The 55,551-nt window shown below is 65.7% G+C and carries 58 protein-coding genes (1 of these 58 only partly in view); 34 read left to right on the top strand and 24 right to left on the bottom strand.

Going from position 1 to position 55,551, the window contains the following annotated elements; translation table 11 throughout:
• The 3 genes from L286_RS29875 to L286_RS48370 form a co-directional block, all read right to left on the bottom strand.
• Positions 1-1,366, bottom strand: partial view of a sensor histidine kinase gene (locus tag L286_RS29875; RefSeq protein ID WP_193746231.1) — the 5' portion only. It extends 212 nt beyond the left edge of the window; 1,366 of the gene's 1,578 nt are visible here — the first part of the coding sequence; its start codon is at positions 1,364-1,366; its stop codon lies off the left edge, out of view.
• 164 nt (positions 1,367-1,530) lie between these two features.
• Positions 1,531-1,785, bottom strand: coding sequence for a NepR family anti-sigma factor (locus L286_RS49210; RefSeq protein ID WP_125445834.1), 255 nt, complete (start codon positions 1,783-1,785; stop codon positions 1,531-1,533).
• A 36-nt stretch (positions 1,786-1,821) separates the two neighbouring features.
• A complete protein-coding gene (locus L286_RS48370) occupies positions 1,822-2,043 on the bottom strand; it encodes a hypothetical protein (protein WP_125445835.1) in 222 nt (73 codons plus the stop codon).
• A 93-nt stretch (positions 2,044-2,136) separates the two neighbouring features.
• Here L286_RS48370 and L286_RS29870 point away from each other — a divergent pair, with 93 nt between their 5' ends.
• The 7 genes from L286_RS29870 to prsR all read left to right on the top strand — a co-directional run bounded on the left by L286_RS29870 (position 2,137) and on the right by prsR (position 9,226).
• Positions 2,137-2,931 (top strand): response regulator, encoded by a 795-nt coding sequence (locus L286_RS29870; RefSeq protein WP_007688227.1) that lies wholly within the window; start codon positions 2,137-2,139, stop codon positions 2,929-2,931.
• 93 nt (positions 2,932-3,024) lie between these two features.
• On the top strand, positions 3,025-3,159 hold the full coding sequence (locus L286_RS49515; protein ID WP_007688224.1) for a hypothetical protein: 135 nt from the start codon (positions 3,025-3,027) through the stop codon (positions 3,157-3,159).
• A gap of 113 nt (positions 3,160-3,272) precedes the next feature.
• Positions 3,273-3,929, top strand: coding sequence for a sigma-70 family RNA polymerase sigma factor (locus L286_RS29860; RefSeq protein ID WP_007688223.1), 657 nt, complete (start codon positions 3,273-3,275; stop codon positions 3,927-3,929).
• A gap of 48 nt (positions 3,930-3,977) precedes the next feature.
• Positions 3,978-4,229, top strand: coding sequence for a hypothetical protein (locus L286_RS29855; protein WP_013040569.1), 252 nt, complete (start codon positions 3,978-3,980; stop codon positions 4,227-4,229).
• A gap of 178 nt (positions 4,230-4,407) precedes the next feature.
• Complete coding sequence (locus L286_RS29850) at positions 4,408-5,796, top strand: TIGR03013 family XrtA/PEP-CTERM system glycosyltransferase (protein ID WP_013040568.1); 1,389 nt, start codon at positions 4,408-4,410, stop codon at positions 5,794-5,796.
• On the top strand, positions 5,793-7,862 hold the full coding sequence (gene prsK / locus L286_RS29845) for an XrtA/PEP-CTERM system histidine kinase PrsK (protein WP_020821090.1): 2,070 nt from the start codon (positions 5,793-5,795) through the stop codon (positions 7,860-7,862). The genes L286_RS29850 and prsK overlap by 4 nt, the downstream gene beginning before the upstream one ends.
• Positions 7,862-9,226 carry a PEP-CTERM-box response regulator transcription factor gene (prsR, locus tag L286_RS29840; protein WP_020821091.1) on the top strand — a complete coding sequence of 455 codons (1,365 nt, stop codon included), beginning with the start codon at positions 7,862-7,864 and terminating at the stop codon, positions 9,224-9,226. Before prsK ends, prsR begins: the two co-directional genes overlap by 1 nt.
• A 173-nt stretch (positions 9,227-9,399) precedes the next feature.
• On the opposite strand, the gene L286_RS29835 is transcribed toward prsR, so the two are convergent.
• Together L286_RS29835 and L286_RS29830 are read right to left on the bottom strand one after the other, a co-directional pair.
• Positions 9,400-9,744 carry a GntR family transcriptional regulator gene (locus tag L286_RS29835; protein WP_007688218.1) on the bottom strand — a complete coding sequence of 115 codons (345 nt, stop codon included), beginning with the start codon at positions 9,742-9,744 and terminating at the stop codon, positions 9,400-9,402.
• 72 nt (positions 9,745-9,816) lie between these two features.
• Complete coding sequence (locus L286_RS29830) at positions 9,817-10,395, bottom strand: nitroreductase family protein (RefSeq protein WP_025160821.1); 579 nt, start codon at positions 10,393-10,395, stop codon at positions 9,817-9,819.
• 139 nt (positions 10,396-10,534) lie between these two features.
• On the opposite strand from L286_RS29830, the gene L286_RS29825 reads away from it, so the two are divergent.
• On the top strand, positions 10,535-12,055 hold the full coding sequence (locus L286_RS29825) for a peptide MFS transporter (protein WP_025160822.1): 1,521 nt from the start codon (positions 10,535-10,537) through the stop codon (positions 12,053-12,055).
• Between the two features lie 7 nt (positions 12,056-12,062).
• On the opposite strand, the gene L286_RS29820 is transcribed toward L286_RS29825, so the two are convergent.
• Positions 12,063-12,533, bottom strand: coding sequence for an SH3 domain-containing protein (locus tag L286_RS29820; protein WP_007688215.1), 471 nt, complete (start codon positions 12,531-12,533; stop codon positions 12,063-12,065).
• 118 nt (positions 12,534-12,651) lie between these two features.
• Between L286_RS29820 and L286_RS29815 the strand changes: the two genes are divergently transcribed.
• The 5 genes from L286_RS29815 to L286_RS29795 all read left to right on the top strand — a co-directional run bounded on the left by L286_RS29815 (position 12,652) and on the right by L286_RS29795 (position 16,838).
• On the top strand, positions 12,652-13,650 hold the full coding sequence (locus L286_RS29815) for a 2-hydroxyacid dehydrogenase (RefSeq protein ID WP_007688214.1): 999 nt from the start codon (positions 12,652-12,654) through the stop codon (positions 13,648-13,650).
• Positions 13,651-13,693: 43 nt separating this feature from the next.
• The gene (locus L286_RS29810; RefSeq protein ID WP_020821094.1) at positions 13,694-15,397 is read left to right on the top strand and encodes a copper resistance system multicopper oxidase; all 1,704 of its coding nucleotides are present in this window, start codon (positions 13,694-13,696) and stop codon (positions 15,395-15,397) included.
• Entirely contained in the window at positions 15,394-16,368 is a 975-nt protein-coding gene (locus L286_RS29805; protein ID WP_020821095.1) for a copper resistance protein B, read from the top strand. Before L286_RS29810 ends, L286_RS29805 begins: the two co-directional genes overlap by 4 nt.
• A gap of 77 nt (positions 16,369-16,445) precedes the next feature.
• Complete coding sequence (locus L286_RS29800) at positions 16,446-16,634, top strand: DUF1328 domain-containing protein (RefSeq protein ID WP_007688211.1); 189 nt, start codon at positions 16,446-16,448, stop codon at positions 16,632-16,634.
• A 3-nt stretch (positions 16,635-16,637) separates the two neighbouring features.
• Complete coding sequence (locus L286_RS29795) at positions 16,638-16,838, top strand: DUF5818 domain-containing protein (RefSeq protein WP_007688209.1); 201 nt, start codon at positions 16,638-16,640, stop codon at positions 16,836-16,838.
• A 19-nt stretch (positions 16,839-16,857) separates the two neighbouring features.
• Here L286_RS29795 and L286_RS29790 read toward each other — a convergent pair whose 3' ends face one another.
• On the bottom strand, positions 16,858-17,121 hold the full coding sequence (locus L286_RS29790; RefSeq protein WP_007688207.1) for a hypothetical protein: 264 nt from the start codon (positions 17,119-17,121) through the stop codon (positions 16,858-16,860).
• Positions 17,122-17,535: 414 nt separating this feature from the next.
• On the opposite strand from L286_RS29790, the gene acnA reads away from it, so the two are divergent.
• The 3 genes from acnA (at position 17,536) to L286_RS29775 (ending at position 21,519) form a co-directional block, all read left to right on the top strand.
• Positions 17,536-20,205, top strand: coding sequence for an aconitate hydratase AcnA (gene acnA / locus L286_RS29785; RefSeq protein ID WP_020821097.1), 2,670 nt, complete (start codon positions 17,536-17,538; stop codon positions 20,203-20,205).
• 301 nt (positions 20,206-20,506) lie between these two features.
• Positions 20,507-20,746, top strand: coding sequence for a CBU_0592 family membrane protein (locus L286_RS29780; protein WP_007688204.1), 240 nt, complete (start codon positions 20,507-20,509; stop codon positions 20,744-20,746).
• A gap of 71 nt (positions 20,747-20,817) precedes the next feature.
• Entirely contained in the window at positions 20,818-21,519 is a 702-nt protein-coding gene (locus L286_RS29775) for a glutamine amidotransferase (RefSeq protein ID WP_020821099.1), read from the top strand.
• An 85-nt stretch (positions 21,520-21,604) separates the two neighbouring features.
• Here the strand turns inward: L286_RS29775 and L286_RS29770 are convergent, their stop codons facing one another.
• Positions 21,605-22,261 carry a glutathione S-transferase gene (locus L286_RS29770; RefSeq protein ID WP_013040559.1) on the bottom strand — a complete coding sequence of 219 codons (657 nt, stop codon included), beginning with the start codon at positions 22,259-22,261 and terminating at the stop codon, positions 21,605-21,607.
• A gap of 125 nt (positions 22,262-22,386) precedes the next feature.
• Between L286_RS29770 and L286_RS29765 the strand changes: the two genes are divergently transcribed.
• A complete protein-coding gene (locus L286_RS29765) occupies positions 22,387-23,610 on the top strand; it encodes a polyhydroxyalkanoate depolymerase (RefSeq protein WP_025160823.1) in 1,224 nt (407 codons plus the stop codon).
• A 180-nt stretch (positions 23,611-23,790) separates the two neighbouring features.
• On the opposite strand, the gene L286_RS47830 is transcribed toward L286_RS29765, so the two are convergent.
• The 6 genes from L286_RS47830 to L286_RS29730 all read right to left on the bottom strand — a co-directional run bounded on the left by L286_RS47830 (position 23,791) and on the right by L286_RS29730 (position 28,510).
• Positions 23,791-24,548, bottom strand: a protein-coding gene (locus tag L286_RS47830) for an IS5 family transposase (protein WP_115288555.1) whose coding sequence is annotated in 2 segments (ribosomal slippage) — positions 23,791-24,212 and positions 24,212-24,548 — 759 coding nt in all. Because the reading frame shifts where the segments join, the coding sequence is not laid out codon by codon here.
• Between the two features lie 173 nt (positions 24,549-24,721).
• Positions 24,722-25,072 (bottom strand): YbaN family protein, encoded by a 351-nt coding sequence (locus L286_RS29750; protein ID WP_020821101.1) that lies wholly within the window; start codon positions 25,070-25,072, stop codon positions 24,722-24,724.
• Positions 25,072-26,376: a sensor histidine kinase gene (locus L286_RS29745; RefSeq protein WP_020821102.1), complete on the bottom strand. Its 1,305-nt coding sequence runs from the start codon at positions 26,374-26,376 to the stop codon at positions 25,072-25,074. The genes L286_RS29750 and L286_RS29745 overlap by 1 nt, the downstream gene beginning before the upstream one ends.
• Positions 26,377-26,539: 163 nt before the next feature.
• A complete protein-coding gene (locus tag L286_RS29740) occupies positions 26,540-27,205 on the bottom strand; it encodes a response regulator transcription factor (protein ID WP_007688191.1) in 666 nt (221 codons plus the stop codon).
• Between the two features lie 35 nt (positions 27,206-27,240).
• Positions 27,241-27,579 (bottom strand): hypothetical protein, encoded by a 339-nt coding sequence (locus tag L286_RS29735; protein WP_020821103.1) that lies wholly within the window; start codon positions 27,577-27,579, stop codon positions 27,241-27,243.
• Positions 27,580-27,781: 202 nt separating this feature from the next.
• On the bottom strand, positions 27,782-28,510 hold the full coding sequence (locus tag L286_RS29730) for an SIMPL domain-containing protein (protein WP_020821104.1): 729 nt from the start codon (positions 28,508-28,510) through the stop codon (positions 27,782-27,784).
• 138 nt (positions 28,511-28,648) lie between these two features.
• On the opposite strand from L286_RS29730, the gene L286_RS29725 reads away from it, so the two are divergent.
• From L286_RS29725 to L286_RS29710, 4 genes are read left to right on the top strand one after another with little or no spacing between them, the layout of a single operon-like run.
• On the top strand, positions 28,649-30,508 hold the full coding sequence (locus L286_RS29725) for an ABC-F family ATP-binding cassette domain-containing protein (RefSeq protein ID WP_020821106.1): 1,860 nt from the start codon (positions 28,649-28,651) through the stop codon (positions 30,506-30,508).
• Between the two features lie 59 nt (positions 30,509-30,567).
• Entirely contained in the window at positions 30,568-31,293 is a 726-nt protein-coding gene (locus L286_RS29720; RefSeq protein WP_013040552.1) for a VIT1/CCC1 transporter family protein, read from the top strand.
• A gap of 35 nt (positions 31,294-31,328) precedes the next feature.
• The gene (locus L286_RS29715) at positions 31,329-31,868 is read left to right on the top strand and encodes a glutathione peroxidase (protein ID WP_007685265.1); all 540 of its coding nucleotides are present in this window, start codon (positions 31,329-31,331) and stop codon (positions 31,866-31,868) included.
• Positions 31,869-31,884: 16 nt separating this feature from the next.
• Positions 31,885-32,517 carry a trimeric intracellular cation channel family protein gene (locus L286_RS29710; RefSeq protein ID WP_020821107.1) on the top strand — a complete coding sequence of 211 codons (633 nt, stop codon included), beginning with the start codon at positions 31,885-31,887 and terminating at the stop codon, positions 32,515-32,517.
• A 29-nt stretch (positions 32,518-32,546) separates the two neighbouring features.
• Here L286_RS29710 and L286_RS29705 read toward each other — a convergent pair whose 3' ends face one another.
• On the bottom strand, positions 32,547-32,852 hold the full coding sequence (locus L286_RS29705; protein WP_013040550.1) for a hypothetical protein: 306 nt from the start codon (positions 32,850-32,852) through the stop codon (positions 32,547-32,549).
• Between the two features lie 203 nt (positions 32,853-33,055).
• Between L286_RS29705 and L286_RS29700 the strand changes: the two genes are divergently transcribed.
• From L286_RS29700 to L286_RS29680, 5 genes are all read left to right on the top strand, one after another.
• Complete coding sequence (locus L286_RS29700; protein ID WP_020821108.1) at positions 33,056-33,397, top strand: hypothetical protein; 342 nt, start codon at positions 33,056-33,058, stop codon at positions 33,395-33,397.
• The gene (locus L286_RS29695) at positions 33,394-33,642 is read left to right on the top strand and encodes a hypothetical protein (RefSeq protein ID WP_020821109.1); all 249 of its coding nucleotides are present in this window, start codon (positions 33,394-33,396) and stop codon (positions 33,640-33,642) included. Before L286_RS29700 ends, L286_RS29695 begins: the two co-directional genes overlap by 4 nt.
• Positions 33,643-33,756: 114 nt before the next feature.
• The gene (locus L286_RS29690; protein WP_020821110.1) at positions 33,757-34,686 is read left to right on the top strand and encodes a DUF808 domain-containing protein; all 930 of its coding nucleotides are present in this window, start codon (positions 33,757-33,759) and stop codon (positions 34,684-34,686) included.
• Complete coding sequence (locus L286_RS29685) at positions 34,686-36,062, top strand: MATE family efflux transporter (protein ID WP_020821111.1); 1,377 nt, start codon at positions 34,686-34,688, stop codon at positions 36,060-36,062. The genes L286_RS29690 and L286_RS29685 overlap by 1 nt, the downstream gene beginning before the upstream one ends.
• A gap of 100 nt (positions 36,063-36,162) precedes the next feature.
• Positions 36,163-36,483, top strand: coding sequence for a hypothetical protein (locus L286_RS29680; RefSeq protein ID WP_007685251.1), 321 nt, complete (start codon positions 36,163-36,165; stop codon positions 36,481-36,483).
• Positions 36,484-36,624: 141 nt separating this feature from the next.
• Here L286_RS29680 and rnr read toward each other — a convergent pair whose 3' ends face one another.
• Positions 36,625-38,988, bottom strand: a complete 2,364-nt coding sequence (gene rnr / locus L286_RS29675) for a ribonuclease R (RefSeq protein ID WP_020821113.1) — start codon at positions 38,986-38,988, stop codon at positions 36,625-36,627.
• Between the two features lie 275 nt (positions 38,989-39,263).
• Positions 39,264-41,162 carry a signal peptide peptidase SppA gene (gene sppA / locus L286_RS29670; RefSeq protein WP_025161021.1) on the bottom strand — a complete coding sequence of 633 codons (1,899 nt, stop codon included), beginning with the start codon at positions 41,160-41,162 and terminating at the stop codon, positions 39,264-39,266.
• Between the two features lie 155 nt (positions 41,163-41,317).
• On the opposite strand from sppA, the gene gpmA reads away from it, so the two are divergent.
• The 8 genes from gpmA to L286_RS29630 all read left to right on the top strand — a co-directional run bounded on the left by gpmA (position 41,318) and on the right by L286_RS29630 (position 49,424).
• Positions 41,318-42,004, top strand: a complete 687-nt coding sequence (gene gpmA / locus L286_RS29665; protein WP_020821115.1) for a 2,3-diphosphoglycerate-dependent phosphoglycerate mutase — start codon at positions 41,318-41,320, stop codon at positions 42,002-42,004.
• A 173-nt stretch (positions 42,005-42,177) separates the two neighbouring features.
• Positions 42,178-42,672 (top strand): 5-(carboxyamino)imidazole ribonucleotide mutase, encoded by a 495-nt coding sequence (gene purE, locus L286_RS29660; RefSeq protein WP_021223153.1) that lies wholly within the window; start codon positions 42,178-42,180, stop codon positions 42,670-42,672.
• Between the two features lies 1 nt (position 42,673).
• Entirely contained in the window at positions 42,674-43,744 is a 1,071-nt protein-coding gene (locus tag L286_RS29655; protein WP_020821117.1) for a 5-(carboxyamino)imidazole ribonucleotide synthase, read from the top strand.
• Positions 43,745-43,876: 132 nt separating this feature from the next.
• The gene (locus L286_RS29650; RefSeq protein WP_020821118.1) at positions 43,877-44,401 is read left to right on the top strand and encodes a dihydrofolate reductase; all 525 of its coding nucleotides are present in this window, start codon (positions 43,877-43,879) and stop codon (positions 44,399-44,401) included.
• A gap of 8 nt (positions 44,402-44,409) precedes the next feature.
• On the top strand, positions 44,410-45,348 hold the full coding sequence (locus tag L286_RS29645) for a bifunctional riboflavin kinase/FAD synthetase (RefSeq protein ID WP_020821119.1): 939 nt from the start codon (positions 44,410-44,412) through the stop codon (positions 45,346-45,348).
• Positions 45,349-45,473: 125 nt separating this feature from the next.
• Entirely contained in the window at positions 45,474-48,380 is a 2,907-nt protein-coding gene (gene ileS / locus L286_RS29640) for an isoleucine--tRNA ligase (protein ID WP_020821120.1), read from the top strand.
• A gap of 118 nt (positions 48,381-48,498) precedes the next feature.
• Positions 48,499-49,014, top strand: coding sequence for a signal peptidase II (gene lspA, locus L286_RS29635; RefSeq protein WP_021223151.1), 516 nt, complete (start codon positions 48,499-48,501; stop codon positions 49,012-49,014).
• Complete coding sequence (locus tag L286_RS29630; protein ID WP_013040537.1) at positions 49,014-49,424, top strand: DUF3035 domain-containing protein; 411 nt, start codon at positions 49,014-49,016, stop codon at positions 49,422-49,424. The genes lspA and L286_RS29630 overlap by 1 nt, the downstream gene beginning before the upstream one ends.
• 16 nt (positions 49,425-49,440) lie before the next feature.
• On the opposite strand, the gene L286_RS29625 is transcribed toward L286_RS29630, so the two are convergent.
• From L286_RS29625 to L286_RS29595, 7 genes are all read right to left on the bottom strand, one after another.
• Positions 49,441-49,770, bottom strand: a complete 330-nt coding sequence (locus L286_RS29625; protein ID WP_007685302.1) for an ArsR/SmtB family transcription factor — start codon at positions 49,768-49,770, stop codon at positions 49,441-49,443.
• On the bottom strand, positions 49,757-50,212 hold the full coding sequence (locus tag L286_RS29620; protein WP_025160960.1) for an SRPBCC family protein: 456 nt from the start codon (positions 50,210-50,212) through the stop codon (positions 49,757-49,759). Before L286_RS29620 ends, L286_RS29625 begins: the two co-directional genes overlap by 14 nt.
• Positions 50,213-50,277: 65 nt before the next feature.
• The gene (dxs, locus tag L286_RS29615) at positions 50,278-52,203 is read right to left on the bottom strand and encodes a 1-deoxy-D-xylulose-5-phosphate synthase (RefSeq protein WP_025160961.1); all 1,926 of its coding nucleotides are present in this window, start codon (positions 52,201-52,203) and stop codon (positions 50,278-50,280) included.
• 55 nt (positions 52,204-52,258) lie between these two features.
• A complete protein-coding gene (locus tag L286_RS29610) occupies positions 52,259-52,729 on the bottom strand; it encodes a Fur family transcriptional regulator (protein WP_007685305.1) in 471 nt (156 codons plus the stop codon).
• Between the two features lie 52 nt (positions 52,730-52,781).
• Complete coding sequence (locus L286_RS29605; protein WP_020821124.1) at positions 52,782-53,108, bottom strand: DUF423 domain-containing protein; 327 nt, start codon at positions 53,106-53,108, stop codon at positions 52,782-52,784.
• Positions 53,105-54,925 (bottom strand): monovalent cation:proton antiporter-2 (CPA2) family protein, encoded by a 1,821-nt coding sequence (locus L286_RS29600; RefSeq protein WP_020821125.1) that lies wholly within the window; start codon positions 54,923-54,925, stop codon positions 53,105-53,107. The genes L286_RS29605 and L286_RS29600 overlap by 4 nt, the downstream gene beginning before the upstream one ends.
• A 14-nt stretch (positions 54,926-54,939) precedes the next feature.
• Positions 54,940-55,362: an iron-sulfur cluster assembly scaffold protein gene (locus tag L286_RS29595; protein WP_021223149.1), complete on the bottom strand. Its 423-nt coding sequence runs from the start codon at positions 55,360-55,362 to the stop codon at positions 54,940-54,942.
• Positions 55,363-55,551 lie beyond the last annotated feature (189 nt).

Here is a 55,551-nt window from a genome sequence, read left to right as displayed (position 1 = left end):
TCGCCGTGCGGGGATTGGACAGCATGGCGAGTTCCACCAGCTCGGTCAGCAGGAAGGCGACCGGCACCGCGACATCCTGGCTGATGTGCAGGTTGTCGCTGTCGATCTGGATGCCGAAGCGTCGCGCTTCGGCCGGGGCGGTGCCACGCAGGCTGGCCGACAATTCGCTGATCAGCGACCGCACCCCGGCGCCGCGATGCTCCTCCAGCTCGGCATAATGGTTGCGATGGACGACCGACAGCGCGTCGACCCGCCGCTGGATCGTCGCATAGGCCTCGACCGCTTCGGCGTCATGGGCCGATCGCGCATGCAGGTTGATCAGGCTGGCGATGATCTGGAGGTTGTTCTTGACCCGGTGATGCACCTCCCGCGTCAGCTTGCGCTGGGTTTCCAGGCTCTCCGCCATCTCCGCCTCATGGGTGGCGACATCCTCGCTGATTTCGCGGAAGGTGTTGCCCAGCGCCACGATCTCCTGCGCCGGTGTGCGGATGCGCCGCATCGGTTCCAGCACCTCGCCGGGCTGATAGGCCGCCACCGTGCGGCGCAGCAGCACCAGAGGCCGTATCAGCAGGCGGTTGACGACGAACCAGCCGATGGCCGCCGCAGCGAACCACATCACCAGCGGCAGGAACAGCGACAACATGCGCGCGATGGTGACCGGCGGATCGCGCACCGTCATGGTAAGGACGATGTCGGGCGGGTCGAGCCGCGCGGAAAGCGTCGTGCTGTGCCCTCCCGCAAAGCTGGCCGGGCGGGTGATGAGCAGGCTGCGCCGCCCCTGGTGCAGGCTGATCTGCCGGTTCTGCGAGCTGCCCGCCGGGTTGGTCATCGCCTCCAGATAGCCGCGGGAATAATAAGCGATGGCGACCACCGCGCCATTGGCGCTCCTTGCCCGGCTGACGAGATAGGGCGAGTCCGGCAGCAGTTGCGCGGCGGCATCGTCGAAACGGTCCGACAGGGAAAGGCCCGCCGGCTCCGGCAGGGGTGATCCGCACAGCCGCCGGCCCGATCGGTCGTGGATATAATAACGGCCCCCGCCGCGATCATGAGAGGCCAGGAATACCGAAAGGCGCGCGCACATTGCCGGATCGGCGCCCGACGTCGCAAAGGCATTGGCCGTCAGCAGCAACGCCGTTCGGTCGGACGCGAGATCGGCGGACAATTTCCGCGCGCTTTGCGTCACCGCGACGCGCAGCAGCGCTTCCTTTTCCAGATCGGTGGTGCGGATCGCCTGGAGCGAGGCGGCCAGGGCGATCAGGCCGAGCGGCAGCAGCGCCAGCGTCAGGATGAGGAACATCTTGACGCCGGTGGAATGCGAAACCGCGTTCAATTTCCGAAGCAGGGAAGCGGTCACCGAGGGAGGCATGTCCGCGGCGGGCGGCGGTGGAGAACTTGTGTCCATCTAGCTGACGCTGAACATCGAACGCCGATCTGTGGGGGAGGGCGTCGCTCGCCGGCCGGAATTTACCAGATGCGCCATGTCCCCTCCGCTTGTTTCCGGCTCCCCCCGGTCCGGCCGATCAGGGAGAGTCAGTCGAGCTTGCTGAGAAGGTCGAGCATTTCCGCGGGAATATCCTCATCGACCGCGCGCTGGTAGACGGATCGCAACGCATTGGCGACCTGCCCGTCATCTTTCGCGGCCGCCGCGCGTTTCTTGCGGGCGGCGCCGCCCTTCACGCCAGAATCCGGAGTGCTGGTGCCGACATCTTTCCTGTGCCCTCCCGTCACGTCCCGTTCCGTCGTTGAAGCAACCAAAACACGTCCCTCTGCAGCCATCAATGTCATGCCAGCCTGCTCTTTTGCGGCTTTCCCCTGGTGACGTCAATTCAGCGTCTGGGAAATCAAAACACAAAATTCCAAAGATTCTCGAAAAAACCGAACGGCAGTGAAACAAATCGTTGGGTTGTTGGTTCCCATGCCGAAGCATTTTTTGCCCGCCGCGCAAGTTCGGTGGTTAGGATGGAGGCGATGCGGGCGCTGATGCCGGACGCATTTCCATTCCGACAGGGGGTTAAGGGGGCTTGCCACATCGGCATCGTCCATCCATCCTCCTGTCCGGCGAATGTTTCGAAATTTTGTTAAGGCGCCGCCTTAACTCAGGACAAGGCGCCCGATGGGCTGGGAGAAGTTTTACAGATGTCGCTTGGTCAGCAACTGCACCCCCACCTTCCTTTCTTGCGGCGTTATGCGCGCGCGTTGACGGGCAGCCAGGCGCATGGCGACGCTTATGTGCGCGCCACGCTGGAGGCGATCGTGGCGGCGCCCGACGAATTTCCCTCGGACGTCGATCCCCGCCTCGGCCTCTACAAGACCTTCCATGCCATCTGGTCCTCCTCCCACCTGGAGGACGTGCCGGTGCTGACCGGCGCCGACGGGCAGGAGGCGATCGCCCAGGCGCGACTCGCCCGCCTGACGCCGCTGCCGCGCCAGGCGCTGCTGCTGACCGCGCTGGAGGGATTCACGGTCGACGATGTCGGTTACCTGATCGGCCTGGACAGCGACGATGTCGAGGCGCTGGTCAAGGAAGCGCTGACCGAGATCGAGGCGCAGACCCGCGCCAAGGTGCTGATCATAGAGGATGAGCCGATCATCGCGATGGACATAGAGACCATTGTCCGCGACCTGGGCCATGAAGTGACCGCCATCGCCGTCACGCGGGAGGATGCGGTGCGCGAAGCCATGGCGGAACGGCCCGGCCTGGTGCTGGCCGACATCCAGCTTGCCGACGATTCCAGCGGCATCGACGCGGTGAAGGACATACTTGCCGAATTCTCCGTGCCGGTGATCTTCATCACCGCCTTCCCCGAACGCCTGCTGACGGGCGAGCGGCCGGAGCCGACCTTCCTCATCACCAAGCCCTTCCAGCGTTCGACCGTCAAGGCCGCGATCTCGCAGGCGCTGTTCTTCGACGAAGCGACCGCCCCGGCCTGACCGCCGATCCCGGTGTTCGAAAATTAGGCTGGAGAGGGGGGAACCCCGGTCCGCGACTCGCGTTATTGATGCGTAACGATCGGGAGAGACCCCATGGTCGAACGGGAACGGCATATTGCGACGGAAGAAGCCCGGGCAGGCTCCACCCCGCATGTCGTGCGTTACGTGCTCGGCGTTTCACTGACGCTCGCGATCATCGTGATGATTGTGATATTATGGGGCTATTGAATGCTGCGGCAATTGGTCCTTGAGAAGAAAAAGATTGGGATGCGGACGCACATATGGCTTTGACGACTTCCGTTCATGCAGCGAGGGCGACAGCCGGTGAAGGGGTTGTTACCATGAGCGACGGCGTGGGCCAGGATGTTGAACGCGAAACGCTGTCCGACGCGGATTTCAAGCGGGAACTGGCTGCGGTCATTCCCCATCTCCGCGCCTTCGGCCGGTCCCTGTCGGGCAATCGCGACGTCGCGGACGACCTGGTGCAGGAAACGCTGCTGAAGGCGTGGGCGGCGCGCAGCCGTTTCCAGGCGGGCACCAACATGCGCGCCTGGACCTTCATCATCCTGCGCAATCATTATCTCTCGCAGATGCGCCGATCCCGCTTTCGCGGCGATTGGGACGATCTGGCGGCCGATCGCCTGCTCGCGGCGCCCGCCGGGCAGGACAAGCATGTCGAGCTGTCGGACATGCAGCGCGCATTGCTGCAATTGCCCCAGCCCCAGCGGGAAGCGTTGATCCTGGTCGGCGCGGGCGGCTTCGCCTATGAGGAAGCGGCCGAAATCTGCGGCGTCGCCGTCGGCACCATCAAGAGCCGCGTCGCCAGGGGTCGCGCCGCGCTGGAGCAGATATTGGAAAATGGCGACCTGCCGTCCCGGCGCAGCCAGGAAAGCAGCGACGCGGCCGTGCTGGACGAGATCATGGACGATGTCGACCGGCTGAGCCGCGGCCGGGAGGCCAGGGAAGCAGGCGAAGATACCGACTCCGACCCGGACTGATCTGTGCTATGCTCTCCGCCTCGGGATACGAGGATCGGGAGAAGGAGAATGGACGAAGGTCGTAAGGACGAACCCTTCGAGCCGGCTCCCCTGCCGGGTCGGTCGCGGGGCAGCCTGATCATATTCCTGCTGGTGGCCATGGCGCTGCTGCTGGCGATCGGCTTTTTCTACATGACCAAGGATCGCGACGATCGCCGCGCCGACGCCCTGACGGAGGCGGCCGGTTCCCTCGACAGCGCCGCCCATATAGTGGGCAACGCCGCCAGGAGCGCGGCGGACACGCTTCGCAACCATGATTGACCGCCTTTGCCGGTCCGCTCCGCCCGCATGCCGGCGGAGCGTGGGCAGGCCGGCGATCCTGTTCAGAAAATCTTTGCGATTGTCGTGCAATCTGCCGCCAGTGTCGGATTTCCTTACAGCGCCTGTAAGCTGATCCGGCCATAACCTGCCCGCCGGGCGCAGCGGGAACGCGCGACAAATGATAAGATTGTTCAAACATTATGTGCCCTATGCGGTCCTGCTGCTCGGCCTGCTGGACTTCATGCTGCTGCTGGCGGCGGCGGAGGGCGGGTGGCTCCTGCGCGCCCGACAGATCGGCATGGAGGTCGACCATATCGCGACCCGCATCGCGCCGCTGCTCAGTTTCGGCATCGCGATCCAGACGGCCATGATCGCGGTCGGCGTCTACGGCCCGGAATCGCTGCAATCCATCCGCCATGCGCTGGCGCGGCTGCTGGTCGCCATCTCGCTGGGCGTGCTGTTCCTGTCGGTCATGCATTTCCTGCTGCCCGACATCACGCTCTGGCGGTCCAATTCGCTCTACGCCATGGGCTTGGCCATCGCCCTGCTGCTGGCGATCCGCCTCCTCCTGGGATCGATGCTGGGCGGCGAGGCGTTCAAGCGGCGGCTGGTCGTGCTGGGCGCGGGCAATCGCGCCGACCGCATTCGGGAGATCGAGCAGCGCAAGGGCTCCGGCTTCCTCGTCGTCGGCTATATCGCGATGAACGACGGCGCGCAGGTGATCCCGGAAGCGATCAACCGCAACGCCATCTACAACCTCGCCGATTTCGTGGTCCGCCTGGCCGCCAGCGAGGTGGTGCTGGCGCTGGAGGAGCGGCGCAACGCCCTGCCGCTGGGCGACCTGCTGCGCATCAAGACCACCGGCGTCCATGTGAACGAAATCTCCACCTTCCTGGAGCGCGAGACCGGCCGCGTCGACCTGGACAGCGTGAATCCGAGCTGGCTGATCTTCTCCGACGGCTTTTCGGCGGGCCGCCGCCTGTCCAGCATCGCCAAGCGGCTGTTCGACATCGTCGCCAGTTCGATCCTGCTGCTGCTGACCGGCCCCGTCATCCTGCTGGCGGCGATCCTGGTGAAGCTCGACAGCAAGGGCCCCGCCTTCTACCGCCAGCAGCGCGTCGGCCTTTACGGCGAGGAATTCTGGATCGTGAAGCTGCGCACCATGCGGCAGGACGCGGAACTGACCGGCCAGGCCGTCTGGGCGGAAAAGGACGATCCGCGCATCACCCGCCTGGGCTATTGGCTGCGCAAGCTGCGCATCGACGAACTGCCGCAGACCTGGACGGTGCTGAAGGGGGAGATGAGCTTCGTCGGCCCGCGCCCCGAACGCCGCCAGTTCGTCGAGGATCTGGAACAGCATCTGCGCTATTATGCGGAGCGCCACATGGTGAAGCCCGGCATCACCGGCTGGGCGCAGATCAACTATCCCTATGGCGCGTCGATAGAGGATGCCCGCAACAAGCTGGAATATGACCTTTATTACGCCAAGAACTACACGCCCTTCCTGGACCTGCTGATCCTGATCCAGACGCTGCGCGTCATCCTCTGGCCGGAGGGGGCGCGGTGAGCGGCCTGCTGCAATTCGTCGGCGACTGGGGCCATGCGCTGGCCGCCGTGCTGTTCGCGGCGCTCGGCATCTTCGCCCTGCGCCGCCGGGAGGAAGGCGCCGAACAGCGCCTGCTGGCCGTCGCGCTGCTGCTCACCTCCTGCTGGTCGCTCTACGTCTCCTTCGGCGGGGTCGACAAGCCGCTGACCGGCATCGGTGAGAATATCCGCAATGCCGCCTGGCTGCTGCTGCTGTTCGCGCTGCTGCGGCGGAACGGCGCTGCGCGAGGAGAATCGCTGCTGGCGATCGGATCTGTCTACGCCGCCGTGGCGGGGATCATCCTGCTCCAGACCTTCACGGACCTCATCTGGCGGCAATTGCCGACATCGAGCGACCTGCATCGCGCGCTTCTTCATGCCTCGCTGGTGCTGCACCTGATGACCGCCATCGGCAGCCTGATGCTGGTCCATCACCTCTACGTCAGTTGGCCGGTGCGCGAACGGCAGCGGGTGGCGCTGCTGCTGGGCGCGCTGGCGGCGATGTGGACATATGACCTCAATCTTTACGCCATCGCCGCCATCGCCGTCGACCGGGCGAGCGACCTCTACGCGCTGAGGGGGCCGATGATGGCGCTGCTGGCGCCGGTGATCGGGGCGGGCATGCGCGCCGACATGGCGGGACGGCTGCAATTGTCGCGCGCCCTGACCTTCCAGTCGCTTTCCCTTGCCGCCATCGCGCTCTACGTCGCGGTGCTGGCGGCGACGGCGGTGCTGGTGGAACTGGTCGCCGGTCCCTATGCCCGGCTGGTCGAGATCGGCTGCGTCTTCTTCCTGGCGGTGAGCGCGCTGGTGCTGCTGCCCTCCCGCCGGCTGCGCGCCCTCTGGAAGGTGCAGGTGGCCAAGCATTTTTTCCAGCACCGCTATGATTACCGCACCGAATGGATGCGATTCGGCGATACGATAGGCCGCCCCGGCGACAACGCCCTGCCGCTGGGAGAGCGCGTGGCGAAGGCGGTGGCCGACATCACCGATTCCCCCGCCGCCCTCCTGATGCTGCGGGCGGAGGATGGCGCGCTGGCGTTCGAGACGCATTGGAACTGGCAGGGCGACAGGCCCGACGGGGCGGTCGTTCCCGCGCCGCTGGCCGCGCTCATCGAACAGAGCGGCTGGATCATCGACATCGACCGGCCGCCCAACGGCGCGGGGGAAATCAGCGCCCCCGGCTGGATGAGCCTCGATCGCCGCGCCTGGGCGCTGGTGCCGCTGATCCATTTCGGCCGGCTGATCGGCGCGATCCTGCTGGCTCGCCCGCCCATCGACCGGCGGCTGGACTGGGAGGATTTCGACATGCTGCGCGCCGCCGGACGGCAGGCGGCCAGCTATCTGAGCGAGGCGCAGGGGCAGCAGGCGCTGGACGACGCCCAGCGTTTCGAGGAATTCAACCGCCGTTTCGCGTTCATCATCCATGACGTCAAGAATCTGGTGAGCCAGCTTTCGCTGCTGGCCCGCAATGCGGAGCGGCATGCCGACAATCCGGACTTTCGCGCCGACATGGTGCTGACGCTGAAAGAGTCGGTGGGCAAGATGAACGACATGCTCGCCCGCCTGTCGCAGCATAACAAGGGCCGGGCGGAGGAACCCCGCCCCATGGCGCTGCGCGATGTGGCTGAGCAGGTGACGCGAACCCGCTCGCGCCAGCACGCAATAGGCGTCACGGGCGACGCGCCGCCGGTGCTGGCCGATCCGGCGCGGGTGGAGCAGATCGTCACCCATCTGCTCCAGAACGCCATCGACGCCAGCAATCCGGACAGCCCGGTGGAATTGCGCCTGTCCGCCGACGGGACCGACGCTCTGCTGGAGGTGATCGACCGGGGCCGGGGCATGACCGCCGAATTCATCCGCCGCGAATTGTTCAAGCCCTTTTCGTCCAGCAAGGCGGGGGGCTTCGGCATCGGCGCCTACGAGGCGCGGGCGCTGGCCCAGGCGATGGGCGGGCGGATCGATGTGGAAAGCAAGCCCGGCGTGGGGAGCCGGTTCACGTTGCGCCTGCCTTTGGCGCTAGGGGATTTTAGGGGGAAGGCCGCCTGATGAGCGACATGCGACCGAAATTGCTGATCGTGGAGGACGATCCGGGCCTGCAACGGCAGTTGCGCTGGGCCTATGAGGAATATCAGCTTTTCATCGCGGGCGACCGCGAGGAGGCGGTAGAGATGCTGCGCGAGCACGCGCCCGACGTGGTGACGCTGGACCTGGGCCTGCCGCCCGATCCCGACGGCACCAGCGAGGGTTTCGCCACGCTGGAGGAAATCCTGCGCATCAAGCCGGACACGAAGGTCATCGTCGCATCCGGCCATGGAGCCCGGGAAAGCGCGCTCCACGCCATTTCCGGCGGCGCCTATGATTTCTACCAGAAGCCGGTCGACATCGACGAACTGGGGCTGATCGTCCGCCGCGCCTTCCATGTCCATGCGCTGGAGCGGGAAAATGCCCGTCTTGCCGAAACCGCGCCGGAAGGGGGGCGGGTGCTGGGGCGGCTGATCACCGCCGCGCCGGAGATGATGAAGGTCGCCCGCACCATAGAGCGGGTGGCGGCGGCGGACGTATCCGTCCTGCTGCTGGGGGCGAGCGGCACCGGCAAGGAATTGCTGGCGCAGGGCCTGCACGACGCCAGCCCAAGGCGGCAAGGGGCCTTCGTCGCGATCAACTGCGCGGCGATCCCGGAAACGCTGCTGGAGGCGGAACTGTTCGGGCATGAGAAGGGCGCGTTCACCGGCGCGGTCAAGACCACGCCCGGCAAGATCGAACTGGCGCAGGGCGGCACATTGTTCCTCGACGAAGTGGGCGACATCCCGCTGGCCCTGCAGGTGAAGCTGCTGCGTTTCCTGCAGGATCGGGTGATCGAACGGATCGGCGGGCGCCAGCCTATAATGGTCGACACGCGGATCGTCTGCGCCACCCACCAGAATCTGGAGGAGATGATCGCGGCGGGCACGTTCCGGGAGGATCTCTATTACCGGCTGGCGGAGATCGTGGTGCGCATTCCCGCGCTCCGGGAACGGCCCGGCGATCCGGCGCTGCTGGCGCGGCATTTCCTCAACCGCTTCGCCAAGGACATGAATCCGCAGGTGAAGGGCCTCGCGCCGGACGCGCTGGCGGCGCTCGACGCCTGGGGCTGGCCCGGCAATGTGCGCGAGTTGGAAAACCGCATGAAGCGCGCCGTCATCATGGCGGATGGGAAGCATGTGACCGCCGCCGATCTGGACCTGGACGGGGACCGCGCCGAGGGGGGCGATGTCGTGAACCTGAAGGCGGCGCGGGAAATGGCCGATCGCCGCGCCATCCGCCGGGCGATAGCGCGGACGGACGGCAATATCTCAGGTGCGGCGAAGATGTTGGGGATCAGCCGTCCGACGCTCTACGACCTGCTGAAGCAATATCGGATGCAGAATTAGCCTGCCAGCAAATCCTCCCTGCGCGCAGCGTGGGGAGGGGGACCGCCGCCGAAGGCGGTGGTGGAGGGGAAATGGCGTGACCTGCGCATTTTCCCCTCCGTCAGCGCTTCGCGCTGCCACCTCCCCATCTAGCGATGGGGAGGAATAGGTAACCCGACCAAATCGGCCTACCTCTATACCCTCTCGACTCCCAGATCCGCCGCGCTGATCCCCAGCCGCCTGATCTGCTCCGCCACCGGCGGCCAGACCGTATCCATGAACCGCGCCCGCTCCATGTCCCGCAACCGGCGCGTCGCGCCGTCAGCGACGAACATGCCGACGCCGCGCCTGACGACGATCAGCCCGTCGTCCTGAAAGCATTGATAGGCCTTTGCCACCGTCAGCGGATTGGCGCCCTGCTGCGCGGCCAGGGCGCGCACAGAGGGCAACATGTCCCCGTCGCGAAATTCCCCGTCCAGTATCGAAGCGGCAATGATCTCCCGAAGGCGGAGATAGACGGGTTTCGAATCGTCGGCCATGGTGCATCAGTGCCATAATACAGCGTGTCAGGTCAAGCGACGCCCTTGCGCAATATCGTGTCAACCATGCAACTATCTGTCCCAGATGGAAACTATATTGTCATATTCTGGCCGAGGACGCTCCTCCTGCTCCCGTCCCGACGTGCCGATGAAGACGAAGCCGGCGATCCGTTCCCCGGCTTTGGCAAAGGCGGCGCGCACATCCTCGTTATAGCTCGGCCAGCCCGTCAGCCATCCGCCCGCAAAGCCCAGCGCATGAGCCGCATGGAGCAGGTTCATGATCGCCGCGCCCGCCGACAGTTCCTGTTCCCAAAGCGGGATCTTGCTGCCCTCGACCGGCGCGGAAAGCGCGACGACCAGTGTCGGCGCCTGATGCGCGAACTGGTGCATCGCCTCTATCTCCAGCCGTCCGGCATCGGGCTTTTCGGCGCGATAGGCATTTTCCAGCAATGCGGCGAGAGCGTCCCGCTTTTCCAACGGCACGATCACGAAGCGCCAGGGCGCCAGCTTGCCATGATCGGGCGTGCGCTGCGCCACTTCCAGGATCGTGCGAAGCTGGCCTTCGTCAGGTCCCGGCGCGATCAGGTCGCGGGGCTTGCCGGATCGGCGGGTCTGGAGGAGCGAGAGGGGCGAAGTGCGATCATTGAACATGGCCGCCCAGATGGCCCGGCAACGCGCATGGCGCAAGGGGCGTGGCCGCTCTTTGACAGATGAATAGTTTGGGCTCTAGGCTGGCCTGGACAAGGGATGCGTTCCGCAGGCCCCGCAACAAGATAGGATCGGGAGCCGGATGGCGACCTCAGTTTCAACCGCGGGCGCTGCGGGGATGGGCAAGACCTGGCTTGGCCATCCGCGCGGGCTGTTCCTGCTGTTCTTCGTGGAGATGTGGGAACGCTTCTCCTTCTACGGCATGCGCGCGCTGCTGATCTTCTACCTGACGCAGCATTTCCTCTTTTCCGACCGCGACGCCAGCTACGCCTATGGCGCCTATATGTCGCTGATCTACATTTCGCCGCTGATGGGCGGCTATCTGGCGGACCGCTATCTGGGCCAGCGCAAGGCGGTGCTGTTCGGCGGCGTCGTGATCGCCATCGGCCATATCGTCCTGGGCATGGAAAGCGACGATGCGGGCGCGATGGGCCTTGGCCTCTTCTGGCTCGGCCTGGCGACCGTGATCACGGGCACGGGCTTCCTCAAATCCAGCGTTTCGGCGCTGGTGGGCCAGCTTTATCCGCGGGACGACATGCGGCGCGACCCGGCCTACACGATCTTCTACATGGGCATCAATGTGGGCGCGACCATGGGCCCCATCATCTGCGGCTATCTGGGCCAGACATGGGGCTGGCACTGGGGCTTCGGCGCCGCTTCGGTGGGCATGATCGCGGGGGTGATCGGCTTCATGCTGTGCAAGCCGCTGTTGCAGGGCCGGGGCGAACCCCGCGATCCCGAACGGCTGAAGGAACGGGTCGGCGGCGTCGTCAGCCGCGAATGGCTGGTCTATCTCTCCAGCCTGGCGTCGATCGGGCTGTGCTGGTTCCTGATCCAGAACCATGTGATCGTCGGCTGGATGCTGGCGGCGGCGAGCGCGGCCGTCGTGCTGTACATCCTCTGGGAAGCCTTCGGCCGGATGGAGCGGATCGGGCGGGACCGGATGCTGGCGGCGCTGTTCCTGCTCGTCGTCAACCCGATCTTCTGGGGCCTCTACGAACAGACCGGATCGTCGCTCAGCCTGTTCACGGATCGCTATACGGACCGCACCATATGGGGCTTCAACGTCCCCGCCTCGATGTTCCAGTCGGTCAACGCCGCCTATATATTGATGTTCGGCCCGGTCCTGGCAGGCCTGTGGATCTGGCTGGCGAAGCGGGGATGGGAACCGTCCACCCCGGCCAAGTTCGGCATCGCGCTGGCGCTGGTGGGCGCGGGATTCCTGATCCTGGTGGCGGGAACCGGAGCGCCCGGCACGCTGACGCCGGTGCTGTTCATCTTCCTGCTCTACCTCTGCCACACGCTGGGCGAACTCTGCCTGTCGCCGGTCGGCCTGTCCGCCATGTCGAAACTGGCGCCGTCGCGGATGATCGGCCTGATGATGGGCATCTGGTTCCTGGCGATGGCGCTGGGCGAATATGCCGCCGGTCTGATCGCCGCGGCCACGGGCGGGGAGGGCGGAGCCGCCTCCCGCGGCGACGTGCTGGCGGTTTACGGCACGATCGGCTGGTGGTCCGTCGGCGCGGGACTGGCCGTCATGGCGCTGGCGCCGCTGGTGAAGCGGCTGATGCACGCCGACCGCTTCGCGGAGGAGGGCGAGTAGGGCGGCGCTACCGCGTCGCGCCCCAAATGTCGCTGGCGCGGACAAAGCCCTTCTGCCCGCCGACGTCGAAGGCGCACCAGCCCTTGCCGCAGGAGGAAAGCCGTCCCACCACGCCCTTCTGAGCGCGGAACAGGGCGCGGCCGTCTTCACTGGGGGAATCGCGCATCGGCGCGATGTCGGCGGTGACGATGGCGGTCGGCGTGTCGCTCAGCAGGCGCACATGCATCCAGCCCTGCGTACCGCTCGAATCCTCCACCTTACGCCACAGGCCCAGCACCTGCACCACCTTCACCGGCAGGTCGCGGCGGCGATAGACCCAGTTGGACGGGTAATCCAGGCTGGGGCCGACGCGCATGCGCGCCTCCTCCTGCGTCAGCGAAGCCCAATAGGGCACCGGCTTCGCAGGCGCGGCCCATGCCCCGCCCGTCCAGCACAGCGCCGCCACCATGCCCGCGCCCAGATAGCCCTTCATGCCCATATCGTCCCCATCGTCTGACCGTCAGACCATAGCCGTTAGCGGCCGTCAGCGACAACCGCTCTCTTGCGGATATGGATAAGCGCTTGACCATCGTGCTCCCGGGGAATAGCGGCCGGATATGGCCAAGAAACCGCGCCCCGCCACGCCGCGCGTCATCGTCACGCGCCGCCTGCCTCCCAATGTCGAGGCGCGCATGGCCGAACTGTTCGACACCGTCTTCAACATCGGCGACGTGCCGATGGACCGGGCCGCGCTGACCCGCGCCATGGCGCAGTGCGACGTGCTGGTGCCCTCCGTCACCGACCATCTCGACGCCGCGCTGATCGAGGCCGCGCCGGAGAGGTTGCAACTCATCGCCAGCTTCGGCAGCGGCGTCGACCATATCGACCTCCATGCCACGCGGCAGAAGGGGATCATCGTCACCAACACGCCCGGCGTGCTGACGGAGGATACCGCCGACATGACCATGGCGCTGATCCTGTCGGTGCCGCGCCGCCTCGCGGAGGGGGAGAAGCTGGTGCGATCCGGCGCGTGGACGGGCTGGAGCCCGTCGGGCATGCTGGGCCACCGGATCGGCGGGAAGAGGCTGGGCATCATCGGCATGGGCCGCATTGGTCGCGCGGTGGCCCGCCGCGCCGCCGCCTTCGGCCTGTCCATCGCCTATCACAACCGCCATCGCCTGCCCTTCGAGGTGGAGCAGGAATTGCAGGCGCATTGGCACGGCGACCTCGATTCCCTGCTGGCGGGAAGCGATATCGTGTCGATCCACTGTCCGCTCAACGCCGACAGCCGCGGGATGATCGACGCCCGGCGGATCGCGCTGATGCGGTCCGACGCCTATCTTATCAACACCTCGCGGGCAGAGATCACGGACGAACCGGCGCTGATCGCGGCGTTGGCCGAAGGGCGGATCGCCGGGGCGGGGCTGGACGTCTATACCCATGAACCGGCGGTCGATCCCCGGCTGCTGGACCTTTCCAACGTCGTGCTGCTGCCGCATATGGGGTCCGCGACGATCGAGGGGCGCGACGCGACCGGGGCACGGGTGATCGCCAATATCAGAAGCTGGGTGGACGGACACCGGCCGCCCAACCAGGTGCTGGAAGGCTGGGTCTGAGCAGGCCGGCCATAGCGGAACAACCTAGATTTCAGAGTCCTGCATGACCCTTTCCGATGTCGATCGCCGCAGCCTTTTCCGCAGCCTTTGCGGGTTGGGAGGCGCGCTGGCCCTCAGCCGGATTTTTCCCGCCTGGGCGCAGAGCGGAACGGCGGGCCTGTCCCTGGCTCCCGGAGCGCTGAGCGGCGAGACCATCGCGCTGACCGTGGCGGAGGGGCATTTTTCGACCGGCGGGCGTTCGGGCCACGCGGTGATGATCAACGGCACGCTGCCTGCGCCGCTCATCCGCTTGAGGGAAGGGCAGAATGTCCGGCTGTCCGTCACCAATCGCCTGCGGGAGGACACGTCGATCCACTGGCACGGCCTGATCGTGCCGTTCCAGATGGACGGGGTGCCGGGGATCAGCTTTCCCGGCATCCGCCCCGGCGAGACCTTCACCTATGAATTTCCGGTCCGCCAGTCGGGCACCTACTGGTATCACAGCCATTCTGGAATGCAGGAGGCGATGGGCCATTATGGGCCGATCGTGATCGACCCCGCCGGGCCGGACCCCGTGCAGGCGGAGCGCGAGCATGTCGTCATCCTGTCGGACTGGAGTCCGGTTCACCCGCATGTCCTGCTGCGGCGGCTGAAGCAGATGGGCGGCTATTTCAACATGCAGAAGCAGACCTTGTCGGGCCTGCTCGCGGGCAAGGACCAGAACGCGAAGGAGCGCCTTCAATGGGGCGCCATGCGCATGGACCCGACCGACATATCCGACGTCACCGGCTCGACCTACAGCTTCCTGGCGAACGGCCATGGCACGGCGGAGAACTGGACAGGACTCTTCACGCCTGGCGAGCGGGTACGGCTGCGCATCGTCAATGCGGCCGCCATGACCAATTTCAACCTGCGCCTGCCGGGACTGCCGATGACGGTGGTGCAGTGCGACGGCCAGCATGTCCAGCCGGTGGAGACCGACGAGATCCAGATCGGCATCGCGGAGACCTATGATGTGGTGGTGCGGCCCACCGAAGCGAAGCCCTATGCCTTGATCGCGGAGGCGATAGACCGCTCCGGACTGGTGCGGGCGACCCTGGCGCCCCGGATCGGCATGGCGGCGGACGTGCCCGCGCTGCGCGAAAGGCCGCTGCTGGGCATGAAGGACATGGGCATGGACATGTCCGGCATGGGGGATATGCCCGGACATTCCATGAAGATGCGCGACCCGTCCGTCGCGCCGCAGGTGAAGATGGGACCGGGCGTCGCCACCCTCTCTCCCATGCCGGTGGACCGGACCGCAGACCGGCCCACGGGGCTGGAGAGCGTCGAGCATCGGGTGCTGACCTATGCCGACCTGAAATCGCTTGAGCCGAACCGCGACAGGCGCGCGCCGACCCGCACGCTGGACATCCACCTGACCGCGAACATGGAGCGCTACATGTGGTCCTTTGACGGGGTGAAGCTGTCCGACGGGGCCGAACCCATCGCCTTCCGCCATATGGAGCGGGTGCGGGTGAACCTGATCAACGACACGATGATGCCGCACCCGATCCATCTGCACGGCCATTTCTTCGAGCTTGTGACCGGCGCCGGCGATCATAATCCGCTCAAGCATACGGTGAACGTGCTGCCTGGAGGGAAAGTGAGCTTCGACCTTACGGCAGACGCGCTGGGCGATTGGGCCTTTCACTGCCATATGCTGATGCACATGCATGCAGGGATGATGCGCGTCGTGACCGTTCGGCATGCGGCGGACGCGGCATGAAGGCGCTGGCGTTCGCAGCGCTGCTGTCGCTCGCTGCCGCAGCCTTTCCGGCCGGAGCGCAGGAACATGCCGGTCACGGCCAGATGGATCATGGCCAGATGGATCATGGCCAGATGGATCATGGCCGGATGAACCATGACGGCAGGGATCGGCCGCAGGACCATGGCGACCATCAGCCCGCTGCCGGAAACCCCCATGCCGGTCACGGCCTGCCCGCGCCCGATGCGGGCGTGCCGGCAGGCGTCGCGCCTCCCGCGCCGACCGATCATGCCGCCGAAGCCTTTTACGACCCCGCGGAAATGGCGCGCGCCCGCGCCGCCATGCTCAGGGAAAGCGGCGGCATGACCTTCTCCCGCCTCATGCTCGACCGGCTGGAATATCACATGGGCAGGGGCGCCGACGCCTATCATTGGGAAGGGGAAGGCTGGGTCGGCGGCGACCTCAACCGCTTCGCCTTCAAGACGGAGGGGGAGGGCGATTTCGGCGGCCCGCCGGAAAGGGCGGAAGTGCAGGCGCTTTACAGCCGGGCGATCGATCCCTGGTTCAACCTGGAGGCCGGCGTCCGCCACGACATTCGCCCCGGCCCGCAACGGACCTATGCGGTGGTGGGCATCGACGGCCTTGCCCCCTATTGGTTCGAGGTCGGCGCGCAGGCCTTTCTCTCCGACAAGGGCGACGCGCATTTGCGGCTGGAGGGCAGCTATGACCAGCGCATCACCCAGCGCCTGATCCTGCAACCGGCGGCGGAAATCGACATCGCGGCGCAGGACGTGCCGGAACTCGGCATCGGTTCGGGCCTGTCGGACGTCGAACTGGGATTGCGGCTGCGCTATGAATTCGCGCGGGAGTTCGCGCCCTATGTCGGCGTGAATTGGGAGAGAAAACTGGGCGAAACCGCCCGCTTCGCCCGCGCCCAAGGGGCGCGGGCGTCCGCGACCAGCCTGGTGATGGGCGTGCGCTTCTGGTTCTGACCTCTCGACCGGGCACAGGAACCGCCGGTCCCCCCATCCGTTGGGAAATGCAGGTCTTTCAACGGAAGGAGTGTCGCATGATCCGTCTGGCCATCATTTCGCTCGTGATCGCCGCCGTGCTGGCCATATTGGGCTTCGGCGGCGCGGCGGGCACCTTCGTGGGCATCGCGAAGTTCCTGTTCGTGCTGGCGATCGCATTGTTCGTCATCTTCCTCGTGCTTGGCCTGATGGCTGGCAAGGGGATCAAGAACGCGATAGATCGCTGACTCATGATGATCGGTGCTGGAGTGGATGAGACCGGGCGGCTGGTCCGCGACCAGGCGGGCTTCCTGCTCCAGCGCGATCTGGGCGGCAGTTTCCGCTTGGTGCTGCTGCGCGTGCCCGTCGACCATGTGGAAAAGCGGGTGCGGGTGCAGGGCTATTATGCCGGGGACGGCATAGTGGAGGTGGAGGGAGTGGCCGCGGCCTGACGGCACGCGGCCTTCCCGATCAGGGATAGGTCGATTCGCGGGGATCGCCCGACGCCATGACGTCATGCGTGCTGACGAAGCGCGCGCAGGCGCCCACGCCCCGGTTATTCTCCAGCGGCAGGGCCGTTTCGCAATAGGCGCATTCCGCCATCAGCCGCCCGACCATCCACTGGCTGCGGCCGCAACTGGGGCAGTGATTGGCTTCCCCAGGATGATAATGGATGATGTAACCCCTTAAGGCCGGGTCGAAAGACCTGCCGGTCGCGAGCGAATCTGGGCGCATCGTCTCTTCCTCCTCAGACATATATCTCGGCATCGACGCAAAATTCGGAAATTTCCCCCCGAGCTTCACATCAGCATTGATGCAACGACGAACGTCAGAGCGAGCGACCCTTATCATCTCTGCAAAGCGCGCTCCTTGCACCAGAACGCGGCTGCAACCCAATGTATCCCGCCCCGGACGATGCCGTCTACAAGAAAGATTCGCCGGAACCGCGCCATTTCGCGGCTTCGCATTTGACTTGAGGCGCGCAGGCGCTATGGCGGCGCGCATCGGGACATATCCGCTTCGGCCGTGAGTTGGGGCGCATCCCGCCACCTTGCCGTCCGGTCTTTTCTCGCCGTCCGGCGAGCCCCTGGTGGAATAGCGTCATCCTGCCTGCTCCTGGCCGGGCATCTGCGAGGAGACGCACGACTCATGACCGCCATCGGACAGGACACACTCGGCACGCGCGACCTTTTGAAGGTCGGCGGCAAGGACATCGCCTATTATTCGTTGAAGAAGGCCGCCGCCAAGCTGGGCGACGTTTCGCGGCTTCCCTTCTCGATGAAGGTGCTGCTGGAAAACCTGCTCCGCTTCGAGGATGGCGCCACCGTCACCACCGACGACATCCAGGCGATCGTCGACTGGCAGAATGACAAGGGCAAGGCGGAACGCGAGATCCAGTATCGCCCCGCCCGCGTGCTGCTGCAGGACTTCACCGGCGTTCCCTGCGTGGTCGACCTCGCCGCCATGCGCGACGCGATGAATGCGCTGGGCGCCGACGCCAGCAAGATCAACCCGCAGGTTCCTGTCCATCTGGTCATCGACCACTCGGTCATGGTCGACGAATTCGGCACGCCCAAGGCGTTCGAACAGAATGTGGAAATCGAGTATCAGCGCAATATGGAGCGCTACGACTTCCTGAAATGGGGTTCGAAGTCGCTCAACAACTTCTATGCCGTCCCCCCGGGCACCGGCATCTGCCATCAGGTCAATCTGGAAAATATCGCGCAGGGCGTCTGGTCGAGCGAAGGCCCGGACGGCGTCACCGTCGCCTATCCCGACACCTGCGTCGGCACCGACAGCCACACCACCATGATCAACGGCCTGGGCGTGCTGGGCTGGGGCGTGGGCGGCATCGAGGCTGAGGCCGCGATGCTGGGCCAGCCGGTCTCCATGCTCATCCCCGAAGTCGTCGGCTTCCGCTTCACCGGCGAACTCAAGGAAGGCGTCACCGCCACCGACCTCGTCCTCACCTGCACTCAGATGCTGCGCGCCCGCGGCGTGGTTGGCCGCTTCGTCGAATATTTCGGCCCCGGCCTCGCCACCCTGTCGCTGGCCGACCGCGCGACGCTGGCCAACATGGCGCCGGAATATGGCGCGACCTGCGGCTTCTTCGGCATCGACGACAAGACGCTGGACTATATGCGCCTGACCGGCCGCACCGAGGAGAATATCGCGCTGGTCGAAGCCTATGCGAAGGAGCAGGGCTTCTGGATCGATCCGTCGGTCGAGCCGATCTTCACCGACACGCTGGAACTGGACCTGTCCACCGTCGTCCCCAGCCTTGCTGGCCCGAAGCGCCCGCAGGACCGCGTTTCGCTGCCCGAAGTGGACGACGTGTTCAACGCCGACATGGCGAACGTCTACAAGAAGGCGCAGCAGCGCGTTCCGGTCGAGGGCAAGGATTTCGACATCGGCGACGGCGACGTCACCATCGCCGCGATCACGAGCTGCACCAACACGTCGAACCCCGGCGTGCTGGTCGCCGCCGGCCTCGTCGCCAAGAAGGCGAACGAACTGGGCCTGAAGCCCAAGCCCTGGGTCAAGACCTCGCTGGCGCCGGGTTCGCAGGTCGTCACCGACTATCTGGAAAGGGCCGGCCTCCAGTCGCATCTCGACGCCGTGGGCTTCAACCTGGTCGGCTATGGCTGTACCACCTGCATCGGCAATAGCGGCCCGCTGGCCGAGCCGATCAGCAAGGCGATCAACGAAAACGGCCTGGTCGCCGCCGCCGTCATCTCCGGCAACCGCAACTTCGAAGGCCGCGTGTCGCCCGACGTGCGCGCCAACTTCCTGGCCAGCCCGCCGCTGGTCGTCGCCTATGCGCTCAAGGGCACGGTGGTCGAAGACTTTATCACCACGCCGATCGGCACCGGCAAGGACGGTCAGCAGGTGTTCCTGAAGGACATCTGGCCCAGCAACGACGAGGTTGCATCGACCATGGCGGGCTGCATGGACCGCCAGATGTTCCAGGCGCGCTACGCCAACGTCTACAAGGGCGACGCCCACTGGCAGGCGATCGACGTCACGGGTTCGGACACCTACAGCTGGCGCGCCGGTTCCACCTATGTCGCCAACCCGCCCTATTTCGAGGGGCTGACCATGACCCCGAAGCCGGTCACCGACATCGTCGAGGCCAAGCCGCTGGCGATCTTCGGCGACTCGATCACCACCGACCATATTTCCCCGGCCGGTTCGATCAAGGCGACCAGCCCTGCCGGCAAGTGGCTGCAGGAGCGCCAGGTGGCGCAGGCCGACTTCAACAGCTACGGCGCGCGCCGCGGCCATCACGAAGTCATGATGCGTGGCACTTTCGCCAATATCCGTATCAAGAACCTGATGCTGGACGGCGTCGAGGGCGGCATGACCCGCTATGAAGGCGAAGTCATGCCGATCTACGACGCGGCGATGAAGCACAAGGCGGACGGCACTCCGCTGGTCGTCATCGGCGGCAAGGAATATGGCACCGGATCGTCGCGCGACTGGGCGGCGAAGGGCACGAACCTGCTCGGCGTCCGCGCCGTCATCGTCGAGAGCTTCGAGCGCATCCACCGTTCGAACCTGGTCGGCATGGGCGTGCTGCCGCTCCAGTTCAAGGACGGCCAGAACAAGGACACGTTCGGCCTGACGGGCGACGAGACCTTCACCATCCAGAATGTCGCCGGCCTGAAGCCCCGCCAGGATGTCGAGGTGATCGTGAAGCGCGCCGACGGCTCGACCTTCACCTTCACCGCGCTCTGCCGCATCGATACCGTCAACGAACTGGATTACTTCCTGAACGGCGGCATCCTTCAATATGTGCTGCGCAAGCTGGCCGCCTGAACGGCCGACGCATGCTGACAGGAAAGGGGGCTCTCTCCATGAGGAGGGAGCCCTTTTTCTTCGGAGAAAAGCAGCGAAATCGCAAAGTCGCGGATGTTCCGGCCATTGCTGACATCCCCCCGTCACCCCGGGCTTGACCCGGGTCCCGCTTTCTTGTCTGAGTGCCGCGCCTCGTCCAAGGTAGCGGGACCCCGGGTCAAGCCCGGGGTGACGAAAGGAGGAGTGGCGGGAATCCACCCAAATCCACAATCAAGCCCCGCCCCAACCAGGCCCAATCATCATTTTGCCTTCGGAGGATGGATTGCCGATCCTTGTCGAAATCGCCGGCTGGCTGGGCGCGCTCTTGATATTGGGCGCCTATCTGCTCGTGTCGAGCGGGCATGTCTCCGGCAAGTCGGCCCTGTTTCAATGGATGAACGCCCTCGGCTCGGCGCTGTTCATCCTCAACACATGGTGGCACGGCGCCATTCCGTCGATGGTGCTCAACATCATCTGGCTCGGCATAGGCACCGCCGCATTGATGCGCATCGCCCGCCAATAGCCCCCATTTCATCAGCCCAAGAAAGGCTGGGGTGGCAGGTCGCGCTCCCTTTGGCTACCAGGATGGTAGAGATGAAGACAGCGCTGATCGTCCGACATGTGCCGCGGGAGGGTGCGGCAGGCTATCTCCAGCCGATCGAGGCCGCCGGCTATGCGATCGAGCGGATCGACGTCGCCAGCCCCGACTTCGCCGATGTCGACCTCTGCACACCTGACCTGCTGATCATGATGGGCGGCCCGATGGGCGTCTATGAACAGGACATTCATCCCTGGATTCCGCTCCAGATCGAAAAGCTCGCCGCGCGGCTGGAACAGGATCTGCCGACCCTGGGCGTCTGCCTTGGCAGCCAGATGATCGCCGCGGCGCTCGGCGCGCCGGTCTATCCCGGCGGGCGGATGGAGCTGGGCTTCGCGCCGGTCATGCTGAACAGGGCAGGGGCCGGATCGCCGTTGCGCCATCTGGACGGCATTCCCGTTCTCCATTGGCACAGCGACACCTTCGACCTGCCTTCGGGCGTGGAACTGCTTGCCTCGACCGAAAGCTATGCCCATCAGGCCTTTCGCCGCGGCTCCAACCTGCTGGCGCTGCAATTCCACGCGGAAATGGGCGAAGACCCTCGTTTCGAGGATTGGCTCACGCATTTCTGGGCCGACCTCGACATAGCGAAGCAATGCGGCATTGCCCTGCGGCAGGACCATGCCGATCATGGCCCCGCAGCCGTGGCCGCAGGACGCGCGATGATCGGCGAATGGTTGAGCGGAATCGAGAATTAGGGCGATCGGAACCGATCGCTGGTTAAGAAATCGCGGAAAACAAAGCCTCTAAAGCGGTCGATCTGATTCCGTCAGATCAGCCGCTTTAGAACTCGACTTCCAGTTCCTCGACCTCGTCCTCTTCCCGGCGAGCGGCGTCGATCCACTCGCGCATCAGATCCCAGTCGTTGCTCCAGTTGCAATAGGCGGCCGACGGCGCCGACAGCGCCACCGCATAACTCAGGAAACGTTGCGCCACCGGGGCGAACATGGCGTCTGCCACGGTCGGCTTTTCCCCGAACAGCCATGGCCCGCCATAGGCGCTCAGGCATTCGGTCCAGATTTCCTCGATGCGCTCTATATCCTGCCTGGCCCCGGAAAAGACGGGGAACTTCTCGTGCCGGACCTTCAGGTTCATGGGCAGGGCGGAGCGCAGGTTGATGAAGCCGGAGTGGATTTCGCCCGAAACCGAACGGCAATGCGCCCGCGCGATCCGCTCCTCGGGATAAAGGCCGGCATGCGGATAAAGTTCATGCAGATATTCAGCAATGGCGAGCGTGTCCCATACGCTCGCCCCCTCATGGGTCAGGCGGGGCACCAGCACGGAAGGCGACAACAGCAGCAATTCCGCCCGGTTTTCAGGATCATCGAGAGCAATCGTCTTTTCCACGACTTTCAGGCCCGCCATGCGGCACAACAGCCATCCGCGCAGGGACCAGGACGAATAAGTCTTGCTGGAAATGGTCAGTTCGGCTTCGGCCATGGCGTTCCTCCCGCTTCATCCCTATGTTTCATCATTCATGATGCGGTGCAATATGGAAAACCTGTATAACGCCCGCGCATGGGGCCGAATCGGTGTCAAAAGAGCTTAGGACGCGTTTGAGCAAGATGATGATGCTTTACAGTGGCTATCAGGCCTGGAACGACATGATGGCCCCTGCGCGCTTCGGTGCTCAGATCGCTCTTTCCTTCAAGGACAGGATGGGTCCGGCGGCGGATTGGGCCATGCCCCGCCGCATGTTCGCCCTGATGGACGTGTTCCAGGGCGCGAAGCTGACGCATCGCCGGCCGGCCTATGGCATAACGGAGGTGCGCAGCGGCAATGCGGTGGTCGCTGTGCGGGAAGAGGTGGCGCTGGACCTGCCCTTCGGCAACCTGCTGCATTTCGTGAAGGACGATGTGGAGGCGCCTCAGCCGCGGGTTCTGGTGGTCGCCCCCATGTCCGGCCATTTCGCTACATTGTTGCGCAACACCGTCCAGACGCTGCTGCGCGACCATGACGTGTACATTACCGACTGGAAGAATGCCCGCGACGTGCCGCTGAGCGCCGGGCGCTTCGGTTTCGACGATTATGTCGACTACGTCATGACCTTCATGCAGGAAATCGGGCCGGGATCGCATCTGGTTTCGGTGTGCCAGCCCTGCGTGCCCGCCATGGTGGCGGTCGCCATCATGTCGGAGGACAAGGATCCGGCGACGCCGCGCTCCATGACGCTGATGGGCGGGCCGATCGACACCCGCGCCGCGCCCACGGTCGTCAACGAACTGGCCAATGACCAGTCGATCGAATGGTTCGAGGAAAATCTGATCAGCCTGGTGCCGATGCGTTATGCCGGGCGCGGCCGGCAGGTCTATCCCGGCTTCCTCCAGCTTTCCGCCTTCATGTCGATGAACATGGGCCGGCACGGCGCCGCGCATCGCGAGTTGTACCAGTTGCTGGCCGACGGGAAGCAGGTGGAGGCGAACAAGATCAAGACCTTCTACGAGGAGTATTTCGCCGTGCTCGACATGACGGCGGAATTCTACCTGGAGACGGTGGACAGGGTGTTCCAGCGGACGCTGCTGGCCAAGGGCGAACTCACCTATCGCGGGCGGAAGGTCAATCCGGGCGCGATCCGCAAGACCGCGCTGCTGACGGTCGAAGGGGAAAAGGACGATGTCTGCGCCGTGGGCCAGACCGCGGCCGCCCACGCGCTCTGCACGGGCCTTCGTCCCCATTTGAAGCGCCATCACCTCCAGCCGGGCGTCGGCCATTATGGCGTCTTTTCCGGCAGCAAATGGGAAAAGCAGGTATATCCGCAGGTGCGGAACATGATCCTGGCGATGAACTAGGCTGTATCGGCATTCAGCGCTGACGGCCTGCAAATGGTTGAAGCGAGTCACGTGCCTCGCTTCAATCCCGCGCTTCCGGTGCTCACGTATCTTTAGTATGCTGCGCTCCGGATCGCGAAAAACCACCATTTTCGGCTCGCCATCATCTGAATGTCGATACACCCTAAGGCTTGTTGAGATTCATCGAGAGTTGATGACGGCACTGGCGAGATAGATCATGGCTGAGAAGCTCTGATCGGTCTTGTCGGAACGCATGGCGATTCGTTTGAACTCCTTGAGTTTGCAGAAGAAGTTCTCGATGAGGTGACGCCATTTGTAGAGTTCTGCGTCGATCCGGCGCTTGCTGGCCCGTCCGGGATGCTGTGAGATCACGACCCTTGCGCCCCGCGCGTCGAGTTCAGCAATGATGGCGTTGGTGTCGAACGCCTTGTCGGCCATGAAGCCAGCGAAGGCGAGGTTCTCGATGAGGGGCGGGACACCTATGATGTCGCAGCGCTGACCCGGTAGCAGCACGAAGCGAACGAGATTGCCCAAGGCATCCGTGAGTGCGACGATCTTGGTGGTCATGCCGCCCTTCGACCGCCCTATGGCCTGGCTTTGAGTCCCCCTTTTGCGCCCTGGCCGTGGCGGTGGACCTTGACGATCGTGCCATCGACCATTGCAAACTCCATGTCTGGATCATCCGACGCGGCGTCGAAAAGCCGTTGGAAAACATCGGCTTTCACCCAATCCCGATAGCGCTTGAAGATCGTGTTCCACTTCCCGAATGCAGCCGGAAGATCACGCCATGGACTGCCCGTGCGCGCAATCCACAACACCGCCTCCAGAAATAGCCGATTGTCGTGGCCGCTCCGACCCGGATCGCTTGCCTTGCCAAGACAATATGGCGCCATCTTTGCCCACTGATCGTCCCGAAGGACAAGTCGTTCAGCTTCCATCACAAACTCCTTCAAGGAGCTTGAATCAGATCAAAGCCTAAAGGGGAATCCTGAATCTCAACAAGCCTTAGGGAACGCGGATCAGCCGGCACGGGTGGATTTCCGCCACTCCTTCCTTCGTCACTCCGGGCTTGATCCGGGGTTCCGCTGCCCCGATCCGTCCCGCCTTCCATTCACTCCGGCCGCGTCCATATCCAGGTTCCGCCGATCAGCGCGGCGGCTACCGGGATCAGGCACCAGGGAAAGGGCGACAGGAACAACGCCAGCACCCCGCTGAACGCAAAGGCCGCCAGCGCCGCCTTCTTCCCCCGCCGGCTGATCGCGCCTCTTTCCCGCCAGCGCCGGATATGCGGCCCGAAATGGCGATGCTCCAGCAACCGCGCCTCCAGCGCCGGGCTGGACCGCGCGAAGCAGAAGGCGGCCAGGATCATGAACGGCACGGTCGGCAACAGCGGCAGGAAGGCGCCGATCGCCCCCAGCCCCAATGACAGGAAGCCGCAGGCAAGATAGAAACGCCGCCGCATCAGGCCGCGGGCAGCCGCAACCGGACCAGCGCGCCGCCCAGATCCTCGCTTTCCTCCAGCGTCACCGATCCGCCATAGATTTCCGCGACGTCCCGCACGATGGCCAGGCCAAGCCCGGTCCCCGGCTTCCCGGAATCCAGCCTGACGCCCCGGTCGAAAATCCGCATCCGGTCCGCCTCCGGAATGCCCATGCCGTCATCCTCGACCATGATCTCGACCATCGATTCCTTGCGCCCCACGGTCGCGAATACGCTGCCCCCGCCATATTTGGCGGCGTTCTCGACCAGATTGCCCAGCATCTCGTCCAGGTCCTGCCGTTCCACCCGCACGGCGGCTTCCTTGTCGCCGTCCATGTCGATGCGCACTTCGGGATAGAGCCGCTGGACGGCGCGCTCCACCGCCTCCAGGCTGGCCCAAACTTCCGCCCGGCTGTGCGCCGCGCCGCGCCGCCCGACGGCCCGCGCCCGCGCCAGATGATGGTCGACCTGCCGCCGCATCGTCGTCGCCTCGCGGATCACCGTGTCGCCCAGGTCCGGCGACTGGGCGGTCGCGGCGTTCATGATCACGGTCAGCGGCGTCTTGAGCGCATGGGCCAGATTGCCCGCATGGGTCCGCGCCTCCTCCGCCTGTCGCTCATTATGGGCCAGCAGGGCGTTCAATTCCTCCACCATGGGCAGCACTTCGGCGGGCATCGGCTCGGTCACGCGGTTCTTCTCGCCCCCGCGCATGCGCACGATCTCCTGCCGCACCTTGCGCAGCGGGCGCAGGCCGTAAATGGTCTGCAAGGTGGCCAGCACGATCAGCCCCAGCGCCAACAGGGCAAAGCTCTCGAACAGGGTCGATCGAAGCGTCCTGATCTGCGCGTCCAGCCCTTCGCGCGCCTGCGCTACCATGAACATCCATCGCGTGCGCGATCCGGGCAGGATGATGCTGCGTTCCATCACGCGCAGGTCTTCGCCCGGGAACTGGTCGCTGTCATAGATGTGCGGGGCGTCGTCCTGATGCTCCGGATTGACCTTCAGCGCCCGGTCCCACAGCGAACGCGACCGCCAATCCTCATGCCCCTTGCCGCTGATCTGGTAATAGATGCCGCTATTGGGCTCCAGGAACCGCTGGTCGGCGGGTTCGCGGTTGAACAGCACCTCGCCGTCCGGGCCGATCTCCGCCGATGCGATCATGGCGGTCAGGACATAGTTCATCCCGTCGTCGAAATTGCGCGTGATCGCGTCGGACAGCACCCGGTCCAGCGCCAGCCCGCCGCCCAGCAGCAGCAGGCTGATCCACAGCGCCGCGATGCCGGTCATCCGGCGGCTGAGCGATCCGGTGGAACGGACCTGCGAAGGGGAGGGGAGATCGGTCAAAAGACGATCAAGCCTGTATCTCCGTTCGCCCTGAGCTTGTCGAAGGGCCGCACTTTCTTTGAGAAGAACAAGGCTTCGACAAGCTCAGCCCGAACGGAGGTTGGCGTTACCGCCCCGGTTCATCCAGGCTATAGCCCAGGCCCCGGATCGTCGTGATGACGTCCGCGCCCAGCTTCTTGCGGATGCGGGTCACGAACACCTCGATGGTGTTGGAATCGCGGTCGAAATCCTGATCATAGATATGCTCGATCAGCTCGGTGCGGCTCACCACCTTGCCCTTGTGGTGGAGGAGGTAGGACAGCAGCTTATATTCCTGCGCGGTCAGCTTCACCGGCTCGCCCTTCAGCGTCACCTTGCCCGAACGCGTGTCCAGCCGCACGTCGCCCGCCGTCAGTTCGCTCGACGCATTGCCCGAAGCGCGGCGGATCAGGGCGCGCAGCCGGGCGATCAGTTCCTCGCTCTGGAACGGCTTGGCCAGATAGTCGTCCGCGCCCGCGTCCAGCCCGGCGACCTTGTCCGACCAGCTATCCCGCGCCGTCAGCACCAGCACGGGAAAGCCCCGGCCTTCCTTGCGCCAGCGGTCCAGCACGGTCAGCCCGTCGATGGTCGGCAGGCCCAGGTCCAGCACCACCGCGTCATAGCTTTCGGTCGCGCCCAGGAAATGCCCGTCCTCGCCATCATCGGCCAGGTCCACGGCATAGCCCGCGCCCTCCAGCGTGTTGCGGAGCTGTTGCCCAAGGCTCGGTTCATCTTCGACGATCAGCAGACGCATATGGCCCCGTTTCCGTTATTATGCTGTCAGCGCGACTAACGCGCCCAGCCGATTATATCGCCCGTGCGACCGTCCGCATCAACCCATAGCACCTTGCCGTCCTTCACATATTTCAGGCGATAACGGTTGGTGGAGGGATTGAATTCGCTGCCCAGATAGGTCGCCCCGCCCATGGCGGCGTCGACCCGGCGCTTGATGACGGAAAAGGGCATGACCTGCCCGTCCAGCATGGCGCGGCGCGCGGCATCCTGCTCGTCGCGCTGGCTGTCGGCATAAGCGGAAGGATTCGCCGCGAAAAGCGCTGCCATGGCTCCCAAGCCTGCTATCAGTCTGAACCGCATCATTTTCATGACCTTGGCATAGCCGCGAACCATTGAACAGGTGGTGAATGGGGAGGGGAAGTCATCATCCCCCCTCCCGCAGGCGGGAGGGGTTAGGGGGTGGGTGCGAGCGCAGCGAGCTTCCGCCTTCTCGACCAGGGAAGAACGCCGCTGACGCGGCGACCCACCCCCGGCCCCTCCCGTTTACGGGAGGGGAGAAGAATGACAGCAACTGGCCAAAACCCACCCCGCCGTCTTATTTCTCCAGCGCATACTGCACCGTCAGCGTCACAGAAGACCCGACCTGTCCCGGCTCCACCGGCGTCGCTGGCGCCGCGTCCGCCTTGAACCGCGCCGTCACCATCATCGGCATGGGCGGCTGGCCGCCGCTGTTGCTCTCCGCCAGCGAAACCAGCCGCGCCGCGCGATAACCCGCTGCCTGCGCATAGAAATCCGCCTGCGCCTTCGCGGTCTTCAACGCCGCCGCCCGCGCCTGCGCCAGCATCAGCGTCGGATCGCTGATCGAGAAGCTCGGCCCATTCACATTGGTCGCCCCGGCCTCCACCATCGTATCCAGCAGCGTCCCGACCTTCTTGATGTCGCGCAGCTTCACCGAAAGCTGGTTCGACGCTTCATACCCAATGAAGCGCGGTCCGCTCGGCTGCCCGTCGCGATTGCTGTAATCATATTGCGCGCTCAGATTGATGCCGCTGGTCTGGATGTCCTTCTTGGGGATTCCCGCCTTCACCAGCGCGGCGATCAGCCTGTCCATCTGCACCGCATTGTCGCGCATCGCCTGCGCGGCGGTCTGGGCGCGGGTCTGGACCCCGGTGCCGACCGTCGCCATATCCGGCGCCGCTTCCACCGTTTCCGTAACGTTCAGCGTCACGACCGGCGCGGTTTCGGCGATGGTGACGCTGGTCTGAGCGACCGCCGCGACGGGCAGGGCGGCGCCAAGGGCGGCCAGGACGAACATGGATTTCACAGGGCTTTCTCCTCAGGAAGCAATGCAGCCTCATTGTAACGGCTGCGATGAACGGACGCTGACATGCGTTGAAAGCCGTCAGACAGCTTCGGGTTCCCCCTCTTGCCCTCGACCCCCGGAAAGCCTAGCTGCACCGCCATGGCGGCTCCCATCCTTTCCTTCGAAAATCTCGGCCTGTCGCAGGGCACCCACTGGCTTTTCCGCAATCTCGACATTTTCGTCGGGGAGCGGGATCGGCTGGCGCTGATCGGGCGCAACGGCGCGGGCAAGACCACGCTGCTGAAGCTCATCGCCGCGCAGATCGAACCGGACGAGGGCACCCGTTCGGTCCGCCCCGGCGCCCGCGTCATCATGCTGGAGCAGGATCCCGACGTCAGCGGCTTCGCCACGCTGCGCGACTTCGCGCTGGCGGGCCAATTCGCGCCGCCCGCCCATGAGGTGGACGCCATCGCCAGCCAGCTCGGCACCGACCTCAACCGCGAAGCCGCCACCGCGTCGGGGGGCGAGCGCCGCCGCGCCGCCATCGCCCGCGCACTGGCCAGCGAACCCGACCTGCTGCTGCTGGACGAGCCGACCAACCATCTCGACATCGACGCCATCGATTGGCTGGAGGGCTGGCTCGGCCGCTATAATGGCGCCTTCGTCGTCATCAGCCACGACCGCGCCTTCCTGACCCGGCTGACGCGCCAGACGCTGTGGCTCGACCGGGGCGGCATCCGCCGCAACGAAATCGGCTTCGGCGGTTTCGAGGAATGGATGGAAGCCGTCTATGCCGAGGAAGCCCGCGCCGCCGAGAAACTGGACGCCAAGCTCAAGATCGAGGCCCATTGGCTGGAGCGCGGCGTCACCGCCCGGCGCAAGCGCAACCAGGGCCGTCTCGCCAAACTCTGGGAAATGCGCGCCCAGCGCGCCGCCATGGTCGGGCCGCAGGGCGTCGCGAAGATCGCCGTCGCCAGCGATGACAACAAGACGAAGAGTGTCATCACCGCCGAACATGTGACCAAATCCTTCCCTCCGTTCGCTTCGAGCGAAGTCGAGAAGCGGCAGTCCGATGGCGTCTCGGCTTCGCCCGGCACGAACGGGGCTGGACTGCCGGGGCGCACGGTCATCAAGGATTTCTCCCTGCGCATCCAGCGCGGCGACCGCATCGGCATCGTCGGCGGCAACGGCGCGGGCAAGACCACGCTGCTGAAACTGCTGACCGGCGAACTCAAGCCCGATAGCGGCGAGGTCAGGCAGGCCAAGTCGCTCGACATGATCTTCATCGACCAGCAGCGCAGCCTGATGCAGCCCGACAAGCGGGTTCGCGACGTGCTGGCCGAAGGCGGCGACTGGATCGACGTGCGCGGCGTGCGCAAGCATGTCCACGGCTATCTGAAGGAATTTCTCTTCGATCCTTCGCTGGCAGAGGCGAAGGTGGGCACGCTGTCGGGCGGCGAACGCTCGCGGCTCCTGTTCGCCCGCGAATTCGCCCGCGAATCGAACCTGCTGGTGCTCGACGAGCCGACCAACGACCTGGACCTGGAAACGCTCGACCTGCTCCAGGAAGTGATCGCCGACTATGAAGGCACTGTCTTGATCGTCAGCCACGACCGCGATTTCCTGGACCGCACCGTCACCGTCACGCTGGGTCTCGACGGTTCCGGCACAGTCGACGTGATCGTCGGCGGCTATGCCGACTGGGTTGCCAAGCGCCAGCCGAAGAACGCGCCAAGGCAGGAGAAGAAGGCCGCCACGCCCCCGCCGCAGAAAAGCGCCGCGACCAAGCTCAGCTACAAGGACCAGCGCGATTTCGACCTGATCCCCCAGCGCATAGAGGAGATGGAGGCCGCCATCGCCCGCGACGAGGAAGCTTTGGCCGACCCCAATCTCTACAGCCGCGATCCGGCGAGGTTCGACGCCCTCACCAAGGCCATCGAAAAGGCCCGCGCCGAAAAGGACGCGGCGGAGGAACGCTGGCTGGAATTGGCGGAAAAGGCCGAGGGGCTGGGCGGCTAGAAGGCCTTGCGCCAATCCCCTCATCTGTTAGCCAGAGCAGCCAGCCAGGGGAAATATGCATGGAACAATCCGCGACGATGCAGGATAACGACATGATCGACGGCCATCACGCCGTCCATTATGTCAACCGCGTCGGCTGGCTGCGCGCCGCCGTGCTGGGCGCCAATGACGGCATCGTCTCGACCGCCAGCCTGCTGACCGGCATCGCCGCCTCCGGCGCGGCGCGGGAGACGATCCTGCTGTCGGGCATAGCGGCGCTGGTCGCGGGCGCCATGTCGATGGCGGCGGGCGAATATGTCTCCGTCAGCGCCCAGTCCGACACCGAACGCGCCGACCTGGCCAAGGAGAAGAAGGCGCTGGCCCAGCAACCCCATGTGGAATGGGAGGAGTTGCGCGACATCTATGTCGACCGCGGGCTGACGGCGGACCTTGCGGGCCAGGTGGCGACGCAGTTGATGAATGCCGACGCGCTGGCCGCCCATGCGCGGGACGAACTGGGCATTTCCGAAGTCAGCACCGCCCGCCCGATCCAGGCGGCGCTGACCTCCGCCGCGACCTTCTCCGCCGGCGCCGTCGCCCCCGTGCTGGCCGCCGTCGCCAGTCCGTCGAACGCCATCGCCGCTGTCGCCGTCACCTCGTTGCTGTGCCTGGCGATGCTTGGCTATGTCGGCGCCCGGCTCGGCGGGGGCGGGGCGGCGCGGGCGGTGGCTCGCGTCGTCTTCTGGGGCGTTTTCGCGATGCTTGCGACCTCCGGGGTAGGCAAACTTTTTGGCGCTGCCATATGATTGGGGGGAACCGTCCATCCCAAGGAGAGCTTGCCATGATCCAGCAGATTCCGCTCAAGACCATCAAGGGCGCCGACGCCAGCCTGGCCGACTATGCGGGCAAGGTGGTGCTGGTGGTCAACGTCGCCTCCCAATGCGGCCTGACCCCGCAATATGAGGGGCTGGAAAAGCTCTATCGCGACTATAGGGACAAGGGGCTGGTCGTCGCCGGCTTCCCCGCCAATGATTTCGGCGCGCAGGAGCCGGGCAGCAACGAGGAGATCGCGACCTTCTGCACCACCCATTTCGGCGTCGACTTCCCGATGTTCGAGAAGATCGTCGTTGCCGGGCCTGAAAAGCATCCGCTCTACGCCGCGCTGATCGGCGCGCAGCCAAATGCGCGGGGGGAGGGCGCCCAGTTCCGCGAAAAGCTGGTCGGCTATGGCATCACGCCCAATCCGGAGCCCGAAGTGCTCTGGAATTTCGAAAAGTTCCTGATCGCGAAGGACGGCAGCGTCGCCGCCCGCTTTGCACCCTCGACCGCGCCCGACGATGCCGGCCTGGTGGCGGCGATAGAGGCGGAACTGGCGAAATAGCGCCCGGCGCCGCGCCATGAACCAGACGCTGCTGCCGCAGATCGGCCCGGTGCTCGAGACGCTCGGCATCGTCGGCACATTCGTTTTCGCCGCGTCCGGGGCGCTGGCGGCAGCGCGCCTGCGCCAGACGCTCGTCACCTTCGCCTTCTTCGCGCTGGTGACGGGGGTGGGGGGCGGGACTGTCCGCGACCTGTTGATCGGCGCGCCCGTTTTCTGGGTTCGCGACGCGGTGCCCGCCATTGCCTGCATGATGGCGGCGCTGCTTGTCTGGTTCACCCCGCGCCGCTTGTGGAGCGACAGCGCTCTCGACTGGCTGGACGCGGTGGGGCTCGCCGCCTTCGCCGTCTATGGCGCGGCCAAGGCGATGAGCTATGGCGTGCCTCCGCTGGTCGCGGCGATGATGGGCGTCGTCACCGGCTGCGTGGGAGGCATCATGCGCGACCTGCTGGCGGGCGAGCCGTCCATATTGCTGCGGCCGGAACTGTACGTGACGGCGGCTGCGCTGGCTTCGGGCCTGTTCGTCTTCCTGCGCTGGGTGGGGCTGGACGTTCCCGTCGCGGGCCTTATCGCCGCGCTGGTCGGTTTCGTGCTGCGGGCCGTCGCGATCCGCAAGGGACTCTCGCTGCCGCATTACCGTCCGGAAGACTGAGCCAAAAAATCGGTGGATGGTCTCCGCCGTCAACCCTGCGCCTTTTTCCGCCGGGTTTCCCAGCCCTTCCTGGCGGCGGCGGAACGATCCGCGGCCGGCCGACGGGCCGATGCCGCGCCGCCCTTCTTCCCGCCCTTGCGCGAGGAGGCATGGCTGTCCGGCTTGCCCCGGCCGGAACCGGACTTGTTGCCGCCGCCCGATTCCTTGTTGACGGTCGCCCAGGCGCGCCGTTCCGCTTCCCCGCGGGATACGCCGCGATCCTCATAACCCTGCTCGATATGCTCCGCCTTGCGCTTCTGCTTGTCGGTGTAGCTGCTCTTGTCGCCCTGGGGCATGACCGTCTCCTTCTGCTTGCATGCGGCTTCAACGATCGATGCGTCGGGCCGTTCACATCGCTGCACAGGCGTCACGAATTAGGGGAGAACGAGTCGCAAGCCTCGTTTCGAGTTTCTCGAATTCCACTATTTTCGCCTCCCCCTGAACTGAATCCCCACACGCCCAAGGGGAACAGGGCGGTCCGGCCTGCGTTCACCAGCGCATGGAGCAGCGCACTCTTCTCGAACGTCTGGCGCGTCATCTGGCGTCGGGCCATCCCGATCCGCACCCGGACCGCTGGCAGGAACAGGTGGAGGCCGCCGCCGGCCTGCTCGCCATCATCAAGGATCCCGACGATGTCATGCGGCAGGCGGGCGACGACCGCATCTGGCGGGCGATGATCGATGCGGCGCTGCGCCAGCGCTGGTCCATCGCCTCCGCGCCCTCCGTGGAACCGCCCGGCGGCGCCGATGAGGAAGGCGACATCCCGCTGACGCCCGATACCGTCAGCGGCAACCGGGCCGAATGGGTCCATCTGCACGAAACACAGGAGAAGCCGAAATGAAGGGGTTGTTGAAACTCGCATTCGTCACCGGGCTGGGCGCCGTCCTCTGGCGGGGATGGAAGGAACTGCAGGCGGGGCGCGACGCGGGCGCCCATCGCGGGACGGGCTTCTCGTCCGGCCCCGTGCGCGACGCGGGGCCGGACGAACAGCATATCGACGCGCGCGACTGGGACATGGTGGACGAGCAGATCGATGAAAGTTTCCCCGCCAGCGACCCGCCCGGCAATTATCGCGGCCTGCATTGAGGCGCCGGGCCGCCTTATCGATCAGATCGCTTCCCAATCCATTGCGCCGCTTATGCCCCGCCTCTATTGAGGCGGCTGCCGGCCCCATGCCGGGCCAACAGGGGAATAACATCAATGCCTTCGGGTCTGATCGCGCTGCTCGACGACGTAGCGGGGATTGCCAAGCTCACAGCCAGTTCGCTGGACGATGTCGCCGCCGCCGCTGGCAAGGCGGGGTCAAAGGCGGCAGGCGTCGTGATTGACGACACTGCCGTCACGCCGCGCTATGTCATGGGCCTGACGCCGGACCGCGAACTGCCCATCATCTGGAAGATCGCCAAGGGTTCGCTGCGCAACAAGCTGCTGTTCCTGCTTCCCGCCGCGCTGGTGCTGAGCGCCGTCGCGCCTTGGCTGTTGCCTCCCCTGCTGATGCTGGGCGGGGCGTTCCTCTGTTTCGAAGCGGCGGAAAAGCTGCTCGAAGCGGTGCAGGGCGGCCATGATCTGGCCGAAGAGGCGCTGGAAACGCACAGTTCCGCGGAATTGGAGGACCAGAAGGTCTCCGGCGCGATCCGCACCGACTTCATCCTGTCGGGCGAGATCATGGCGATCGCGCTCGGCACCGTGGCGGCGGAACCGATCTGGGAGCAGGCGATCATCCTGGTCGTCGTCGCCTTCCTGATCACCGCGGGCGTCTATGGCGTCGTCGGCTTCATCGTGAAGATGGACGATATCGGCCTGCATCTGGCGGAACGGCGCTCGGCCGGCGCGCGCATGCTGGGCCGGGCGATGGTGAAGGCCATGCCGGTGCTGATGGGGATATTGAGCGTTGTCGGCACGGCGGCGATGCTCTGGGTCGGCGGCGGGCTGATCGTCCACGGGCTGCATGAATTCCACTGGGATCTTATCCCCGGCGCCATCCATCATGTCGCGGCGGGCGCCGCCCATGGCCTGCCCGCCATCGCTCCGGCGGTGGAATGGGTCGTGAACGCGGTGGGCGCGGGCCTTGTCGGCCTGATCGTCGGCGGCATCGTCGTGGCGGTGCTGCACCTTTTCAAAAAGCATTGATGCGTTCACCCTGGCGCCTGGAGGCCGGGGCGCTGACGGCGCTCGCGCTGCCGATGATCGCGGGCAATATCGCCTGGGCCGGCATCGCGGCGACGGACCTGCTGCTGCTCGGCCGGCTGGGCGCGGGCGCGGTGGCGTCGGGCGCGCTGGCCATCAACCTGTTCAACGCGCTGCTGATCTTCGGCATGGGCCTGGTCACCGCCGCCGCGCCGCTGATCGCCACGGAGCGGGGACGGCGGCTGCATTCGGTGCGCGACGTCCGGCGGACCGTGCACCAGACGCTGCGCGCGGCGACGCTGTTCGTGCTGCCCGCCTGGGCGCTGCTGTGGGAAAGCGAATCCATCCTGCTGCTGATGGGGCAGGAGGCCGACCTGGCGGGGCAGGCGGGCGAACTGATGCGCGGGCTGCAATGGGCGCTGCTGCCCTTTCTGGGCTTCACCACGCTGCGCAACTTCATCGCCGCGCTGGAACGGCCGGTCTGGGGCCTGGTCATCATGGTCTGCGCCATCCCGTTCAACCTGCTGGCGGGATGGGCCCTGATCTTCGGGCATTTCGGTTTCCCCGCGCTGGGAATTTTCGGCGCGGGCATCGCCAGCAGCCTGTCCTCATCCTTCCTGTTCCTGGGTCTGCTGTCGGTCATCCTGATCGACCGGCGGTTCCGCCGCTATCGCCTGCTGGGGCGATTCTGGACCCGCGACCGGGAACGGCACCGCGCCGTCTGGGCGCTGGGCCTGCCCATCGCCATCACCCTGGGGCTGGAGACGACGGTGTTCAACGCCTCCGCCTTCCTGATGGGATTGATCGACCGCGATTCGCTGGCGGCGCATGCCGTCGCGATCCAGATCGCCGCGCTCGTCTTCATGGTCCCGATGGGCATCGGCCAGGCGGCGACCGTGCGCGTGGGCCTCGCCTATGGAAAGGGCGACCTGGCGGCGGTCGGGCGCGCCGGCTGGCTGGCGCTGGCGATCGGCACCGGATTCGCGCTGCTGGCGGCGGCGATGCTCATCGCCTTTCCGCGCATGCTGATCTCCGCCTTTCTGGACCTTTCCGATCCCGCCAATGGACGGACGGCGACGCTGGCGGTCGGTTTCCTGGGGGTCGCCGCGCTGTTCCAGTTGGTGGACGCCGCGCAGGCGGTTGGCGCGGGCGTGCTGAGGGGCATTCAGGATACGCGCGTGCCGATGATCTTCGCCCTGATCGGCTATTGGGTGATCGGCATCGGAGTCGGCGTCATCCTGGCCTTTCCCCTGGGATTGCAGGGCCTGGGCATCTGGCTGGGCCTTGCAAGCGGGCTGGGCGCGGTCGCGCTGCTGCTGGTGGCGCGCTGGACCCTGCGCGAGAAGCTACATCTTCTGCCGCACAAGGGAAAGGCTTGATTCACTCGTCTTGCGAATGCGCCGGATTGCGTCGGCAGGTGATGGTGCGACGCACAAAGCAATTGAACCGGCGCGTCAAATCGGTAATGGAAAGCGTATTATGACCGCTCCTACCATGTTCTTCGAGGCGATTGCGCTTCAGAAATGTCTGATGGCGACCTATAACAAGATGGTCGTGAAGCTCGCCCCGCACATCCTGTACACGCGCCATGACGAAATGTTCATCGACGCGGTGACGATAGAGCGCGACGGCCGCCCGCCGCGGGAGCTGAAGCTGGGCACGTTCAAGCTGGCGGGACTGAACGACGTCAGCCTGATCGAGGAGAAGTTCGAGGCGATGCACGGCCTCTACGATCAGGCCGACAGCAAGTATAAGGGCGTGACCCTGTTCGCGGTGGAGCCGGAGAGCGCAGCGGCCTGAGGTCTCGCGGCAGGTTCGGCGTTGGAAAAGGGCGGTCCTGCGGGGCCGCCCTTTTCCGTTGGGGTTTGTCCGGTTCAAGTTCCGACACCATGTGCTCCTGCCTGCGCAGGAGCACATGGTGTCTGGAGGCACGCGGCCCCCTTACCGCCGATGCTTGCCCCTTTTCGATCCGATGTGCCGGACATTGGCGGGCCGCCCGCGCCGGGCGCTGCCGGGGCGTACCCGGTCCTTCTTGAAGCTCGGCCGCTGGGGCGGGGCGTCGGGCAGTTCGAAGCGCAGCGATCCGTTGATCGGGTCCGCCTCCGCCAGCCGCAATGCCAGCCGCTGCCCGACCGTGTAGCGATCCCCGCTCTCCACGCCCTCCAGCGCCCGGCCGACCTCGTCATAGAAGAAGCGTTCGTCGCCCAGCGTCGACACCGGCACCAGCCCGTCGCCGCCCAGCCCCTCCACCGTGGCGAAGAAGCCGAAGCTCTGCACGCCGGTGATCCGCGCCTCCACCAGATCGCCGACATGCGCCGCCAGGAAGGCCGCGACATAGCGGTCGATGGTCTCGCGCTCCGCCTCCATGGCGCGGCGCTCATGCTGGCTGATCATCTCGCCCACGCGGCCCATATTCTCCATATCCTCGCCGCTCAGGGAGGATCGGTCGGGAATGTCCCCCTTGGGCGCGGGCAGTTCCAGCCCATAGGCGCCCACCAGCGCCCGGTGCACCAGCAGGTCCGCATAGCGCCGGATGGGCGAGGTGAAATGGGCATAGGAACCCAAGGCCAGCCCGAAATGGCCCAGATTGGACGGCGCATAATAGGCCTGGGTCTGGCTGCGCAGGATCTGCTCCATGATCTGGGGCTTTTCCTCCGCTTCCCCGACCCGTTCGATCAGCCGGTTGAAGGTCGCAGGCCTCACCACCTGCCCCAGGGCGAATTCGATGCCGAAGGTCGCCAGATAGTCCTTCAACGCGACCAGCTTGTCCCGGCTCGGCGGTTCATGGACGCGGTACATGACCGGCGCCTTCTTGGCCTCCAGCGCCTTGGCCGCCGCGACATTGGCGGCGATCATATAATCCTCGATCAGCATATGCGCGTCCAGCCGCTCGCGCACCGCGACGCTGACGATCTTGCCATAGTCGTCCAGCACCACCCGCCGTTCCGGCAGGTCCAGCGCCAGCGGCTCCCGCTTGTCCCGCGCCTTGCGCAGCAACGCCCAGCAGGCCCAGAGCGGCTTCAGCGCCGTCTCCAGCAACTCCCCCGCCCGCAGGCGGGAGGGGGTCGGGGCGCGGGCCGACGCGTCATCAGCCGCAATATCCAATGTCCCATCGATGGCCGCCTGCGCATCCTCATAGGCCAGCACCGCCGCCACCCGGATCACAGCGCGGGAAAAGCGCCAGCTCTTCACCTTGCCCGAAGCGTCAAGGACAAGGTGACAGGCCATCGCCGCCCGATCCTCGCCCGCCCGCAACGAACACATGTCGGACGAAAGCTGGTGCGGCAGCATCGGCACGACCAGATCGGGGAAATAAACGCTGTTCCCCCGCTTGCGGGCCTCACGGTCCAGCGCGCTGCCCGGCCGCACATAATAGCTGACGTCCGCGATGGCGACGATGGCCTTGTAGCCGCCCGCATTGGCCGGATCGTCATCGGGCGCGGCCCAGACGGCGTCGTCATGGTCCCGCGCATCGACCGGATCGATGGCGACGATGGGCAAATGCCGCAAATCCTCCCGCTTATCCTCATGCAGGGCCAGTTTCGAAGCCGACACCGCCTCTTCCTCCACATGTTCGGAAAAGACGTGGGGAATGCCGTGCTTGTGGATCGCGATCAGGCTGAAGCTGCGCGGCGCGAAGGGATCGCCCAATATGTCCGTGACCCGCGCCGTGATCCGGGGAGGCCGCCCCACCGGCTCGGCCAACACCAGGTCGCCCTTCTTCGCGGTCCCCGCGTCGGAAATCGGCGTGTCCCGGCGGATGCGCTTGTCGACGGGGCGCAGCCACAGCTTGCCGCCCTCTCCCTCCTCCACCACGCCCAGCAATTCCTCGCTGGCCTTGGCGAGCTTCTTCATCGGATGCGCGACCCAGCCGCGCCCGGCCTCCTCCGTCCGCGCCAGGATGCGGTCGCCTATGGTCAGCGCGCCGCGCTTTCCCCGCTCCACGATGCGCAGTCGGGGTGCGGGGTGTCCCTCCGCCTCCCAGCGTTCGGGCGTGGCGATCAGGGTGGTGTCGTCGACATCGACGATCCGCAGCACCGTGACCTTGGGCACGCCGCCCATCTTGTGGAAGGCCCGCGCCGGGCCGATGTCGATCAGCCCTTCGTCCGCCATGTCCTTGAGCAGCGCCTTGAGCGCGATCTTCTCCTGCCCCTTGAGGCCGAAGGCCTTTGCGATCTCCCGCTTTCCGGCCGGCTGGTCGGACGTGGCGATGAAATCCATCACCTGCTCGCGCGTCGGAAAGCCCGCGGGCCGAACCTTGGTCCGTGCGGAGTCGGTTTTCTTCTTCTTTTCGGTGGATGCCATGGACCAGCTATAGGGAGAGGGGCACCGACATGCCAGTGCCGCATGGGATAGGCATCATGCGAATCGCGGCGACCGAGCCATAATCCCGTGGGGTGGAAAGCGGACATTCCCTTATTCGTCACCCCGGACTTGATCCGGGGTCCCGCTTTCTTTTCTGAGTGCCCGCCTCGTCCAAGGCAGCGGGACCCCGGATCAAGTCCGGGGTGACGGAAAATTGATGTCAGCTCCTGACCAAAAACCGGCCATCAGCTTCCATCACCAGCAAGCAACACCCATCACCGCCAAAGCCCCAGCAACAGCGCCGCCAATCCCCGCTCATCCGTTTTCGCCACTCGCGGCGCGCCATAGCCCCGGCATTCCAGGCAATCGGCGCGCACGCCCGCGCCGCTCACCAGCGCGCGCACGTCGGCAACGGCCTGCAACGCCCAGTTCCGCTGCACGATCGCCTGCCGCCCGAGCAGGTCGCGCCCCACCATGGCTTCCGGCACACCGGCATCGTCCTCATCCTCCCGATCCATGATCGACTGGACGAACTCGGCGAACTTGTCAGGTTCCCTGGCAATGCGATAGGGCCTGGCCTTGGCCGGATCGATCTTCGCCAGCTTCGCCGCCTCGGCAACCGCCTCTTCCAGCCCGCCGAAGCGATCGACCAGCCCGATCTGTCGCGCCGTGCCGCCGTCCCAGACGCGCCCTTGCGCAATGGCGTCGATCTGCTGGGGGGTCTTGCGGCGGGATTGCGCGACCAGTCCGACGAAGCGGCCGTAAATATCCTCGACCCCCATCTGCATGATCCGGTCGAATTCCGGCGTGGTGCCGCCGGCGATGTCCGGCTGGCCCGACAGCGGCGTCGTCTTCACGCCGTCGGTGGTGACGCCGATCTTCGCCAAGGTGCCCTCGAAGCTGGGTAATATGCCGAACACGCCGATGGAGCCGGTGATCGTATCCGGCTCCGCGAAGATCACATCGGCGGGCGTCGACACCCAATAGCCGCCGCTGGCCGCCACATTGCCCATGGACGCCACAATGGGCAGGCCTTCGGACTTTGCTTCCATGATGGCGCTGCGGATCTTCTCCGACGCCATCACCGATCCGCCCGGCGAATCCACCCGGACCACCAGCGCCTTCAAGTCCTTCTCCGCCAGCGCCTTGCGCAGCAGCGCCGCAATCGTGTCTCCCGCCGCCGTGCCCGGTCCGGCCTCGCCATCGACGATGTCGCCTGCAATCGTCAGCACGCCGATCTCGCCGCCATTGGCGGGCTTGTGGGCCTTCATGTAGTTTTTGAGGTCGATGGCGGCGAAATCCCCGGCCTTGTCGTCCGGCGCATCGCCCGCAACCTCGGCCACCCGCGCGCCGAAGGCCGCTTCGTCGCCCATCCGGTCGACCAGCCCGGCGCTCACGGCCGCCTTCGCCAGATTGCCGCCAGCCGCCTCAGCGAGGCCCGCCGGATCGCGCACATAGGCCGCCAGCCGCGCCCTGGGCCGCGCCTTGGCCACTTCCTGTCGCCAATCCTCCCACAGGGCGTCGGCCAGGGCCTGATTGGCCTGACGGGCTTCGGGCGACTGCTCGGTCCGCGTGAAAGGCTCGACGAAGCTCTTGTAGGTGCCGACGCGATAGACATGGGTGTTGACGCCCAGCTTGTCGATCAGTCTCTTGTAATAAAGCCCCGATCCGCCGCGCCCGGTGATCGCCACGCCGCCCAGCGGGTTCACCCAGCTCTCGCTCGCATGGGCGGCCAGTTGGTAGCTGTCGTCGCTGTAGATGGTCGCATAGGCGAAGACCGGCTTCTTCGCCGCGCGCACCGCGTCCAGCGCCTTGCCCACGCGCGCCAGCGCCACCTGGCCCCCGCCCATGAAACCGTCCAGGTTCAGCACGACGGCCTTCACCTTCCTGTCGTCCCTGGCGGCATCCAGCGCGGCGACGATGTCGGCCAGCCCATATTCCCTCGCCCGGTCGTTCCCGCCCGTCAGCAGCGCCATCGGATCGATTTCGGACGGCTGTTCGACGATGGTCCCGTCCAGTTTCAGCAGCAGCGCGCCGCTGCCGACGCTCTGCGCGGGCTTGGGCGACCAGGACAGGGCGGCATAGAGCGCCCCGAAGAACATCAGCAGGAACAGCAGCACCAGCCCGTCCTTGATGGCGACCAATATGCGCCACATGCCCTTCACAAATGCCAAGTCGCCGGTTCCTTCCTTCAGATCCTGCGTGGGCTATCCCATCGACGGACCGACTGCAATGTGGGGGCAGGCCGGGGCCGCGCAACCTTGCGTCGGATATTTCCCGCGCTATGGGAGGGCGCAATTCTCGGTTTCTCGTGCAGGAGACACGCTTCATGCCCACGCTCGTCCTCATCCGCCACGGCCAGTCGGCCTGGAACCTCGAAAACCGCTTCACCGGCTGGTGGGACGTGGACGTGACCGAAAAGGGCGCGGAGGAAGCGCGCGCCGCCGGCCGCCTGCTCCGGGAAAAGGGGCTGGACTTCGACCAGTGCTACACCTCCGTCCAGACCCGCGCCATCAAGACGCTGAACCTGGTGCTGGAGGAGATGGGCCGCCTCTGGCTGCCGGTCGAGAAGGACTGGCGCCTCAACGAGCGCCATTATGGCGGCCTCACCGGCCTCAACAAGGCGGAGACGGCGGCCAGGCATGGCGACGATCAGGTGAAGATCTGGCGCCGCAGCTTCGACACGCCCCCGCCGCCGCTGGAGCCGGGCAGCGAGTTCGACCTGTCGAAGGACCGCCGTTATGCGGGCATTCCCATCCCCTCGACGGAATCGCTGAAGGACACCATCGCCCGCGTCCTGCCCTATTGGGAGGAACGCATCGCCCCCGACCTGAAGGCAGGCAAGCGCGTCGTCATCTCCGCCCACGGCAACTCGCTCCGCGCGCTGGTGAAGCACCTCTCCAACATCCCGGACGACGAGATCACCGAACTGGAAATTCCGACCGGCCAGCCGATCGTCTATGACCTTGCCGACGACCTGACGGCCAAGGATCGCTACTACCTGTCGGAACGCTGAAATCCGATGTGCTCCTGCGAAGGCAGGAGCCCAGTCCTTCCGTCTGAACTGGGCTCCTGCCTTCGCAGGAGCACGGAATAGAAACGGAAAGCCGCAATTCCCGCATTGCCCCTCCGCCAACCTCCCGCTAAGGGGCTTTGCTTTCCGCATGATCAGGGAAAGTGCGCAGCGAAATGACCGGGGCAGTCGAAGCCGCGAAAGTCGGCATCATCATGGGCAGCCGATCCGACTGGGAAACGATGCGCCACGCATCCGAAACGCTGGAGGCTCTCGGCGTCGCCCATGAATGCAAGGTCGTCTCCGCCCACCGCACGCCCCAGCGCCTCTACGACTATGCCACCAGCGCGGTCGGCCGCGGCCTGAAGGTCATCATCGCGGGCGCGGGCGGCGCCGCGCACCTTCCCGGCATGGCCGCCTCCATGACCCGCCTGCCGGTCCTGGGCGTCCCCGTCGAATCCAAGGCGCTGAAGGGCATGGACAGCCTCCTCTCCATCGTCCAGATGCCCGGCGGCATCCCCGTCGGCACGCTCGCCATCGGCAAGCCCGGCGCGATCAACGCGGCGCTCTTCGCCGCCTCCATCCTCGCCACCACCGACGAAGCGCTTGCCGCACGCCTCGACGCCTGGCGCGAAAAGCAGACCAACGACGTAGCGGAAACCCCGGAATAAGATGACGACGATCCCGCCCGGCTCCACCATCGGCATATTAGGCGGCGGTCAGCTTGGCCGCATGATCGCCATCGCCGCCGCGCAGCTTGGCTATCGCACCCACATCTACGCCCCGGAATCGAGCGGCCCTGCCGCCGACGTCTCCCCCCGCTGGACGCAGGGCGCCTATGAGGACGCCGAAGCCCTCGCGGCGTTCGCCGACAGCGTGGAGGTCGTCACCTATGAATTCGAGAATATCGATCCCTCGGCGGTCGAAGTGCTCGCCACCCACGGCCTCGTCCGCCCCGGCGCGCAGGCCCTGCGCGTCGCGCAGGACCGCCTCGCCGAAAAGCGCTTCGTCTGCGACCTGGGCGGCCTGACCGCGCCCTTCGCCCCGGTCGAAAGCCTGGACGATCTGGAAGAAGCCCTCGACCGGATCGGCAGCAGGGCGGTCCTGAAAACCAACCGCATGGGCTATGACGGCAAGGGGCAGGCGCGCCTTTCCGAACCCGGCGACGCGGTCGGCGCATGGAACGCCATCGGCCGCCAGAGCGCCATATTGGAAGGCTTCGTCACCTTCGCGCAGGAATTTTCCGTCATCCTCGTGCGCGGCGCGGACGGCCAGATCCGCTTCTGGGACTCCGCCGCCAATGTCCACACGGACGGCATCCTCGACACCTCCACCGTCCCCGCCGGATGGCTCGTCGAAAGCCAACTCCCCGAAGCCCGCGCCCTCGCGTCGAAGGTCGCCGACGCGCTCGACTATGTCGGCGTCCTGACGCTGGAATTCTTCGCCAGCGCCGACGGCCCGGTCTTCAACGAAATGGCCCCCCGCGTCCACAATAGCGGCCACTGGACCATCGAGGGCGCACTCACCAGCCAGTTCGAAAACCATGTCCGCGCCATTTGCGGCCTGCCGCTGGGCGACACCGGCCTCGCCGCCGCGAAGGTGGAGATGCGCAACCTGATCGGCGAACAGGCCAATGACTGGCTGCAAATCCTGTCCGACCCGGCCAACCACCTCCACCTCTACGGCAAGCACGAAGCCCGCCCCGGCCGCAAGATGGGCCATGTGACGCGCCTGACTCTGTGATCGGAACAGGCCACCACCTCACCTCCGTTCGGGCTGAGCCTGTCGAAGCCCTTTTCTTTCTTCAAAGGAAGTAAATTCCCAGGGCGAGTGGAGGACAGGCGTCATGAACGATAATATTTCGGCCCGAACCCTATGACCGACACCCCCGAAATCCTCATCATCCTCGCCCGCGCCGACAATGGCGTGATCGGCAAGGACGGCGACCTGCCCTGGCGCCTCCCCGCCGACCTCAAACATTTCAAGGCGCTCACCCTGGGCCACCCGATGGTCATGGGCCGCAAGACCTTCGACAGCCTGCCCGGCCTGCTCCCCGGCCGCCGCCACATCGTCCTCACCCGCGACGCCACATGGGCAGGGGAGGGCGCCGAACCCGTCGCAACGGTGGAGGCCGCCATCGCAAGGGCCGCCGCGCCCACCATCGCCGTCATCGGCGGCGCGGAGATCACGAAACTCTTTCTCCCCCTCGCGCACCGCATCGAACTCACCGAAGTCCATGTCGACGCGGAAGGCGACACCCACATCCCCTATCCCGACCCCGCCGACTGGCAGGAGGTCGCCCGCCAGGACCATCCAGCGCAGGACGGCCACCCCGCCTACAGCTTCGTCACCCTCCGCCGCTCCGCCGCGCATTGCCAGCGGCCGGACGCGCCCCTATAGCGCCCCTCATGGAGCGGCTGCACAGCAGCGCCCCGATGCCCGCCCATCTGCGCGGCGGCATCATGGCGCTGGGGAATTTCGACGGATTTCACGCCGGGCACCAGGCCGTGGTTCGCCGCGCCGTCGCGCTTGCCCGCGCCCAGGGCCGCCCCGCCATCGTCGCGACTTTCGATCCGCACCCGATGCGGCTGTTCCGCCCGGACACGCCCTGGTTCCGCCTGACCACGCTCGACCAGCGCGAACGCCTGTTCGCCAGGGCGGGGGCCGACGCGATGCTGGTGTTCGATTTCACCCGCGAACTGGCCGCGCTCGACCCGCAGGCCTTCGTCGACCTGCTCGCCCGATGGGGCGTCGCCGGAGTCGTCACGGGGGAGGATTTCACCTTCGGCCGCGACCGCGCCGGTTCCATCGCCACCCTGGCGGAACTCGGCGCGCCCCTGGGCCTGACGGCGCAGGCCGTGGCCCCCATCACCGGACAGGATGGGGAAATCATCTCCTCCACCCGCATCCGCCAGGCGCTCAAATCCGGCGATTGCGAAACCGCCACCCGCCTGCTGACCCGCCCCTTCACCATAGAGGGGGTGGTCCAGCATGGCGACAAGCTGGGCCGCACCATCGGCTTCCCCACCGCCAATATCGACATGGGCCATTATCTGCGCCCGGCCTACGGCATTTATGCCGTGCGCGCCCTGCTGCCCGACGGCCGGGTGCTGGACGGCGCCGCCAATCTGGGCGTCCGCCCCAGCATCGACCCGCCCAAGGAATTGCTGGAACCGCATTTCTTCGACTTTTCCGAAAGCCTCTACGACCAGCGGATAGAGGTGCAGTTGATCCACTATCTCCGCCCCGAAGCGAAGCTGGACGGCCTCGACGCCCTGATGGCCGCCATCGCCAGGGATTGCGACGATGCGCGGCAAATCCTTGCGGGAACGCCCCACCTCGCGTAGGGGACCGGCACGTTTTTCTCACCCGTTCGGGCTGAGCCTGTCGAAGCCCCTTTCTTTTCTTTCGAAAGGAAGATCGGCCCTTTGACAAGCGCAGGGCGACGGATTTTTGGTTGTTCTGGATACCCATGACCGACGCACCCGACTATAAAGCCACCGTCTTCCTCCCCGTCACCGACTTCCCGATGAAGGCGGGCCTCGCGCAGAAGGAACCGGCGATCCTCGCGCAGTGGGAAGCGATGGACCTCTACGGCAAGCTGCGCGAACGGCGGAAGGGCCGGGAACGCTTCATCCTGCACGACGGCCCGCCCTACGCCAATGGCGACATCCATATGGGCCATGCGATGAACAAGGTGCTGAAGGACATCATCGTCCGCAGCCAGTCCCTGCTCGGCAAGGACGCCCCCTATGTCCCCGGCTGGGACTGCCACGGCCTCCCCATCGAATGGAAGATCGAGGAGGAATATCGCAAGAAGAAGCAGAACAAGGACGAGGTTCCGGCCCAGGAATTCCGCGCCGAATGCCGCGCCTATGCCGACAAGTGGGTCGGCGTGCAGAAGGAACAGTTCAAGCGCCTTGGCGTCATGGGCGACTGGGACGATCCCTATCTCACCATGAAGTTCGACGCGGAGGCGACCATCGCGGGCGAACTGCTGAAATTCGCGGAAAGCGGCCAGCTCTATCGCGGCGCGAAGCCCGTCATGTGGTCCCCGGTCGAAAAGACCGCGCTGGCCGAGGCGGAAGTGGAATATGAGGACATCGTCTCGACCCAGATCGACGTGGCGTTCGAGATCGTCGAAGCGCCGAACGCGCCGGAACTGGTCGGCGCCCATGCGGTGATCTGGACGACGACGCCGTGGACGATCCCGGTCAATCAGGCGCTCGCCTACGGCCCGGAAGTCGATTATGTCCTCGTGGAAAGCAACGGCCGCAAACTCCTGCTGGCCGAAGCCCTCGTCCCCTCCGTCCTCCTCCGTCATTCCCGCGAAGGCGGGAATCCATCTCCGGACGCCACCTCCGCCGCAACGCCCGAAGCAAAAATCCTCTGGCGCGGCAAAGGCTCCCAACTTGCCGGAGCCATCGCCCGCCACCCGATGCACCATCTCGGCGGCTTCTTCGCCAAGCCCCGCCCGTTCCTCGCGGGCGACTTCGTCACCACCGACGCGGGCACCGGCCTTGTCCACATGGCCCCCGACCATGGCGAGGACGACTTCGCGCTCTGCAAGGCGAACGGCATCAACCCGGCCTTCGCCGTCGAAAATGACGGCAAATATCGCGAGGACTGGCTCTGGCTCGGCGGCCAGGGCAGCGTCATCAACCCGAAATTCGTCAGCAAGGACGGCCCGATCTGCACCGATCTGCGCGAAGCGGGCGGGCTTCTGGCGGCCTCCGACGACTTCAGGCACAGCTACCCCCATAGCTGGCGCTCCAAGGCGAAGATCATCTTCCGCTGCACCCCCCAATGGTTCATCCCGATGGACCAGAATCCCTCTCCCCTTGTGGGAGAGGGAAGGGGCCCGCTCGCGCAAGCGAGTGGGAAGGGTGAGGGCGACAACGGAGCCACCCTGCGCGACCTGGCCCTCAATTCCATCGAACAGACCCGCTGGGTGCCCGAACGCTCGATCAACCGCATCCGCTCGATGGTGGAAGGCCGCCCCGACTGGGTGATCTCCCGCCAGCGCGCCTGGGGCGTCCCCATTGCCCTCTATGTCCATCGCAAGACGGGCGAATATCTGGTTGATAAATCAGTCAATGCCCGCATCATCGAAGCGTTCAAGGGCGCTGGCGCCGACGCATGGTTCGGCGCAGACCATCAGGCGCTGCTCGGCCCCGATTACGACCTCGCCGACTATGAGGTGGTGAACGACATTCTCGACGTCTGGTTCGACAGCGGCTCCACCCACAGCTTCGTGGTGGAAGGCCGTTACGGTCCCGACGCCCGCGCCGACCTCTATCTCGAAGGATCCGACCAGCATCGCGGCTGGTTCCAGTCCTCCCTGCTCGAAAGCAGCGGCACCCGCGGCCGCGCCCCTTATGGCGCGGTCCTCACCCACGGCTTCGCGCTGGACGGGCAAGGCCGCAAAATGTCGAAGAGCCTGGGCAATGTGGTCGACCCGCTGAAGGTCATCGCCGAAAGCGGCTCCGACATCTTGCGCGTCTGGGTCGCCAGCACCGATTATTTCGACGACGTCCGCATCGGCAAGGAAGTGCTGGCCGGATCGTCCGACGCCTATCGCAAACTTCGCAACAGTTTCCGATACTTGCTTGGCGCTCTTTCCGACTTTTCCGAAGAAGAGAAGCTGCCCGTCGCGGAAATGCCGGAACTGGAGCGCTACATGCTCCACCTGCTCGCCAGGCTCGACGCCGACCTGCGCAGCGTGGTCGACAAGGCGGCGGGCAGTGAGAATTGGCTTGAATTCAGCCGCTACACCCGCGCCCTGTTCGACTTCGTCAACAGCGACCTGTCGGCCTTCTTCTTCGACATCCGCAAGGACTGCCTCTATTGCGACGCGAAGGCCGACCCCAAGCGCCGCGCCTATCGCACGGTGCTCGACACCTTGTTCCACGCGCTGGTCCGCTACGCCGCGCCGATCATCCCCTTCACCGCTGAGGAAGTGTGGCAAAGCCGCTATCCAAACCCCCAGGAAAGCGTCCATTTCCTGGAATGGCCGGAAGTTGATGCCGCTTGGCTGAGCCAAAGCCTCGACGGCAAATGGGCTGAAATTCGCAACCAGCGGAATCAGGTCAACGAGGCCATCGAACCCCTCCGCCGCGAAAAGATCATCCGTTCCAGTCTGGAAGCCGATGTCTGTATTTCCGATTTAGCAGCTATTTTGAACGACATTCGCAGTGTTTCTGAACAGGACTTGTCCGAATATTTCATCGTTGCGAACGTGGCGTTTGAGCAAGGCATTGAAGGCATCACGGTCAAGCCCAGCGAGTGGCACAAATGCGGCCGCTGCTGGCGCCTGCTTCCTGAGGTCGAGGAAGACGGCGCCCTCTGCGACCGCTGCGAAGAGGTGCTGGGCGCATAAACTCTTGCCAAGCGGTAGGTGCTCCTGCGAAGGCAGGAGCCCAGTCCAGAGGTCCGAACTGGACTCCTGCCTTCGCAGGAGCACGGTGCGCTAAATTTCGCAGGTTGAGCAGTCATTGATGCCAAATCCCGTCAACCACCGCCCCCTGGGCCTGATCGTCGCGATTGTCACGCTCGCGCTAGACCAGCTCGTCAAATATACCGTCACCTATCCGCTCGCGCTGAAAAGCCGGATGGACGAGGGCATTGAAATCCTGCCGATCTTTCGCCTGCGCTGGCTGGAAAATCGCGGCGTCTCCATGGGTTTCTTCCACGCGGAAACCGACGTGATGCGCTGGCTGCTGGTCGGCATGACCATGGTGATCGCGGCCTTCGTGGGCGTCTGGATGTGGCGCGAAAAGGCGCGGCAGGATGTGGCGGCGCTCGGCCTCGTCCTGGGCGGCGCGGTCGGCAACATCATCGACCGCGTGCGGCTGGGCTATGTGGTCGACTATGCCGACCTGCATTTCGGCGAATGGCGGCCTTTCCTGATTTTCAACCTGGCCGATGCGGCCATCACTTTCGGCGTGCTGATCCTGCTTGCGCGGGCGCTTCTGCTGCGCGAGAAGGGCGCAAAGACGGAGTCACTGAACTGATGCGTAAACTGATCCTCGCCGCTGGCCTGATTTCGATGCTGTCCGCCTGCGGCGGCGGCGGCGGCCTCTTCAACCGTTCGCGTCCCGACGAATTTGCCGTTTCGCGCCAGGCTCCGCTCGTGATCCCGCCCGACTTCGCGCTGGTTCCGCCCGCGCCCGGCACGCCTGCCGCCGCGTCCGTCGATTCGAGCAAGGCCGCGATGGAGGCCATGTTCGGCGGTCCCGCCGCCCGCAGCCCCGGCGAAAGCGCCACGCTGAGCGCCGCCGGCCGCGCCAATGCGGCCGCGGGCATCCGTTCCTCCGTCGGCGATCCGGCGACCGAAGTGGTCGACAAGGGCGCCACCACCCGCGACATCATCGCCGCCCCGGAAGGCGACGGCCAGGACGCTCGCGCCGCCACCCCGCAATAATCGGAAAAACCGGAACTCAGGGCTGGCTCTCGACGAAATCCCTGAGCCGGCCCAAAGTCCCGTCCCACTGGCCATTCACCTTGGCAAGCCAGTCCCTGGCCTCAGCCACGCCCTCGGGACGCAGACGGAACAGCGCCTCCCGCCCAGACCTGGTCCGCGTGACCAGCCCGGCGCCCAGCAGCACGTCCAGATGCTTGGCCACCGCCTGGCGGCTGATCGGCAATCCGTCGCCCAACTGACCGATCGATCGTTCTCCGCCATCGGAAAGCCGCCCGATCATGCCCAGCCGCGTCGCGTCGCCCAGGGCCGCGAACAGGCGGGCAGGGGAAGGCTCAACGCTCGGCATAGTCGCGGATATTTTTCACCTGTTCCGCCCAGCCGCCGTCATTGTCCCGCATGACGTTGCTCCGCCGGGCTTCCGGCACCTTGTCGAACCCGCTTTCCGTGACCGTCAGCCGCGTGCCGCTTTCCACCGGCTCCAGCAGAAACTCCACCAGCGTCCATTCCGGCACGGCCACGCCGCTCTCCATCAACGCTTTGTCGCCCCCGGTCGCGGGCCATTCATAGGCGAAGCGCGTCATCGGCTCGATCGCCACGACCCGCGCTTCCCAGCGATAATCCTCGTAGCCCGGATACGTCATATGCCCGGTCGAGGCCTGGCCCACGGCAAAGGGTTGATCCAGCGCCACGCGGAACCAGCTCCCGAACTTCTCATGATCGATCAGGGCGTCCCAAACCTTCTCGACAGGTGCGGCGATCTCGATGGTCTTGATGATGGAATCAGGCATATAGGCAACCTCCAGCTTGCCTATATGCACTCATGACCCGTATCATGCAACCTTTTGGTTGCTGATCAGGCCCGCGCTTCGGTCCCGATGCCGGCGCTGTTATGGCGGAGCGCCGTCAGCACCGTGTCGACAATGGCTCCCGCATCCAGACGGGCGTCGGCATATTGCTTTTCCGGCTTGTCCTGATCCTGAAAGATGTCGGGCAGGCGCATGGTCCGCAGCTTCAGGCCATTGTCGATCAATCCCTGGTCGCTCGCCATCGTCAGCACATGCGCGCCCAGGCCGCCGACGGCACCTTCCTCGATGGTGACGGCGACTTCATGGGTCGTCAGCAGCCTGCGGATCAGCGCTTCGTCCAGCGGCTTGGCAAAGCGCAGGTCCGCCACCGTCGTGGACAGCCCCTTCGCCTCCAGCGTCTCCGCGGCCTTCAGCGCCTCCTCCAGCCGGGTTCCGAGCGACAGGATCGCGACCTGCCGCCCCTCCCGCACGATCCTGCCCTTGCCGATTTCCAGCCTTTCCGGCGTTGCGGGCAGGGCGATGCCCGTGCCGTTGCCGCGCGGGTAGCGCACCGCGATCGGCCCATCGTCATGCACGGCGCAGGTGTGGACCATATGGACCAGTTCCGCCTCGTCCGCTGCCGCCATGACGACGAAATTCGGCAGGCTGGCAAGATAGGTCACGTCGAAGCTGCCCGCATGGGTCGAACCGTCCGCCCCCACCAGACCGGCGCGGTCGATGGCGAAGCGCACCGGCAGATTCTGGATCGCCACGTCATGCACGACCTGGTCGTAGGCGCGTTGCAGGAAGGTCGAATAGATGGCGCAGAAGGGCCGCATCCCCTGCGCCGCCAGCCCCGCCGCGAAGGTCACGGCATGCTGCTCGGCAATGCCGACGTCGAAGGTCCGGTCGGGGAAGGCCGCGCCGAACTTGTCCAGTCCCGTGCCCGAAGGCATGGCGGCGGTGATCGCGCATATGGCGGGGTCGCGCTCCGCCTCCGCGATCAGTGCCTTGGCGAACACGCCGGTATAGCTGGGCGGCCCCGGAGGCGCCTTCGCCTGCGCGCCGGTGATGACGTCGAACTTCTGCACGCCATGATATTTGTCCGCCGCCGCCTCGGCCGGGGCATAGCCCTTGCCCTTCTGCGTCACGACATGGACCAGGCACGGCCCCTCCGCCGCGTCGCGCACATTTTCCAGCACCGGGATCAACTGGTCCAGATTATGCCCGTCGATCGGCCCGACATAGTAGAAGCCCAGTTCCTCGAACAAAGTCCCGCCCATCGCCATGCCGCGCGCGAATTCGTCGGTCTTGCGCGCCGCATTGTGCAGCGGGCGGGGCAGCCGCCGCGCCAGCCGCTTGGCAAGGTCGCGCAGGCCGAGGAACTCCCGGCTCGACACCAGCCGCGCCAGATAGGCGGACAGCCCGCCGACCGGAGGAGCGATGGACATGTCATTGTCGTTCAGGATGACGATCAGCCGATTTCCGGCCTCCCGCGCATTGTTCATCGCCTCATAGGCCATGCCCGCCGACATGGAGCCGTCGCCGATGACGGCGATGCCCTTGCCAGGCTTGCCCTGCATCCTGTTCGCCACGGCAAAGCCCAGCGCCGCGCTGATCGAGGTCGAGCTATGCGCCGCGCCGAAGGGGTCGTACTCGCTCTCCGCCCGCTTGGTGAAGCCGCTGAGGCCGCCGCCCTGGCGCAAGGTGCGGATGCGGTCCCGCCGCCCGGTCAATATCTTGTGCGGATAGCATTGGTGGCCGACATCCCAGACCAGCTTGTCGTTGGGCGTGTCGAACACATAATGGATCGCCGTGGTCAGCTCCACCACGCCCAGCCCGGACCCCAGATGGCCGCCGGTCACGCCGACGGCGGAAATCACTTCCTGCCGCAGTTCGTCGGCCAGTTGCCGAAGCCGGTCGGGTTGCAGCTTGCGCAGGTCCGCGGGCCAGACGACCTGGTCGAGCAGCGGCGTGGAGGGGCGATCGTTCATCAAGGACATAGACTCCCCAAGGCGCTAGGCCGTTCCGGGCCGATGCGCAACTCCCTCACGCGGCGCACTTGGCGCAGATGCCCAATATCTCGATCACGGGGCGATCCGGCTGAAAACCCTCGGCCCGCGCCACTGCGCGGACCTTGTCCGTCACCTTGTCGTCGTCGACATGCGTCGCCTGCTTGCAGTTCCTGCACACCAGGAAGATGCAGTCGTGATGACAGCCGGGATGGACATTGGCGATATAGGCGTTGGCGCTTTCCACCCGCATCGCGATGTTGTTGTTCACGAACAGGTCGAGGATGCGATAGACGCTGTTGGGCGCCACCCGCTTGCCGCGCGCTTTCGACACGCTGTCGGCGATGTCATAGGCCGATGCAGGGGTTGCCTCCGCCGCCAGGGCATCGAAAATGGCGGCGCGCATCGGCGTCCATTGTTCGTGGCTCGCCTCCAGCGTGGCGCGGGCGGCATCCGCGAGGCTGTCGCTCGACGGTTCGTAATGGTCGTGATGATGATGGTCGGCCATGGGTTCAATCTAAGCCTGGGTTGGTGCGGGGGCAAGTGGCGGTCGCGATCCGTCACCCCCTCCAGTAGATCCAGGCCGCCCATATCCAGCCCGCGATCATCAGCGTCCCGCCGACGGGCGTCACCGCGCCCAGCCATTTGGGCGCGCCCAGAGCCATGGCGTAAAGGGTGAAGGCGAAGATCGCCGCCCCGCCCAGGTGCAGCGCCGCCGGTCCCCGCGCCACCCCCATGATGGCCAGCGCGCCCACCGCATGGATAAGCTGATAAAGCCCGCCCGTGCGCAGCCATTCCGCCGCCTGGGGGCTGGCCACGCCATGCGCGCCGAAGGCGCCCGCCGCAATAGCCAGAGCCGCCGACAATGCCGCCAGAACCGCGATCATGCCTGATCCTCTCCTTCGCCCCTCGCCACCAGGCGCATGCGCCGGCCGGGCCGGTACATCAATTCCTTGGCCGCCATGAAATCGCCATGCTCGATCTGAAGGGCCATGCGCTGCTCGTCATTCCGGCGATATTGGCGCTCGACCTCCTCGACCTCTTCCGGCGGGACGCCCAGCGCCTCCATCGCCTGCACGCCCATGAGAATCGCGGATTCGAACACTTCGCGCACGATGCCCGCCAGGTCCATGTCCTTGAACGCCAGCAATTGCCGCCGGTCGAAGGCGCGCACCACCAGTGCCGCCTGCGGGAAAGCCTCGGCAATCGGCTCCAGCACCCGCGCATCGAGCGAGGGATCGTCGATGCAGAAGGCGATCAGCCGCGCCTCCTCCGCCCCCGAACGGCGCAGCAGGTCGATCCGCGTGCCGTCGCCATAATAGACTTTCATGTCGAACTGGCTGGAAACCTCGATCTGCGAAGGCTTCTTGTCGATCAGCACGACGCCGAAGCCATGGCCCATCAGCATCTGCGCGACGGTCTGGCCGAACCGGCCATAGCCAACGATGATCGCCGTGCCGCGCGGCGCGTCTTCGGGCCGGGGCAGATCCAGTCCCGTCCTGGGCTTGGCGAATTCCAGCCTGCGGGCGAACAGCATCAGGAAGGGCGTCGTCGCCATGGAGAAGGTGACGATGGCGCTGAACAGGCTGGCCGCCTGGGGCGCGATCAGCAGGGCGTTCTGCGCTTGCGCGAACAGCACGAAGCCGAATTCGCCGCCCTGGCTCAGCAGCAGGCCGGAACCGATGGCCTGGTTCCACTCCATGCCGAACAGCCGGGCAAGGCCGGTGATGAGCGCCGCCTTTGTCAGCACCAATATCGCCGCCATGCCGATGACGAACAGGGGGTTGGCCGCCACCGCATGCAGGTCCAGCACCATGCCGACCGCCAGGAAGAAGAGGCCGAGCAGGATGGACCGGAAGGGTTCGACATCCGCCTCTATCTCATGCCGGTAGGGCGAATCGGCCAGCATCACGCCCGCGATGAAGGCGCCCAGCGCGGTTGAAAGGTGCAGCGCGTGCATCAAAGCCGCCGCCGCCAGCACGGTGAACAGCCCGACGACGACGAACAATTCCCGCTCGCCCAGCCGCCCGACCAGATGGAGCAGGGGCCGCAGCACGAAGCGGCCCGCTAGGACCAGCCCGGCGATGGCGGCCACCGTATAGCCCGCCATCAGCCATCCCGGCGGCCCGCCCACATCGGCCGGGTTGCGGGAGAGGGCCGCGACGATGGTGATCAGCGGGACGATGGACAGATCCTGGAACAGCAGGATCGAGAACACCTTTTCGCCGAAGGGCGAATTGATCCGGCCGCTGCTCTTGAGGCCGGGCAGCACCTGAGCGGTGGAGGACAGCGCCAGGGGCAGCCCCAAGGCAATCGCCGCGCCCCAAGTGAAGCCGGTGGTGTAGAAGATGATCGCGGCGAGGGCGCATCCGCACAGCACCACCTGCGCCATGCCGAGCGCGAAAATGTCGCGTTTCAGCCGCCACAGCCGCGCGGGATGCAGTTCGAGGCCCACCAGGAACAGCAGCAGGACGATGCCGATTTCGGCTATGGCGAGCTTCGATTCCGCCCCGCCGACCAGCCTCAATCCCTGCGGCCCGACCAGCGCGCCCGCGACCAGATAGCCCAGCACCGCGCCCAGCCCAAGGCGACGGAACAGCATGACGAACAGCACCGCCGCACCCAGCAGGACCACGCCTTCGGACAGCAGCATGTCGGTCGCGGAAACCGGCGAAGCGGCGACCTGCGCGGCCTGTCCCTGCATCGGTTGTCCCTGCATCAGGCGTCGGCCATGCGGGCAGCTTCGGCCACGGCCTCGAAGCCCAGCCTGATCGAGGCATGGCGCGCCGGATAGCCCCGCGCCGGGGCCAGCACCGCCAGTCCGGGCCAGAAATCCAGATCGTCGCTTTCCCCCGCCAGATAGGCGGTCAGCCGGTCCCGCGCATCGGCCAGCTCATCGGCGGTCAGGCCGACGGCCCACGCCGCCATCAGCGAAGCCGATGCCTGGCCCAGGGCGCAGGCCTTCACGTCCAGCCCGATCTCAGCGACCCGCCCGGCGTCCATCCTGACGTCCGCCGTCACCCGCGACCCGCAGGTGGGCGAACGCTTCTCCACGCTCGCCTGCGGGTCCGACAGTCGCTTGTGATGGGGAATGTTCGCGGCCAGCCGCAAGATGTCCTTATTGTAGAGGGGGGCGCTCATCCCGCCCATGTAGGGCAGGAAGCGTTCATGAGGAAGGGCGGATGGATTTGCGGACGTTTTTTGGGAGAAGTGGCGTGGAAGCGCGACGTGCTCCTGCGAAGGCAGGAGCCTAGTTCAACCGCCCGAACTGGGCTCCTGCCTTCGCAGGAGCACGCAATCCCTCCACCGCCATCAGGGCTTCTGATCCCC

Source organism: Sphingobium sp. HDIP04 (assembly GCF_000445085.1).
Taxonomy (GTDB): Bacteria; Pseudomonadota; Alphaproteobacteria; order Sphingomonadales; family Sphingomonadaceae; genus Sphingobium; species Sphingobium indicum.
Note: the sequence above shows the minus strand (reverse complement) of the source record. Positions and strands in the feature narration are given on the sequence as shown.

Bases quoted from the DNA above. Each gene is read 5' to 3' on its own strand.
- L286_RS49210 (WP_125445834.1), bottom strand. From the start codon at position 1,785: ATGACATTGATGGCTGCAGAGGGACGTGTTTTGGTTGCTTCAACGACG.
- L286_RS48370 (WP_125445835.1), bottom strand. From the start codon at position 2,043: ATGGACGATGCCGATGTGGCAAGCCCCCTTAACCCCCTGTCGGAATGG.
- L286_RS29870 (WP_007688227.1), top strand. From the start codon at position 2,137: ATGTCGCTTGGTCAGCAACTGCACCCCCACCTTCCTTTCTTGCGGCGT.
- L286_RS49515 (WP_007688224.1), top strand. From the start codon at position 3,025: ATGGTCGAACGGGAACGGCATATTGCGACGGAAGAAGCCCGGGCAGGC.
- L286_RS29860 (WP_007688223.1), top strand. From the start codon at position 3,273: ATGAGCGACGGCGTGGGCCAGGATGTTGAACGCGAAACGCTGTCCGAC.
- L286_RS29855 (WP_013040569.1), top strand. From the start codon at position 3,978: ATGGACGAAGGTCGTAAGGACGAACCCTTCGAGCCGGCTCCCCTGCCG.
- L286_RS29850 (WP_013040568.1), top strand. From the start codon at position 4,408: ATGATAAGATTGTTCAAACATTATGTGCCCTATGCGGTCCTGCTGCTC.
- prsR (WP_020821091.1), top strand. From the start codon at position 7,862: ATGAGCGACATGCGACCGAAATTGCTGATCGTGGAGGACGATCCGGGC.
- L286_RS29835 (WP_007688218.1), bottom strand. From the start codon at position 9,744: ATGGCCGACGATTCGAAACCCGTCTATCTCCGCCTTCGGGAGATCATT.
- L286_RS29830 (WP_025160821.1), bottom strand. From the start codon at position 10,395: ATGTTCAATGATCGCACTTCGCCCCTCTCGCTCCTCCAGACCCGCCGA.
- L286_RS29825 (WP_025160822.1), top strand. From the start codon at position 10,535: ATGGCGACCTCAGTTTCAACCGCGGGCGCTGCGGGGATGGGCAAGACC.
- L286_RS29820 (WP_007688215.1), bottom strand. From the start codon at position 12,533: ATGGGCATGAAGGGCTATCTGGGCGCGGGCATGGTGGCGGCGCTGTGC.
- L286_RS29815 (WP_007688214.1), top strand. From the start codon at position 12,652: ATGGCCAAGAAACCGCGCCCCGCCACGCCGCGCGTCATCGTCACGCGC.
- L286_RS29810 (WP_020821094.1), top strand. From the start codon at position 13,694: ATGACCCTTTCCGATGTCGATCGCCGCAGCCTTTTCCGCAGCCTTTGC.
- L286_RS29805 (WP_020821095.1), top strand. From the start codon at position 15,394: ATGAAGGCGCTGGCGTTCGCAGCGCTGCTGTCGCTCGCTGCCGCAGCC.
- L286_RS29800 (WP_007688211.1), top strand. From the start codon at position 16,446: ATGATCCGTCTGGCCATCATTTCGCTCGTGATCGCCGCCGTGCTGGCC.
- L286_RS29795 (WP_007688209.1), top strand. From the start codon at position 16,638: ATGATGATCGGTGCTGGAGTGGATGAGACCGGGCGGCTGGTCCGCGAC.
- L286_RS29790 (WP_007688207.1), bottom strand. From the start codon at position 17,121: ATGCGCCCAGATTCGCTCGCGACCGGCAGGTCTTTCGACCCGGCCTTA.
- acnA (WP_020821097.1), top strand. From the start codon at position 17,536: ATGACCGCCATCGGACAGGACACACTCGGCACGCGCGACCTTTTGAAG.
- L286_RS29775 (WP_020821099.1), top strand. From the start codon at position 20,818: ATGAAGACAGCGCTGATCGTCCGACATGTGCCGCGGGAGGGTGCGGCA.
- L286_RS29770 (WP_013040559.1), bottom strand. From the start codon at position 22,261: ATGGCCGAAGCCGAACTGACCATTTCCAGCAAGACTTATTCGTCCTGG.
- L286_RS29765 (WP_025160823.1), top strand. From the start codon at position 22,387: ATGATGATGCTTTACAGTGGCTATCAGGCCTGGAACGACATGATGGCC.
- L286_RS29750 (WP_020821101.1), bottom strand. From the start codon at position 25,072: ATGCGGCGGCGTTTCTATCTTGCCTGCGGCTTCCTGTCATTGGGGCTG.
- L286_RS29745 (WP_020821102.1), bottom strand. From the start codon at position 26,376: ATGACCGGCATCGCGGCGCTGTGGATCAGCCTGCTGCTGCTGGGCGGC.
- L286_RS29740 (WP_007688191.1), bottom strand. From the start codon at position 27,205: ATGCGTCTGCTGATCGTCGAAGATGAACCGAGCCTTGGGCAACAGCTC.
- L286_RS29735 (WP_020821103.1), bottom strand. From the start codon at position 27,579: ATGGTTCGCGGCTATGCCAAGGTCATGAAAATGATGCGGTTCAGACTG.
- L286_RS29725 (WP_020821106.1), top strand. From the start codon at position 28,649: ATGGCGGCTCCCATCCTTTCCTTCGAAAATCTCGGCCTGTCGCAGGGC.
- L286_RS29720 (WP_013040552.1), top strand. From the start codon at position 30,568: ATGGAACAATCCGCGACGATGCAGGATAACGACATGATCGACGGCCAT.
- L286_RS29715 (WP_007685265.1), top strand. From the start codon at position 31,329: ATGATCCAGCAGATTCCGCTCAAGACCATCAAGGGCGCCGACGCCAGC.
- L286_RS29710 (WP_020821107.1), top strand. From the start codon at position 31,885: ATGAACCAGACGCTGCTGCCGCAGATCGGCCCGGTGCTCGAGACGCTC.
- L286_RS29705 (WP_013040550.1), bottom strand. From the start codon at position 32,852: ATGCCCCAGGGCGACAAGAGCAGCTACACCGACAAGCAGAAGCGCAAG.
- L286_RS29700 (WP_020821108.1), top strand. From the start codon at position 33,056: ATGGAGCAGCGCACTCTTCTCGAACGTCTGGCGCGTCATCTGGCGTCG.
- L286_RS29695 (WP_020821109.1), top strand. From the start codon at position 33,394: ATGAAGGGGTTGTTGAAACTCGCATTCGTCACCGGGCTGGGCGCCGTC.
- L286_RS29690 (WP_020821110.1), top strand. From the start codon at position 33,757: ATGCCTTCGGGTCTGATCGCGCTGCTCGACGACGTAGCGGGGATTGCC.
- L286_RS29685 (WP_020821111.1), top strand. From the start codon at position 34,686: ATGCGTTCACCCTGGCGCCTGGAGGCCGGGGCGCTGACGGCGCTCGCG.
- L286_RS29680 (WP_007685251.1), top strand. From the start codon at position 36,163: ATGACCGCTCCTACCATGTTCTTCGAGGCGATTGCGCTTCAGAAATGT.
- rnr (WP_020821113.1), bottom strand. From the start codon at position 38,988: ATGGCATCCACCGAAAAGAAGAAGAAAACCGACTCCGCACGGACCAAG.
- gpmA (WP_020821115.1), top strand. From the start codon at position 41,318: ATGCCCACGCTCGTCCTCATCCGCCACGGCCAGTCGGCCTGGAACCTC.
- purE (WP_021223153.1), top strand. From the start codon at position 42,178: ATGACCGGGGCAGTCGAAGCCGCGAAAGTCGGCATCATCATGGGCAGC.
- L286_RS29655 (WP_020821117.1), top strand. From the start codon at position 42,674: ATGACGACGATCCCGCCCGGCTCCACCATCGGCATATTAGGCGGCGGT.
- L286_RS29650 (WP_020821118.1), top strand. From the start codon at position 43,877: ATGACCGACACCCCCGAAATCCTCATCATCCTCGCCCGCGCCGACAAT.
- L286_RS29645 (WP_020821119.1), top strand. From the start codon at position 44,410: ATGGAGCGGCTGCACAGCAGCGCCCCGATGCCCGCCCATCTGCGCGGC.
- ileS (WP_020821120.1), top strand. From the start codon at position 45,474: ATGACCGACGCACCCGACTATAAAGCCACCGTCTTCCTCCCCGTCACC.
- lspA (WP_021223151.1), top strand. From the start codon at position 48,499: ATGCCAAATCCCGTCAACCACCGCCCCCTGGGCCTGATCGTCGCGATT.
- L286_RS29630 (WP_013040537.1), top strand. From the start codon at position 49,014: ATGCGTAAACTGATCCTCGCCGCTGGCCTGATTTCGATGCTGTCCGCC.
- L286_RS29625 (WP_007685302.1), bottom strand. From the start codon at position 49,770: ATGCCGAGCGTTGAGCCTTCCCCTGCCCGCCTGTTCGCGGCCCTGGGC.
- L286_RS29620 (WP_025160960.1), bottom strand. From the start codon at position 50,212: ATGCCTGATTCCATCATCAAGACCATCGAGATCGCCGCACCTGTCGAG.
- dxs (WP_025160961.1), bottom strand. From the start codon at position 52,203: ATGAACGATCGCCCCTCCACGCCGCTGCTCGACCAGGTCGTCTGGCCC.
- L286_RS29610 (WP_007685305.1), bottom strand. From the start codon at position 52,729: ATGGCCGACCATCATCATCACGACCATTACGAACCGTCGAGCGACAGC.
- L286_RS29605 (WP_020821124.1), bottom strand. From the start codon at position 53,108: ATGATCGCGGTTCTGGCGGCATTGTCGGCGGCTCTGGCTATTGCGGCG.
- L286_RS29600 (WP_020821125.1), bottom strand. From the start codon at position 54,925: ATGCAGGGACAGGCCGCGCAGGTCGCCGCTTCGCCGGTTTCCGCGACC.
- L286_RS29595 (WP_021223149.1), bottom strand. From the start codon at position 55,362: ATGAGCGCCCCCCTCTACAATAAGGACATCTTGCGGCTGGCCGCGAAC.